The organism is Gordonia polyisoprenivorans NBRC 16320 = JCM 10675 (genome assembly GCF_000241325.1).
GTDB lineage: Bacteria > Actinomycetota > Actinomycetes > Mycobacteriales > Mycobacteriaceae > Gordonia > Gordonia polyisoprenivorans.
This window is the reverse complement of the sequence record NZ_BAEI01000077.1, coordinates 57672-115182: the sequence shown is the minus strand read 5'-3', so window position 1 is coordinate 115182 and position 57511 is coordinate 57672. Positions and strand designations below refer to the sequence as shown.

Here is a 57511-nt window from a genome sequence, read left to right as displayed (position 1 = left end):
CCGCGGACCGCTCTACAGTGCCGCCGACCTCGACGACGACTCGGCGCTCGGGTTCGCCGTGGTACGCGCCGATGACTACGAATTCGACGGTGTGGCAAGCATTGTCGAACGGGTGCGCACGCGCCTGGCCGGTGGTCCGGTGTACGTCTCCATCGACATCGACGTCCTCGATCCAGCGCACGCACCGGGCACCGGAACCCCCGAGGCCGGCGGCCTGACCTCCCGCGAGCTGTTGAACACCCTGCGTGGCCTACGCGGCCTCGACATCGTCGGCACCGACATCGTCGAGGTCTCGCCCGCCTACGACCACGCCGAGATCACCGGTATCGCCGCCGCACATGTCGCCTACGAGATGCTGTCGATCCTCGGGCCCCGCCGCTGAAGCGGCCGGCCCACCGTCCCTGCCCTTTCCCACCTGAACGGATCCCCCATGACAACCGACACGCTCACCGCACGCGCACTCGATGCCCTCGACGCCCTGGTGGCCGCGTTCGCCGCGAATGACGAGGACGCCTACTTCGGCGCATTCGCCCCCGACGCGCAACTGGTCTTCCCCGATCAGGACCACACCGCGATCGGCGTCGCCGACTACCGGGCGCTGTGGCGTTCCTGGCGTGCCGAGGGCTGGGGTGTAGCCACGTGCGCGAGCAGCGATCGGCGCGTACTCGTCGTCGGCGCCGTCGCGATCGTGACCCATCGGGTGTCGACCACGCTGGCCGACGGCACCACGCTGTCCGAACGCGAGACGGTGGCCTTCGACCTCGACGCCGACCCCGGCCCGCAGGTCGTTCACGAACACCTGTCGGCGTGAGGCGCGCCGGGTGATGTAACGCCGCGCCAGGTCGTGAGCGATCCTCACGGTATCGGCGTCATCCCTCTCGACGCCGGCTGATGGCAGGAGTGTTCATGTCCGGTTCCGACGACACCCGCACCGCGGGCGGCGACCACGACTCGTCGATCGCGGCGAACTGGATGATTCACCCACCGCAGGCGCCGACCCCGGCGCCCCGTCGTCGGCGACGCCGGTTGATCGTGGTGGCCCTCATCGCGACGTTGACGATCAGCCTGTACGTACTGAGCTCGCTGATGTCGGGCGGCAATCGGGCTTCGGCGCTGGTCGGGCACCCGGAGGTCCTACGGCCCGGCTGCACGTGGGATTCGTCGGGCAACTACGTGCAGAACTGCAAGGTGTGGTCGGCGTCGATGAACAAATACATCGTCGTTCAGATCCGCGCCTCCAACAACAGCACGCAGGGCATCTACCTGCTCGACGGGATGCGCGCGGTGGATTCGCGGTCGGCGTGGACCACCGACGTACAAGCAGCAAAGGTCTACGACTCCAGCACCAACACCACGCTGGTGATGCCCGCCGGTGGCGCGTCGTCGTTCTACACCGACTGGAACGGTCCCGCGGGCGCGAACACCACGATCAAACAGGAAACCTTCCTGACCTCGGAGCTGCCCGACTATCTGTCGCAGAACTTCGGGGTGAGCAAGACCGGCAACGCCATCGTGGGCCTGTCGATGTCGGCGGGACCTGCGGTCACCCTGGCCGAGAAGCACCCCGAACAGTTCAAGGTCGTGCAGGCCATGTCGGGCTACTACCAGCTCGACAATCCGATCGGCGCGCTCGGCGTCCTCGCCTCCCAGACCATCGTGTCGAACTACACCAACGGCATCCTCAACATGTGGGGTGCGCCGGGTAGTGCGCAGTGGGCGGCCAACGATCCGTCGCGCAACGTCGACAAGCTCAAGCAGAACGGACAGGTGCTGATCATCTCCTCGGGCAACGGCTTCCTCACGCCGGCCGAGGCCGCCAAGCTCGCACCGCAGGATCAGATCAGTGCGATGGCGCTGGAGATGCTCTCGGCGGTCTCGACGGTGCTCATGCAGTTGCAGCTCGGCCAGTCCGGGGCATCGGTGATCTCGCTGCCCAACTATGGCGGCCACGACTGGGACAACTGGGGCCGGAGCCTGACCGACGGCAAGGACGACCTGCTGAACGCCTTGCGCCAGAACCCGCCGGTGACCGACAAGGCACAGGTCGTCAGTGCCACCGGAGCCACCAACACCGACGGTGTCACCGCGGCCGCGGCGAACATCCGCAAGGCGGCGAACACCACGGTGGCATTACCGGCCGTGGTGGCGAGCAGTTCGTCGGACGCAGCGGCGTCGAGTGCGTCGAGTGCAGCGGCGGCGAGTGCGGCGTCGTCGAGTGCCGAATCGTCCGCACCGGAGAGCGCGAGTTCGTCGGCGAGCACCACGACGTCGGAGGCCCCGTCGAGTGACAACCCCACCTCCGATGACGCGACCACGAGCGACTCCACCCCGACCGCCCCGTCGGCCGACTCGCAGTCGACGCTGACGACGACCACCCCGGCCTACTGACCAACGAAAGCTGCGGCGCCGGACGTTCATCGCGTCCGGCGCCGCAGCGTGTCTGATAGGTCAGGGTGTCTGAGGTGAGCGTTCGTCAGCTCACGCGGATCATCTTCTTGTTGACGAACTCGTCGATGCCGAAACGGCCGAGTTCGCGGCCGAAACCCGAGCGCTTCACACCGCCGAACGGCAACTCGGCACCCTCGGCACCCACGGCATTGACGAACACCATGCCGGCCTCGATCTTGTCGGCCACGCGCAGCGCCTGTTCGGAGTCGGTGGTGAACACATATGAGCCCAGGCCGAACGGGATGTCGTTGGCGAGTGCGACGGCCTCGTCCTCACCGGAGACCTTGTAGACCGTGGCGACCGGACCGAACAGTTCTTCCTTGGCCACCGGCGACTCCGGATCGATACCGGTGAGCACCGCCGGGGGGAAATGCGCGCCGGAGCGTTCACCCGCGGAATCCAGTGTCGCACCGGCCTTCACGGCCTTCTCGACCTGCTCCTCGAGGCGTTCGGCGGCGGCCAGCGACGACAGCGGCGCGAGGCCTTGCGCGGTCGCCTTGACCTTCTCGGTGAACTTGCCGAGGAACTCGTCGTAGATGCTCTCATCGACGATGAACCGTTTGGCGGCGTTGCAGGCCTGCCCGGTGTTCTCGAACCGGCCGTCGACGGCCGCGGAGACGGTCGCGTCGAGATCGTCGGTGGACAGCAGGATGAACGGATCGGACCCACCGAGTTCGAGGACCACCTTCTTCAGGTTGCGACCGGCGATCTCGGCGACGGCGGCACCGGCGCGCTCCGACCCGGTCAGCGACACACCCTGCACGCGCGGGTCGGCGATGGCGTCGGCGATCTGCTCGTTGGTGGCGTAGATGTTCACATACGCGCCGGCCGGATACCCGGCGTCAAGGAAGATCTGCTGCAGCGCCGCGGCCGACTCGGGGCACTGCGGGGCATGCTTGAGCACAATTGTGTTGCCCAGCACCAGGTTCGGGCCGGCGAAGCGGGCGACCTGATAGTAGGGGTAGTTCCACGGCATGATGCCGAGCAGCACGCCGACGGCACTGCGACGGATGAATGCCGACCCCTCGCCCTCGAGCAACGTGATCGGCTCGTCGGCGAGGAACTTCTCGGCGTTGTCGGCGTAGTACTCGTAGATCGCGGCACTGAACTCGACCTCGCCGACCGACTGATCGAGCGGCTTGCCCATCTCGCGCTGGATGATCGCGGCCAGCTCGTCCTTGCGTTCGGTGTGCAACTGCGCGACCTTGCGGATGAGGTCGCCACGCTCGGCGACCGTCGAGTTCTTCGACCATGTGGCGAAGGCGTCGGCGGCGGCGTCGATCGCGGCGCCCACCTGCTCGTCGGTGGCGGTCGGATATTCCTTGACGACCTCACCGGTCGCGGGATCGGTGACGGCGTACAGGGCCATCGGAACACTCTCCTCGTTCGCAGGGCAGCCCGGATGGCGCCCACTGCTCATGAGGGTAGCCTCCGATGCAACACCGCGCTCGGGAAACCGCAGAATCGGAGACTGATTACAGAGCTATTCGCAGCAGATCCCGACTTACGCGACGGAATCCGTCGGAAAGCCACCAGCCGCCGATGCTCCCGGAGTCAGACGATGGCCCTGCGCACAATCGTCTGGTCGCGGCCCGGGCCGACGCCGATGCAGGAGATGAAGGCCCCGGAGAGTTCCTCGAGCCGCAGGATGTAGTCCTGGGCGTTGCGCGGCAGCTCGTCGAAGGTCTTGCAGTTGCTGATGTCCTCCCACCAGCCCGGCATCTCCTCGTAGATCGGCTTGGCGTGGTGAAAGCCGGTCTGGGTCATCGGCATGTCCTCCACGCGCTCGCCGTCGACCTCGTAGGCGACGCAGATGGGCACCGTTTCCAGGCTGGAGAGGACGTCGAGTTTGGTCAGGAAGTAGTCGGTGATGCCGTTGACGCGTGTCGCATAGCGAGCGATCACCGCGTCGAACCATCCGCAGCGGCGGGCGCGTCCGGTGGTGACGCCGACCTCGCCGCCGGTCTTGGCGAGGTAGGCGCCCCACTCGTCGAAGAGTTCGGTCGGGAACGGCCCCGAGCCGACGCGCGTGGTGTAGGCCTTGAGGATGCCGAGCACGGTGGTGATGCGGTTGGGCCCGATCCCGGCGCCGACCGCTGCACCGCCCGCGGTCGGATTCGAGGACGTCACATAGGGATACGTGCCGTGGTCGACGTCGAGCAGGGTGCCCTGCGAGCCCTCGAGCAACACGGTCTCGCCGCGTTCGAGGGCCTGGTTGAGCAGCAGCCGGGTGTCGGCGATGCGGTGTTTGAAACCCTCGGCCTGGGCGAGGACCTCTTCGACGACCTGCTCGGGCTCGAGTGCGCGCCGATTGTAGATCTTCACCAGGATCTGGTTCTTGAGTTCGAGTGCGGCCTCGACCTTTTGGGCCAGGATCTTCTCGTCGAGGACGTCGGCCACGCGTACTCCGACACGGGCGATCTTGTCCTGATAGCAGGGGCCGATCCCACGGCCGGTGGTGCCGATCTTCTTGTTGCCCAGGAAGCGCTCGGTGACCTTGTCGATGGCCACGTGGTACGGCATCAGCAGGTGGGCGTCGGCGGAGAGCAGGAGCCCGGTGGTGTCGACGTCGCGGTCCTCGAGTCCGCCGAGTTCGGTCAGCAGCACGCCGGGGTCGACGACGACACCGTTGCCGATGACGTTGTTGACGCCGGGGGTGAGGATGCCCGACGGGATGAGGTGGAGCGCGAAGGTCTCGCCGTTCGGCAACACCACCGTGTGTCCGGCGTTGTTGCCGCCTTGGTAGCGAACCACCCACTGCAACTTGCCCCCGAGGAGATCGGTGGCCTTTCCCTTGCCCTCGTCGCCCCACTGGGCGCCGATCAGCACGATCGCGGCCATGTTCTCTTTCCGCCCTTCCGCTTGCCTTCGCAACCGGGACAACCCTACTGGTTCGGTCAGCTCGATACCCTATTCCCATGTCTTTCGCGGTCATCACGTCATCGCAGGTGTCGGCGTCGGGCCTTTCTCGCCGCGCGATCCGGGACGCGGTGGCGCAGCGGATCGCCGACCCCGCCGTCACCCGGCTGATCGTGGAACCCGCGGCCGAGTCCACAAGTGCAGACAGGGGGTCGTCGACCCACCCCGACGCCCACCTCGCGCAGGTCATCGCCGCTTTGATGCTCTCCGAACGCCTCGACGTCGAGGTCGCCTACGTGGCCGATCGCCCCACCGGCGCGACCCGCACGTACGGGTTGCCGCACGGGTCGGCGGCCCGCGATCTCGCCGAGCACGGCGACGCCGTGGCATTGCCGCTGATCCGCGACGACGCGGCGACCGTGCTGGTGGGCGTGGCCCGGCACCTCGGCGCCGAGGGGGCGCCATTGCACGGCGAGAGCTATGTCGACAGCGTCCGACTGTTCACCGGCGAGGTCCGCGGCATCCGGATCGAGCCCACCCCGCACGAGCCGGGTCTGCGGGCGCGCCTGGAGACCGGTGCGCTGGGCCGCTGGACGCGGCGAGGCCGATGGCACGACGGTCGGGCGATCCAGACCGGCGGCACCAATATCGTCGTCGAGCGGGAGGGCGTGCTCACCGATCGGGTGGTCAAACGGTCGACCTACTACCGTCATCACGTGGATCTCAACCTGGTGTGCCCCCGATGACCGGCCCGGCCTTCGGCAGACGCCGCAACCCGACGATGACCGAGATGGCCCGCGCCATCCAGCCCGGCGTCGTGTTCTTCGCGCTGATCGCGGTGGCGGTGCTCGGCGGCTGGCTCGCAGCGACCGCCGGCTCCGATCGCTCGTCGGGCAAGGCGACCCTGGGTGTGATCCTGCTCGTGCTCGCGGGTTGGGTGATCTCGTTGTGTCTGCACGAGTTCGGTCATGCGGTCACCGCCTACCGATTCGGTGACCGCGACGCCGAATTGCGCGGATATCTGACCCTGAATCCGTTGCGCTACACCCATCCGGGGCTGTCGCTGGGGTTGCCGTTGCTCATCATCCTGTTGGGCGGCATCGGTTTTCCCGGCGGGGCGGTGTACCTCAACGAGCGTGGCTTCACCAAGGCGCAGCGCACCATCGTGTCCCTGGCCGGTCCGGCGTGCAACATTCTGCTCGCCGTCGTGCTGCTCGGGGTGATCCGCGGGTTCGGTCCGTTCGTCGACAGCCCCATCGGACGCCTGCTGACCTCAAGCGACAGCATCAATCTGTGGGACGGACTGGCTATGCTGGCGTTCCTGCAGATCACCGCCGCCGTACTGAACCTGATCCCGATGCCCGGCTTCGACGGCTACAACGCGATCGAGCCGTACCTCTCGCCGCAAACCCGGCAGAGCGCTGCCGCCGTCGCACCGTACGGCTTCCTGCTCATCTTCGCCCTGCTGTTCATTCCGCAGCTCAACAAGGCGTTCTTCGACCTGATCTTCTGGCTGTTCGAATTGTCCGGCGTCCCATCCGGTCTGGCCGAGTGGGGGTGGGACACCTTCCTGTTCTGGCGGCGTTAGGGCAGCGTTGCGACTCCGGTCGACGCCGGGTCAGCTCACCCGTTCCCAGAAGGCGCCTGTCGCCCGGATCCAGCTGCGGGTGTTGACGCCCGTGCCGATGTAGCTGCCCTGACCGCAGTCGGTGGCGGCGAACCCGCTGCGATCGGTCACGGCGCTGGTGCGGTGATAGAAGATCCGGACACCCTGTGTCTCACCGGAATTGCGGCCCACCCCGACGCAGTCGAGTTCGAGGACCACCTTGACACCGGCCGGGCAGTTCACCGACGCCCCGGCCCAGTAGTTGTAGATACGGCAGTCCCGCGGCGATGCGGCCTGCGCATCACCCGGCGCAACGACGGCGGCGCCCAAGGCGATTCCGGACACGGCGAAGCCCGTGGCGATACGTGCGGCGATGGTCATGCGAATACCTGCTCTCCTGTGGGGGCCACGTCACCAGGACATTCGTCACAATTGCGGCAATCGTTACGCCCGTCGTCATGGGGGTCGGGGTCACGGGGTCAGGATCGCGGGGTCGAGAACCCGACGAGTTCAGGACGATCGACTCGTCCGGCACGAGCGGCGGTCACCGCCGCCGCCCCTAGGGCTGCGACGGCCAGCACGAAGCAGGCGATCGCATACGCCAGGCTGCCGGTCGGGGTGCCCGCAGCGGTGACGCCGTCGACGGCATCGAGGTAGGCCGGCAGCGCACTGATCCACAGCACCGCGAAGACGACGAGGTAGAGGGCCCCGAACACCACGATGAACGGCATCGCACTGCGCGGGTCGACACCGCTGGTGCGCTGCGGATCTCGCAGGTGACGGGCGAGCACGACCAGTCCGATCACCCAGAAGGCGGCGAGTTCGGTGGTCAGCACGATGGTCTGTGCGGCGACGTTGGGGGTGCCCTGGCCGAAGATCGCCGTGGGAATGGAGAACACCACCATGCCGATCGGCGCGCACACCCCGGTGACGACGATCCGCCATCCGAGCGAGAATCCGCGCGGTGGAGCGCCGGCCGCGCTGCTCACGCCGATCAGACGGACCGCAAGGTAGATCAACACCCCGAACGACACCGACGCGAACAGCCAGATGCTGTTCATCGGCACCGACGCCAGCATCGGGGAATTGGCCTTGTTGCCCAGATCGCTTGCGGTTCCGCCGAAGAAGGGTTCGTCGACGTTCCATGCCCACCACTTCATCTGAGGGCCGAGCTGATCGAAGATCTCGTAGAACGCCTGATACACCAACGCCGTGCACGCCGCTCCGGCCAGTGGGCCGCGGCGGGTGAACACCCCGAGGGCGCGGACGATCTCGTAGGCGAGCTGGCTGACCGCCGGATAGAACGCGACGATGTAGAGCGGCAACCGGTCGTACATGAACTGCACACTGAACACGTTGTGGGAGAACATGAAACCGACGGAGTGTTGCAGACCGAACCATTGTGGGAAGTACAGCGGCGGCTCGATGACGAACAGGTAGAGCAGCGATGCCAGCCAGATCGCCAAGTTCGTCGGATCACCGTCACGCCGCCACCGCCGCATTGCATGAAGCAGTGCCAGCACCGCGCCCAGAATGATCGTGTACTCCAGCACCGGCAGCGTCCAGTTGGCCAGCTGCGCCGGATTACGCAGGGTGACAACCGGATCGGCTGCCGAACAATCGAACCCCAGGTATCTCGTGATCAACTCCGCCGCCGACCCCGGCACACAGACACTCATGTCGAACCCCCTACTCGGCGGTTGCGGCCGTCACCGGCCCGCGGTGAGACCGGCGGCGTCGGGCAGCGGAATCACCTCGGCGTTGCGGCCCGGGGTGGCCCGCCCGTCGACCCAGACGTCGGCGGGCGGATGCCCGGTGGAATCGAATCCCGGTGGCAGTACGGTACGTCCCGTGGCGCGTTTGCACCAGTACCACGCCAGGCCGGCGAGAACCCGTGGACTGCGGACCATCTGCACCGCCGGTTCGTCGAGATTGAAGACCTTGGCGAAGTGGTCCTCGACCACCGAATCCTCCCGGGTGGTGCCGGAGATGAGGTTGAACACCGGCCAGGCGAGTCGCCCGACGATCCGCCGTCGCCACGGCGGCACCACCTCGGTGCCCTCCGCGCTGTCGTATCCCTGATCACGCGCCAACGCCAGCGTCCACGGGACCTTCAGCGACTTCGCCTGTGCGCGATAGAAGTCGGTGAAGAAGTCCCGATCCAGAGTTGTTCGGGCGGTGAGCTTCTCGTCGAGCAGCAGCGCCGAGCGGGCCGCCGAGCTCATCCCCTGGCCGTAGAGCGGATTGAACCCACAGATCGCATCGCCGATCACCACGAGGCCGGTCGGCGGGGCGTCGAGCAGATCGTAACGGCGCCAGGCGTTTCCGGTCGATTTGGTGACGAAGACCTTGGAGATCGGTTCGCACACGTCCACCGCCGCACCGAAGGTGGGGGCCCGAACCGCGTGGGCGGCATCGACGAAGTCGTCTTCCCGCAGCGGCATCTTGTGTCCCCACGACCCCATGGTGACCAGCACCCGATCCTTTTCGATCGGGAAGATCTGACAGAGGTAGTCGTCGACAGCGGGATGCTCGCCGGTGTCGGTGGTCGGCAGAACCGACAGGTGATGCCACCACCACCAGTCCGGTCTGCTTGCCCCCGTGGGCTTTTGGTACCACCGCGTCGAGTAGGTCGCACCGGCGTCGAGCGTGCGTACCGGCACCTGCGGCCATCCCGCCCGGTGCAGCCACTCGCTGACGCGTGAGCCGCGACCGAGCGCGTCGACGATGAGATCGGCCTCCACGACGTTGCCATCGGGCCCACCCGGGCGACCCGACAACCGGACGCCGGTGACCCGACGACCGTCGGCACCATCGGCCGTCTCGAGGCCGCTCACCCCGACACCCTCCTCCACGGTCACATTCGGTATGTCGCGCAGCATGTCCCGCAGAACGCGTTCGACGAGCAGCCGGGAGGAGTAGATCATCGTCATCGTCGACTCCTGCCGCGGAATCCAGCCACGACCCTCGCAGTGCGCGGCCGCCATCGACGGCATCAGTTGCATCCCACCGGCCTGAACCAGCGCGCGCTCGAAGCCGGGGAAGATCGTATCCATCGCGCGACGTCCGGAGTTGAGCAGAAAATGCGGGTGCCGGCTCTGCGGCACACCCCTCCGGTGTTCGGCACCGTCGGGCAGCACGTCGCGCTCGACGACGATCACCTCGTCGACGTGCCGCGCGAGGACCCCCGCCGCGCAGATCCCCGCGATACTCCCGCCCATCACCACAGCCCGCCCACCGTGCGACATCGCCACTCCTCTTTCGTCATTCGTCTTGATCATACAGTATCGCTTATGTGTATGACCGTAACCACGAAGGCGACGCGGAGTCAATGGTGAACTCAACGGGACGGGTACCCGAATACGTACGATGGGGGCGGCCGACCTGCACCGATACGCTCGGCACCACCCCCAGACGTGCCGGCCACACCCGAGGACCGAGGATGATCCCCATGGAGTTCACCGATTGCGCCGAGAGCGTTCGCTGATGCGCACCCGAGGATGGAACGGCACCCCGCCGGCCAGCGACGACGAGGCACGCGAACGCATCCTCGATGTCGCACGCCATGCGATCACCGTCGACGGCGCGATCAACCTGAGCATCACCGACATCGCCAGGGAACTCGGGGTGACCCGGCAGACGGTGTACCGCTATTTCCCCAGTGCCGACGCCGTTCTCATGGAGGCAGCGCTGCGGTCGGCGACCGCGGGCTTCCTCGATCGTCTCGCCGGGCACCTCGTCGGCATCACCGACCCGGCCGAAGCCGTCGTCGAGGGTCTCGCGACCACCCTCGAGGTGCTACCGGTCGATCCCTACGTCAGCGTGGTACTCAGTCCCGGCCACTCCAGCAGCCTGCAGTCCGCGATCACCTCCGAGGTGGCCATCGAGCTCTGCCGATCGATGTTGATGCAATTCGACATCGATTGGGCGCAAGCAGGTTTCGATGATGCCGAACTGGAGGAGCTGGCCGAGTTCCTGCTGCGGATCCTGCAGTCGTTCATCCTCGATCCGGGCCACCCGCCTCGCCAGGGCGCACACCTGCGCCGATATCTGCGGCGCTGGGTCTCCCCGGCGGTACGGGTGGCCGGTCTATCCGAAGGCTCCGGCGAATCCCGGACCCGCGCAGGTAGAAACACATGACCGCCAGCACGCTGCCCAGCACCCCGGTGTAGGCGCCGAACACCTGCGCCTCGACGGTCGAACCGACCTTGGTCAACCCCACGGCGAGCATGACGAAGAACGCCAGCGGGGCGAGATCGAGGATCGGGTGCAACGGCGGCGACGAGTCGGCGCGGGCGAGCCGCGCGCCGGCAGCCCTGGGCCCGATGACCCTGGTCAGCACGACCACCTGCAGGAACACGAGCAGCGTGAATCCCGGGAACACGCGCAGCGGCATCGCCATGTGGTCGGAGCCGATCGGCGACCCCCAGTAGCCCGCCACCTGCCCCGACTCGATCTGCGGGTAGGTGTAGGCACCGATCTTGATGCAGATGGCCTCGTAGATGACCGGCATCCACGAGACGAACATGCCGGCGATCAACGCCACCGAGATGGTTGTGAGCCAACTCCGGCCACGGTGGTCGACGGAGTAGTCGCCGCACAAGATGATCGAGGCGGCGCAGAACGCCGGCCACACCAGCACCGCGATCGAGACGGGCGGCACGATCGGCACGCCGAACAGCTGCGGCCCCCACAGACTCGTGTACGCGAAATGCGCTCCGTACCAACCACCGTCGGTGGCGATGTCGACGTACTCCGAGACCAGTTCCAGCGCCATCATCGTCACGAAGTAGACGATCATCGCGCGCACACCGAGCACACGTGTGATGTGCATGAGCAGCATCACCGCGATCACCAGCACCTGCGGGATCAGCAACCAGGCCGGCAAGAACGCGCCTTGCGGCAGAAAGAGATTGGCCGCGATCGAGACCATCCCGAGCCCGATCACCACCAGCAGAATGCGATCGAAACGAGTCCTCGTCGCCGAGCGGAGAACGGCGCGGATCGTCACCGCAGGCCGGTCGGTCGTTTCCGTCATGAGCGCCTCCCGGGGACCTTCAGGTCATACATTTGCCGTGCAGTGTATGACCGAGCGGGCAGTCACGTCCAGGGGTCATTGTGAGAACGTTGCCGTGGCGCAGTTCGGCGCGGGAACACCGCACGACTCGACGCAGGACCTCAGCACATGAGCTGGAGGCAGACCGCTGTCACCAGTTGAGATCTTCCGAGCATCTGTGCTGATCGTCGGCGGGATCGATCTGGACGGTCGCGTGACCGAGCCCATGGCGTGACAGCACGGCCTGCGCGGCCGGGAGTACTTCGGCATTGGGCCGGTCGCTGCCGAGGTGCACCGTCGCGACGTCCATTCCGGTGGTCAGCGACCAGACGTGCAGGTCGTGCACATCGGTGACCGAGGGGATCTCGGACAACTCGCGACGCACCTGGTCGACGTCGACGTGGGTGGGCGCCTGCTGATTGAGGATACGGAGGGCGTCGACGGCCAGCCGCAGGGCACGCGGCACGACCCACAGCGCGATGCCGACGGCCACGATGATGTCGGCGTAACCCCATCCGGTGGTCAGCGCCACGATGCCGGCGACGAGTACCCCGACACTGCCGACCGCATCGGCCAGCACCTCGAGGTAGGCGCCGCGAACCGCGATGGACTCCTGCGAATCGGCCCGCAACAAGAACATCACCAGCACGTTCACGGTCAGACCGACCAGCGCCACGACGATCAGGGTGAGACCGGGGACCTGGGGGTCCGACCCGATGCGCTCGATCGCCTCGTACAGGACGAAACCCGCGACGCCGATCAGCAGGACCGCATTGGCGACCGCGGTGAACACCTCGGCGCGGTGCCAGCCGAAGGTCCGGGTGTCGGTGGCCTTGCCGTGCCGGGCGAGCAGTAACGCGATGAGGCCCATGACCAGGGCGACGACGTCGGTGAGCATGTGTCCGGCATCGGCGATCAGCGCCAGCGAGTTGACCGCGAAGCCGACCAGGAGTTCGACGACGAAGTACGACCCGATCAGCCCGACGGCCACCGCCATCGGCCAGATGCGACGCTGCGACGCATTCGTCACGTCCACATGCGAATGGCTGTGGGAGTGCGACGGCGCGGCGGAGTGTGAATGTGAATGTCCCATGGCCCCGCCAATATATGCACGAGTACGCATATATAGCAAGGCTTAGGTGTGCCTGACCCCCCCGCCTCCGCCATCCCCGCCGATCGGGCGCCTATCTCCGTCGGCTGGGCGCTCATCGACGTCGACCGGGCGCCAAATCTCGTCGACCGTGCGCCATTTTTCACCGATCGGGCACAGCCACCCGAAATCGAGAGCACTACTCTTGCAATCGGCACCTCCGACGCGGATACTCGGGGGCATGACCAAGAGCACCGCTCTCGAAAACTCTCGTTCCCCGCACTCGGACGCCGTCACGCCACTGCCTCTCCACGGCACGGAGTACCTCTGGGGTGCCGGGGTGTTCGCCGTCGAGATCACTCTCTGGGCGGGCAGCGCGGCAGCCGGATACCATTGGGGTGCCCGGGCGGCGGGCCCGATCGGTGGGATCGGCCTGGCTTTGGCCGTGTTGGCGCTCATCGGGGTCTGCTGGGGTCGATGGATGGCCCCGAAGGCCACGCGACGATTGCGGGTGGCACCTCGCGTGGCAGTCGGCGTGATGCTGCTCTGCGCGGTCACCGCCGCTGCACTGCCGATACTGGGCGCCGGTGTGGCGATCGGATGTCTCGCGATCGCCGTCGGGGTCTTCGCGATCGGTCAGGTACGGATCGACGGCAAGGCCTGATCGAGCGCTTCGATGCTCATCGCCGCGGTGTCACCGGCCTTCACCAGGATCAACATCTCGTCGGCCAGGCGCTTGCGACTCAGGGACACCACCCCACGATAGAGCCCAGGCTCGCCTTCTACAGGTCGCAGCAGGTGCCCGTCGGCCCACACGCGGACCCCTGTCGCCTCCTTGGTTACCGACTCTTGTTCGGCTACACGCACTTTCACGTCCCACGAGCGGTCGGTATGCCCGATGTCGACCGAGTACGTCGGAGCCGGCGAACCGCCGTCACCAACGTCACCAGCCGGCTCGATCTGGTTGGCGGGCAACGTCGGCGTGAGGAACGCGGGTTCACGGCGCGTCGTCGCGGCCTCGTAGGCGCCCGCCAGATCCAGCAACCTGTCGTCACTGTAGGCCGCTCCGGCGAAGGTCAGTCCGACCGGCATCTGGATGTCGCCCATGACGCCCATCGGCACCGTCACACTCGGGATACCCAGATGGCGCAGCACCCGGTTGCCGTTGGAGTAGACGACGCCGTTGCGCATGGCCTCCTCACGACTCTCGGTCCGGGAGAACAGATCGGCGCGACCGACGCCGCCGGCAGCCGGGAATACCACTGCATCCAAGCCATTTTCGGTCAACCAGTCCTCGAAGTCCGCGGTGCGCGCCTGCTCGAGCCCGCGTAACAGATGGTCGATGTCCGGCACGTCGTCGTAGGACTCCGGAAGCCCCTGCTTGACGAGTTCGGCGAGCCGCTGCCAGTCGAATCCGCCGCGCGCGCGGGTGATCCACACCGCCACCGGTGCATCGTCGGCGGGAAACACCGTGTCGCCGTCGACGTCGGCCCAGCTGTTCAACGCGGGATCTCCGTTCTCGCGCAGGAATTGATCGAGGGCCATCGCGGTGATCGTGCCGCCCTCGAGCGCACGCCAGTTCGGTGGGACGAGGCCACGTTCCGCCGGCCCGTCGGCACTCGGGCGGTCCTGCTCGTAGTTCGACACGACGGGGAAGTCGACCTCCACCACCTCGGCTCCGAGCGCACGCAGATCGCCGAATGCCCTGTCCCACAAAGCGCGAACCGACGGTGTGATCACCGGGGGATCGAGTGGTACGCGGTCCTCGCCGATGTACATTCGCGGTACGCCGAGCCGCACACCGTCGAGTCGACTCGGTCGCGGGCGATGCACCGGCTGCGGGAGGACCTCCTCCGGGCCGCGCAAGGCTACGCGGGTCTGCTCTCGCCAGAAGTCACCGGTGCGGATCGGGTCGTCGACCGCCAACACATCGAGCAGGATCAGCAGATCCTCGACCGAACGGGTATGCGGCACAACCACATCGCAGGTCGGACGCAACGGCCAATTGCCGCGGATCGACAGCACACCCCGGGACGGCGTGTAGGCGACCAGTGCGTTGTTGGAGGCCGGTGAACGCCCCGACGACACCGTCTCCTCGGCCATCCCGAAGCCGCAGAAACTTGCCGCCACCGCCGTTCCGGAACCGTTTGACGACCCGGAACCATATGCGGCGGTGAGGAACTCCGGGTTGTACGGACTGCGCGCGTAGTCGTACACGCCGGGCTGGACACCACCGGCCGCCATCGGCGGCATGTTGGTCTTGCCGAGTAGCACCGCACCGGCGGCACGCAACTGCGCGACCGTGGCGGCATCCTCTCCCGCGACGACATCGGCCAACGCGGGCGAACCGCAGGCCACGGTCATCCCCTTGACCTTGTAGCTGTCCTTCACGGTGAACGGGACGCCTTCGAGCGGCCCGGCCACTCCGGCTCGCCGACGACGGTCGGAGTCGGCGGCCTCGTCGAGACAATTCGGGTTGAGCACGGCGATGGCGCGCAGACACTGACCGGTCCGGTCGTAGTAGGCGATCCGGTTGAGGTAGGCACACACCAGATCGACACTCGTCACGAGACCGGACTCAAGCGCATCGAGCATCTCTGCGACGCTCATCTCCACGACGTCAACGCGGTCCACCATCGACCCACCGGCCTTTCTCGTCATTGTCGACACAGGGTTGCGCGACTGAATTCTTGTATTTGCCGATTCAGCATTACTTCTCGCCGACTCAGCGCAGTGTCGCCACCGCAGACGATCGCCGCAATCCGGCGACCATCAACAGATCGACGAGCAACGACCGGATCTCGGCGAGCAGCGCGGTCTCTGACATCCCGCGTTCGGCGACGAGTTCGGCTCGCGCCTTGCGGGCAATAGTGCGCAGGACGCGTGCGGCGTCGGCCGGGTCCGGCGAGTGCCCCGGGTCGGCGAGCATCATCTCGCGCAGTATCTCGAAAGCGTCCCCGAGATCGCCGATGATCTCGATGAGTTCGGGACGCACCTCCTCACCACGCTGGGTGATCCCCAGGGCCCGTCGCGCGATGATCCGAAAGTTGCGGACCCCGTTGTCGATCGGGTCCGCGGTCGCCGAAATCCGTTGCAGCCGAAGCCGTGACCCCCAGTACAGCGGGGACAGCGTGCTGATCTCGCGGCCGCCGCTCATGTCCTGTCGCATCGTGTTGATCGCCCCCTGGGTTCCTCGCGCCTTCTCCAGCGCGGCGAACACCATGGATTCGTCACCGGCACGCATTCCCTCGGCCAGTTGCCGGGCGGCATCGCGGACCGTCGCGAGGACGGTGGCCGCGTCCCGGCGGGCGCGGGCAGCAGGATTCGCGGGCAGCAACGCACCGACCAGGATTCCGATCAAACCGCCGGTCAGGGCGTCGATCGCGCGATGGAAACCGCCGATTCCACCCGGCGGTAGCAGGGTCGCCACGAGCACCGCCGAGGACGCCGCCTGCATCGGGATGAGCGGGCCGTCGTCGAGGAAGACGGCCACCGCCATCGCGAGCGCCACCACCACGACGATCTGCCAACCGCCACTGCCGATTTCGACGATCAACAGGTCGCCGACGAGGATGCCGATGGTGACGCCGGCGACGAGCTCGACCGATCGGCGCCATCGGCGGCCCAGGGAGAGCCCGAGGGAGATGACCGCGGCGATCGGGGCGAAGAACGGTTGCTGGTGACCCAGCACCTCCAGCGCGAACCACCATGCGAGGCCGGCGGCGATCGCGCACTGCGCAATCGGGACCGCCGACAGCCAGAGTCTGCGGATGCGCACCCGCAACAATCGCGGCAACGCCTCGTAGCGGCGGCGAGCCCAGGTGGTCATCGGCGTCACGAAATCGGGTCGGAAGGAGTCCGAGTCAGTTCAGACCGAGCTGTCCGGCGGCATTCGGGTCACTGTCGTTGAGCAGATCGAGGCATCGCAGGTACTCGTCCTCCTCGCCGACCGCCTGGGCAGCACGGGCCAGCGCGCCGACACAGCGCAGGAAGCCCTGGTTGGGTTCGTGGCTCCACGGCACCGGGCCGAATCCCTTCCAGCCGTGGCGCCGCAGTTGGTCGAGGCCGCGGTGATATCCGGTGCGGGCGTAGGCGTAGGCCTCGATCACCTTGAGCGTGTCCGGTGTGCCGCTCAACGCACGTTCGGCCAGGTACGCCCAGGCGATCGACGCTGTCGGGTGCGCAGCGGCCACCTCGGCCGGCTCGGCACCGTTGAGCAGCGCCGATTCGGCGTCGTCGTCGCCGGTCAGCAGGACGGGTTGAGGACCCAGGAGGTCTCCGAAGGAAGTCACCCCACCATTCAAGCATCGAGGCACGCGCGACCACGACACGTCGCGCGAGGTCGACCCCGAGACGGGTACGTCGGATTCATCCGTTCGATCGGATGACCAAGTCTCCCCAGGTGATGATGTGCGCGACCGTTCGCTAGTGTGAATGACGCACTTCGTGGCGTGACGTTGTGTGATGCCGTTCTCAGTGTCGGACGGATTTCTCGTGGGCAAACTTCGAGCGTGGTGTTCGAGGAAGGTTGGGTGATGACCGATGGCGCAGTCTGACGACCGGAAGTCAGCTGTCACCAGGGCTTTCTCGAAGCTGCGCAAGATGCGGGAATCACGCGGGTCCGAGCCTGCCGACGTCGGCCGACCCCCGCGGCCCACGGCTCCCGGGTCGCGGCCGACGTCGAATGTGCCGCCCCGACCACAGTCCGGACCGACCGGCGCACCCGGTGGATCGCGCCAGGGTGGACCGACCGGTGGGCGTCCCGTATCCCCCGGCACCCCTCCCGCTGGTTCGGATGCCCAGACGAGGCCGCTCCGTACGCCGCCCGCCGGGCCTGCTCGCAACGCGTCGCCGTCCGAGCGACCTACAGCATCCGAGCGACCGGATGACCAGAGCAGCGCCGACGGTAGTAATGCAGACACCACCTCGCCGGATTCGGCCGACACCACGGATACAGGAGACAAGGTGACCGAACACCCGAGGCCGCGCGGGGGACGTGGCATCGACTCGGCGACCAAGGTCATCAGCCGATCCAACCTTCCCGACGCCGCCGACCTCGAGGATCTCGAGAACGTCGACCCCTACGGCGGTGCACGGGACGAGAGCGCTGCGACTTCCGACTCGGAAGACGCGGCCGAACAAAGCGCGGCAGGTGCGGAGAACACCACCGATTCGGTGCCCGCGGAGGCGGCCGCCGAGCAGTCCGACGACAGTCGTCCCGACGAGGACTCCGACACCGCGTCGGCACCCGTCGAAGCAGCCGGAGCAGCCGAGGCAGAGGACACGGGGAAGGGCGACTCCGAGGAGACCGGCTCCGAGAATACCGACGAGACTCCCGCCGACGAGACCAGCTCGGACAAGACCGACTCCGACGGGACCGATTCCGACGGCGACCACAAGGCCGCGGCCACCGTCGCCGCGGCAGGTGCCGCTGCCGCCGGTACCGCCGCAGCGGTCGCGGCAACGTCCTCGGACAAAGACGACGCCGACACCGACGGCACCGACACAGTCGCCGACACGAGCGAAGCCGACCGGCCCGAGTCCGACGCGGCAGATGACGCTGCGACCGCTGCCCCGGACACCGAAGACCCAGCCGCCGAGCAGGCCGTAGCCGAACCCGTCGCGCCAGACTCCGACGAACCGGCCACGCCGGATGCCGAGGTGAGCGAGGCCGCCGACTCGGAAGACACCGAGTCCGAGAACACCCAGTCCGAGAACACCGACTCCGAGGCCGCAGCTTCCGAGGACTCCACCGTCGAGACCCCTGCTTCCGAGACCCCCGACGCCGAGACCCCCGAGGCCGAGGAGCCTGCCGCCGAGGTTGCGGAGTCGGCAGGCGAAGAAATCGTGCCAGAGACCGAGACCGAGGCCGACTCCGACCAGACCGAGGAGCACGTCGCCGAGGCCGATGCGGACGAGGCGCTCATCGACGAGGACGTCGCCGACAAGGTCGACGCCGAAGAAGCCGAGACCGCTGAGGCAGACGACGAGTGGGACGAGATTCCCGCCGACGCCGAGTCCAGCGAGGCCGAGACCGCCAAGCTGCCGGCAGCACCGGCCGCACCGGACACTGCCACCGAGACCCCCGCCGACGAGACTGGGGCCAACGAGACTGGGGCCGATCAGGTCCCGGCGGACGACTCGAAGACCCAGATCCTCACCAAGCCCGCCGCGGCGGCCGGAGCAGGTGCTGTCGCCGCAGGCGCAGCCGCCGCGACCGGAACCGCTGCCACCCAGGGCTGGTCGACCACGGCCCACCAGCCGCAGGTCATCCCCGGTGATCAGGAGAAGCAGCCGAAGCCGGCGAAGTCGGGCGGCGGCCGCCGTCGGACGGGCATCCTGATTTCGGTGGTCGCCGCGATCGTCGTCGTTGCCGCGATCGTCATCGGCGTCTTCGCGTACTTCCAGCTGCGACCGCAAGCACCCGAGGACGCGGCCGCCGACGCCGCGAAGACCTATGGCAACGCGGTGTACAACGGCGACCTGCAGACATTGCGCAACGTCACCTGCGGCAACAAACTCGCCTACTACCAGAACATGCAGGACGGCGACTGGACCAAGCTCTACCAGTCGCAGAAAGCCCGCAACGAGCTGGTCAAGGTGGAGAGCATCAACGCCGTCCGCGTCGATGGCAACACCGCGCTGGTCGAGGTGACGGCCGTCAATACGAGTACGCCCAACCAGCCGCAACGCGTCGCGATCAACCTGCAAAAGCAGGGCGACAACTGGAAGGTCTGCGACCAGCAGTGACCGACGAGCGCACCGCGGGTGATCCGCCGGCGGACCACGCCGGCGCCGACGCGATGCCCACTCGACCATTCGACGGTCAAGGTCGCCACCAACGTCCGGCGCCGCCTCCCGACCGTCCGCCGCTGCCGATGGGAGTGCGCCCGGCGGTCCCCAACGGCCGACCTCCCGTACCCGGCGCACATCACGCTGATCGACCTGCACCACAACAGAATTCGGGATTTCCCGCGGCACCGGCAGCCGACTGGGGGCCGCCCCCGGCGGAGGCGGACAGCGTCTTCACACACGCCACCGAGCCCCTCGTCACTCCCGCGCCACCGGTGCCGGGGGAACCGAACCCGCGCAGGATGCAGGCCCCTCCGCCACGGGGCCCCGTCGCGCCGCAGACACCTGCTGCACACGCCGGCCCACACGCCTACGCGCAGCCGCCGACACCCGACGCAACCCGGAGCGCGACGTCGCGGCCCGGCTCAGCGCGGCCCGACTCCTCACGCGCCTCGTCGACACGGTCCTCGTCGACACGGTCCTCGTCGACACGGTCCTCGTCGACACGGTCCTCGTCATCGCACTCCTCGTCGGGCCACGACGCACAGAGTCGGGCCCACCGACATCGTCGCCCCGACCCGATGGTCATCGGTGCGGCGATCGTGATGGTCCTGCTCGCGGTCGCTGTTCTCGTCGGCATCCTCACTCTCTGAGGTCACACCCGAGCGCGCCGACAGCGCTGTCCCCCCACGCCCACAGCGCCCACCAGAGCGCCGTCGGCGGGGACGAAAGCACAACGGCGGCGCCCGGATTCACCGGACGCCGCCGCCGACACCCCCGGGGATGCTCACCGGAGAGCGTTCAACTACTTCAGGCGCTGATCGACTTACCCACCGACTTGAGGTCGGTGCAGGCCTCGACGACGCGCTCGCTCATCGAGGTCTCTGCCTTCTTGCTCCACACGCGCGGGTCGTAGGTCTTCTTGTTGCCCACGTCGCCGTCGACCTTCAGCACGCCGTCGTAATTGCTGAACATGTGGCCGGCCACCGGACGCGTGTAGGCGTACTGGGTGTCGGTGTCGACGTTCATCTTGACGACGCCGTAGCTCAGGGCCTCGTCGATCTCGCTCTTCAGCGAGCCGGAGCCGCCGTGGAAGACGAAGTCGAACGGCTTGGAGCCGTCGGCCAGGCCGAGCGTCTTGGTCGCCACTTCCTGGCCGGTGTTCAGCACGTCGGGACGCAGCTTCACGTTGCCGGGCTTGTACACACCGTGGACGTTGCCGAACGTGGCAGCCAGCAGGTACTTGCCCTTCTCGCCGACGCCGAGCGCGGCGACGGTCTTCTCGAAGTCCTCGGGGGTGGTGAACAGCTTGTCGTCGATCGCGGCCTCGACGCCGTCCTCCTCACCGCCGACGACGCCGATCTCGATCTCCAGGATGATCTTGGCTGCGGCGGCCTTGGCCAGCAGTTCCTGCGCGATCTCGAGGTTCTCGTCGATCGGGACCGCCGACCCGTCCCACATGTGCGACTGGAACAGCGGATCCTTGCCCGCGTCGACGCGCTCCTGGCTGATCGCGAGCAGCGGCCGGACGTAGGTGTCGAGCTTGTCCTTGGGGCAGTGGTCGGTGTGCAGGGCGATCGTCACGTCGTACTTTGCGGCGACGACGTGGGCGAACTCAGCCAGCGCGACCGCACCGGTCACCATGTCCTTGACGCCGAGACCCGAGCCGAATTCCGCGCCGCCGGTCGAGAACTGGATGATGCCGTCGCTGCCGGCGTCCGCGAAGCCTTTGATGGCCGCATTGATCGTCGACGACGACGTGCAGTTGATCGCCGGGAACGCGTAGCCACCCTCCTTTGCCTTCTGGAACATCTCGGCGTACTGCTCGGGGGTTGCAATGGGCATTTCACGTCCTCCAACCGGATAAGGTTTCACGCTTCGAGTCGGGTCACTCCTGTTCAGTATGGCAAGGTCGCTCACACCGCGCGCAGCGGCGTCCGAGGGTCGCCGACCGGCAGGTTCTGCGAACGCTCGCCTCCGACAGGTACCCTCGGGACCCGTGACCGAATTCGCATTTGCCGCAAACACGACAAATCTGGCCCTGCTTCCGGGGTTCCTCGATCCGGTCAACCTGCTCAACTCGTTCGGCACATGGATTCTCGCGGGCTTGCTGCTGGTCATCTTCATCGAGTCCGGCCTGCTGTTCCCGCTGCTACCCGGCGACTCGCTGCTGTTCACCGCGGGGCTGATCGTCGCCGCGAAGTCCGCCGACATCGAGCCGTTCGCTCCACTGTGGGTGCTGCTGGTGACCATCCCGATCGCCGCCTTCCTCGGTGACCAGGTCGGTTATCTCATCGGCAATCGCCTCGGATACTCCCTGTTCCGGCCGAACGCGAAGGTGCTGAAGGAGAAGTACATCGTCGAGGCACACGAGTTCTTCGAGAAGCACGGTCCGATCACCATCGTGTTGGCGCGCTTCGTCCCGATCGTGCGGACCTATGCCCCGCTCGTCGCCGGTGCGGCGAAGATGCGGTACTCGATCTTCCTCACCTACAACGTCGTCGGCGCGATCCTGTGGGGTGCCGGCGTGACGCTGCTCGGGTATTTCCTCGGCCAGATCGCGTTCATCCGCGACAACGTCGACTACATCTTCCTGCTGATCGTGTTCGTCTCGGTGCTGCCGATCATCTCCGAGGTCGCCAAGCGGGTTCTGCGCTCGCGTCGGGCGATCGTCGAGGAGCCGGTGGCCTCACCCACGCCGGCCGACCACTCCTGACCGCACCACCCGTCCCCGGTCCGGCCCCACGCCACACACCGACCCGCCAGCATCCATCTGGCTAACCCTCAGGCTGCCCGCGTAGCCTGGTGACCCGTGATCGACTCCGCACTTGCCCACACCACCACCACCGTGGTCGCGCTGCCGGGCATCCTCGACCCCATCAACGTGCTCAGCTGGTTCGGCGCCTGGGCGTTCTGGGGTCTGCTCCTGGTGATCCTCATCGAATCCGGCGTCCTGTTCCCGGTGTTGCCGGGCGACTCGCTGCTGTTCGTGGCCGGCATGGTCGTCGCCGCGGGTGCCGGGGGCACCGAGGGCATCGACAAGTTCGCCTCGCTGTGGCAGCTGCTCGTCTTCGTCCCGATCGCGGCGATCATCGGCGGTCAGATCGGCTACTGGATCGGCCGCTTCATCGGTACCGAGATGTTCAAGCCCGACGCCCGGTTCCTCAAGGAGCGTTACCTCGTCGAGGCCAACGAGTTCTTCGAGAAGCACGGACCGATCACCATCTTCTTGGCTCGCTTCGTGCCGATCGTGCGCACGCTCGCCCCGATCGTCGCCGGCGCCGCGCGGATGAAGTGGGCGGTGTTCGCCGTCTACAACGTGGTCGGCGCGATCGTCTGGGGTGCGGGCATCGTATTGCTCGGCTACTGGCTCGGACGGTTCGAATTCATCCAGAAGCTCATCGAGCCGATTTTCATCCTGATCGTCATCCTGTCGATCGCACCGATGCTCATCGAGTGGTATCGCAGGCGCCGGGCCGCCAAGCGCGCCCCGGTCCCAGACGTCGCCGCCGCCGACGTCACAGCAGCACCCGCCGACGACCGGCGGACCGACACCGTCTGAGTCGACGGTGCCGGCGGTCAGACGCTACCCGCTCACCGCGTACGCCGCGGCCAGGTCGATGCGCACCCATCCCCCGTTGACACCGGCCTGATCCAGCGGATAGCCGGCGGGAATGGCGGTGCGTCGCAGGATGTCGAGGCGCGCGGCGTCACTGAGGTGCGGGAATCGCGAGCGCAGGAGCGCCGCGGCCTGCGCCGGGATGGCGTTCACCTGGTTCGGGGAGATCCGCGGGAATCCGAATGTCATCAGCTCCTGGGCATTGGACACCGCCTGCGACGTCGAGGCCACGGTCGGGTCGTCGGCGAGCGCCCGGGCCACCGGCTCACCGAGCGCGGTTCGGAGCTGCTCGCGCAACTGATCACCGGCGGCGTCGACGAGCCGGGCGAATGCGGGATCGGAGAGCCGCTCGGAGGCGACGGTCAGACCCATGATCCGTCCGCCCATCACATCGAGCGGATAGTGCACGCCGAGCACCATGCGACTGAGTCCGATGTGGCCGGACTGGGCGAGGATCTGCGGTCCGGCCTCGGGCAGCCAGTAGGCCAGCAGCGCACCCTGCCAAAACGCCTGGCTGGAGTGGCCGGACGGGTACGAGCCGTTGCCGGCGAGGTCGCCGTAGAGATCCGACCCGGGCCGGTTGTAGCGCTTGATCTGCGCGGGCGCGACGACGAAGGGCCGCGGATTGTTGTAGTACTGCTTCTCGATCAGCGTGGTCTGCAACGGGATTCCGGCACGCGCGGTGTCACCCTTGACCAACTGCGCGACCTTGGGCAGTTTGCCCGCGGCCAACAGCTGCCGGAACGCGGTACCGACCTTGGTGCCCAACGCCTGCGACAGGGAGACGATCCGGTCGTCGTAGTTGATCGCAACGGCGTCGGCCTGCTGGGCCGGTGTCGCGGAGTTGTTGACCGACACCACCTTTGCGAGGTTCTGCTTCATGAGGTCGGGCCGCTGGGCGCGCAGCGCCGCGAAGCCGTCGAGCTCGGGGAGATACGTTCCGCCCGGCGGGACGTCGGAGGCGAACGGACCGACGAGCTGCGCGGTGGAGAATCCCGCGGGCGCGGTGGCCGGTGCCGGTGCCGCGTGCGCAACGGGCGCCCCGAGCATCAGGAGCACCGCGAACATCGAGAGCAGGACCGAGCGCACACGCAACGACATGGCCATCACTCTGACTGATGTCCGACTCTCCGGGCAAGGCGGGGGCGGCTGTTCACGTCGCATTCGCCGCACCGTCACCCACGCCGGGCAGCTCAGCCGAGTGCGACTACCAGGCCTGCCCGAGGTCGGCGTGCTGACGAATCCACGCGTGCATGGCAATTCCCGCAGCCACCCCGGCGTTGATGCTGCGGGTGGAGCCGAACTGTGCGATCGAGACGGTCAGATCGGCCTGCTCCTGCGCATCCGCGCTGACGCCCGGCCCCTCCTGACCGAAGAGCAGCACGCATTCGCGCGGTAGTTCGGCGGTCTCCAACGGCTGCGCGCCGGGGGTGTTGTCGACGGCGACGACCTTCAGATTCTTTTCGCGCGCCCACGCGATCAGGTCGGCGACGGTGTCGTGGTGTTCGAGGTGTTGATAGCGGTCGGTCACCATGGCGCCGCGGCGATTCCACCGTCGACGTCCGACGATGTGCACCGCGGCCACCGCAAAGGCGTTGGCGGTGCGCACCACGGTGCCGATGTTGGCGTCGTGGGCGAAGTTCTCGATGGCCACATGCAGTGGATGCCGCCGGGAGTCGATGTCGGCGACGATCGCTTCGCGCGTCCAATATCGGTAGGCGTCAACGACATTACGGGTGTCGCCTGCTGCCAGCAGGTGCGCGTCGTAGCGCGGGTCATCCGGCGGCGGACCGTCGTGCTCGGCCGCCCAGGGCCCCACCCCGACCGCCGGCGCCGACCCGAACTGCCACTCCGTCGGACCTGGCTCGTCGGCGGTCGGCTGCGGGTCGTCGTCTGACACGCCTCAGGCGAGGCCGAGATCGGCCAGCGTCAACAGCGACCGGTAGGGCACGCCGAGCGCCTCGATGACCTCATCGGCGCCGGTATCTCGATCGACAACGGTCGCCACCCCGATCACCGTCGCGCCGGCTTCGCGTGCCGCCTCGACCGCGGTCGACGGTGACGCCCCGGTGGTCGAGGTGTCCTCGACGACCAGCACGCGGCGCCCGGAGATGTCGGGGCCCTCGATCCGACGTTGCATCCCATGGGTTTTGGCGGCCTTGCGCACCACGAAGGCATCAATGGCACGGCCACCGGCATGCATGATCGACGTCGCCACCGGGTCCGCGCCCAGGGTGAGTCCGCCGACGGCGTCGTATTCCCAGTCGGCGGTGAGTTGACGCATGAGCGTGCCGATCAGCGGCGAGGCCTGATGGTGCAGCGTCGCCCGGCGCAGATCGACGTAATAGTCGGCTTCTTTGCCCGACGAGAGCGTCACCTTGCCGTGCACCACCGAGAGTTCTTTGACCAGTTCGGCGAGGACCTCTCGATCGGCGGTATCGACGGACGGAATCGCTGCGGACACTACAGAACTCGCTCTCTTCTCGCGGATCGGGCACCGGCCCCGACGGGTCGGTCGTGTGATCAGTTGCGGCGGTGACGGTTCCGTCGCGAGGGCATTTCACTCGGACCGGTCCGTGCCTGTCGCGTCGGCGGCGCGACATCGTCGTCGTCGAGATCGACGTCGTCGTCGAGCTCCGGCGGTCGAGTTGCCTTGCCGCGCACCGGCATCGGTGCCATCGGACGGCCGGCGGGCCGGGGATCGGCCGGAGCCGAACGGCCTTCGGCAGGCGGGGCGGCACGTCGCGGCCGCGGTGCCACCTCGGCCGGCTTGCGCAACGCGGTCGGCACCGCGGCGTCGGAGCCCGTACCGTCACGCTCCACCCTGTCTCGACCTGCGGCCTCCATGCGTGCGCGCCGGTTCTTGTCGCGCATGTTCTCGGTCTTCTCGTCGGCCAGCTCGGCGCGGGTCGGACCGTGCGGATCGCGCGGGTCGGGGGCGTCCTGCGGCTCACGCAGCGGCGGCAGCACCCGCAGCAGGTCGGCGAAGCGCCGCACGACCTCCAGTCCGGTGTCGAGTTCGGTGGCGTCGTCGGTCAGCGGTAGCGACCCCAGCGCCCAGTTGCCCTCGTTCCACAGCACCTCGACGTAGGCCGGGGCCTTGTTGGCCAGCGCGACCATGCGCCGGTCACACACGCGGCGGGCGGCGTCGAGATTGTTGGAGAACATCACGCGCGGGCCCATCGCGCCGAGCAGTTCCACGTCCTCTTCGGCGGGGGCGAGGACGTCCTCGTGCCGCAGGTCGACGACCACGGCGGACGGGGTCGACCGGCGGACCGCGATCACCGTGGCGGTCTCGGAGAGGTCGAAGACAACTGCCTCGGCGCCCCCGTAGTGCCCGTAGGCCACGTTCTCCACGGCGACGGTGTCGGGCACGTTCATGGTGGCGCGGCGGAACACCGTACGGAGCTTGGTGTCGGTCTCGCGGAACTTGAAGTCGTGCTCGTCACCCCAGATCGCGCGCTGGTGCCTCGTGACCGAGGAACGGCGGCGATCGAGCCACAGCAGGGCCACCGCCCCGGCCAAGGCAATGGCGGCGATCACGAAATAGACGATGGTCATCGCGCTACAGACTACTTCAGGGTGTGTGCGGATCGCGCCGCACGACGTACCCCCGGGCCTTGTCGACGACGTTGTCGAGGTGCGTTTCGAGGTCGTCATCACCGGCGCCGACGTATCGCCGCAGGTTATCGAGGATCTGCGCGCTCAGCACATCCCGCCATCCGACGACGTCACCGCTGAGATGCGCCGAGATCGCGACGTTGTCCATCCCCCACAGCGGGCTGTCGGCGGGCAGGGGTTCGGTGACGAACACATCGAGCGATACCGCACCGATCTCGCCCGTCTGCAGCGCCTCGATCAACGCCGGTTCGTCGACGAGGTCGCCGCGCCCCACGTTGATCAGATGGGCGTCGGTGCGCATCGCCGCGAGCACCTCGGCGTCGATCATGGCGCGCGTCGCCGCGGTCAGCGGGGCGATCGCGACGACCGTGTCGAACCCGCCGACGTACTCGGCCAGTTGTGCGGTCTCGTGGACCACGCCGAAGTCGGGGTCGTGGTCCCGAGCCCGTCGTCCGGCACCGGTGACCTCGATTCCGACCGCGCGCAGCAGCCGAGCGATCTCCCGGCCGATGCCACCGGTACCGATGACCAGGGCCGACGTACCGGTGGTCGAGCGCGTCTCCCGCCAGCGCCACTCACGACGCGCCTGTAGGCGCATCGATTCGTGCAAGAGTTTGTCGCGGGCCAGGATCGAGGCGAGGACGAATTCCGCGATGGGTCGATCGAAGACGCCGTGGGCGTTGGTCACCACCACATCGGAGTCGGTCAGCTCGTCGAACAGCAGCGAATCCACCCCGGCCGCGCACACGTGCACCCACCGCAGCGCGTCGGCCTGGGCCCAGTTGTCCCGCAGTGCGCGCGAGAAGAAGTCCCACACCACCAGCACATCGGCGCCCGGCAGCGCCGAGCCGAGTTCGTCGGCGGTCGTGTGCCGGATGTCGGCAATGGCCTCGAGCGCCGCGAGATCGGTCGGCGGCGGAACGTCCGGCGAGCCCAGTAGGGCGATCACGGGACGGACCTCGGTGTCTCCGGTTGCCATGGCTCCAACGTAGCGGCGAGCACCGCTGTGATGACAGCCTGTTGTCATATTGACACGATGCTGTCATAGTGGGTGTGGGCCGGGGAAGCCGGACCTCATCGACCGGACCTCATCGACAGGGAGCACCCATGCAGACCGTCCACCTCGCCGTGTACGACACCCTCGCCGACTGGGAGTACGGCTATCTCGCCGCCGGCGTCAACAACCCCGAATTCCAGCGCACGCCGGGCGAATTCCGGATCGAGACCGTGGGCGCGACCGCCGATCCGATCACCACGCTCGGCGGTGTCACGATCACCCCCGACATCACACTCGACGATGTCGATCCGGCCGCGAGCGCGATGCTCGTAGTTCCGGGCGCACAGACGTGGGACAGCGGGAACGACGAATTCATCGACGCCGCCCGACGGTTTCTCGACGCCGGGATTCCGGTCGCCGCAATCTGTGGTGCCACAGTCGGACTCGCGAGGGGCGGGCTACTCGACGACCGCGCGCACACCAGCAATGCACCGCAACAGCTCGCGGCCACCGGTTACTGCGGAGCCGACCGGTACCTCGACGTAGCGGCCGTCACCGACCGCGAGGTCATCACGGCAGGCGCGGTGGCGCCCATCGAGTTCGCACGAGAGGTGTTCGCCCGCTTGGGTGTTTACGACGACGCCGTGCTCGACGCGTGGTATCGGCTCTATGCGCATCACGATCCGGCCGGATTCCTCGCCCTGGGACAGCAGTGACCGATCATCCGACGTCTCAGGAACTACTGAGCCGAAGTGCGCTCGCCGCATTCCGGCTCAATGGCCAGTTCCTTGCTCTCGCCGAACAACTCGCCCGGCCGGCCGGGCTCACCGCAACACGGTGGCAGGTCCTCGGGGCGGTACTGCCGGGCCCGTTGACCGTCTCCGACATCGCCCGCGCCATGGGCATCACGCGCCAGAGCGTGCAGCGCACCGCCGACCTCCTGGCCACGGAGGGGCTCGTCGAATATCACACGAATCCGGCACATGCGCGCGCAAAGCTGGTGGCCCCCACCGACGCCGGACTCGCTGCGATCAACGACATCAACCCGCAGCACCGCGCCGCAGCCACCCGCATCGCCGCGCGCCTCGGATCCGATCAATGGCACGCCACACTTACCGCCCTCGAATTGCTCAGCGCATCACTTGCCGAGATCGATAATGACCCCGGCGAAATGTGAGTTCGACACAACCTGCACTATCCATCGCCGCGGAGTACCAGCCACTTCCGTATCCCGTGTGTCCCAGATCACAATTCAGGGTTCGGGAATTCGGTGGCGTATATTGCCCTAGGTGATCGCGACGCTGGACGACAAATATGCAACCCATGTGAGAAATCTCGGGCAATTCGCCCGTTTCGGCATCGTGGGCGCATCCGGGGTCGTCGTCAACATGCTCGTCGCGGTCCTGATGAACAAGGCGCATGGCGGTACCGCCAACGCGTTCAATGTGATCTGGCATATTCCGGGTTCGGCCTACAACGTGCGTTTCACCGTGCTGGTGTGGATCGTCGGGTTCCTCGTGGCCAACTTCGTCAACTTCCAGCTCAATCGGTCGTGGACCTTCAAGAGTTCCCGGCATGCGACGTGGTGGTCGGAATTCTGGCCGTTCCTCGCGGTGGGCAGTGTCGCCGCGATCGTCGGACTGTTCCTGAAGGTGGGCTTCACCAACCCCACCTCACCGCTCTACCTCTCGTCGTCGTTCTTCCATGAGGCGGCCGGGCTGCACTCCCGTGAGTACTGGGCGCAGATCATCACGATCGTCATCACGATGCCGATCAACTTCATCGTCAACAAGCTCTGGACGTTCCGGGCGGTCCGCTCGCCGGCGGAGCCGGCTCCCGTCGACGCCGGCACCCCTGTCTGAACACCACCGTCTGAGCACCACCCGTCTGAACAACGCGGCTGGGCAACCCGGCTGGGCAACCCGGCCTGGGCACCAGTGTCGGCCGAGGCCCCTAGGCTGGTCCTCATGACACAGCGGGCGCGCATCGCCGTTCAGGTCAAGCCCCAGCACGCATCGTTCGCCGATCTGCGTCGTGCCGCGGCGTTGGTCGAGGAACTCGGCGCCGACATGCTCCTCACGTGGGATCATTTCTTTCCGCTGTCCGGTGATCCCGACGGCCGCCACTTCGAGGCCTGGACCACACTGGCGGCCTGGGCCGAATCGACCGACCGCGTCGAGTTGGGCGTTCTGGTCTCCTCCGTGGGTTACCGGAACCCGAACCTGTTGGCCGACATGGCACGCACCGTCGACCACATCAGTGCGCGCGACGGTGCGGGCCGGTTGGTCCTCGGCATCGGCGCCGGCTGGTTCGAGCGCGACTACACCTCCTACGGCTTCGAATTCGGCACGGTGGCACAACGTTTACGGACCCTCGACGACGATCTACCGGTGATCCGCGAGCGCTGGGGCCTGCTGAATCCTGCGCCCACCCGCAGAATCCCCATCCTCATCGGCGGTGGCGGCGAGAAGGTGACCCTGCGGATCGCCGCGCAGCACGCCGACATCTGGCACGGCTTCGGTGACGCCGAGACCATTGCCCACAAGCACCGGGTGCTCGACGACTGGTGCGCCCGGATCGGGCGCGATCCCGCTGAGATCGTGCGCTCGGCCGGGGTGAGCCCGAAGCCGGGACGCTTCCCCGAGGATCTCGACGACTACCCGGCGTCGGCGGAGAAGTTGTACGCCGTCGGTACGCGGATCTTCACCGTCGGACTCGAGGCCCCGACCTGGGATCCCGGACCCATCCGCGATCTGGTCGCCTGGCGCGACGCGCGTAACGCCTGACGTCACCACCGGCCACACCTCCGGCGACGCTGTCCAATTGTTGACAATCCGACGATTGGCCGTCACCGTGGTCCCATGACCGCCGTCGAACACCTCACCCAGACCGCGACCCTGTCCCCCATCCTCAAACAGGCCACGCCGGTGATCGTCGATCACGCGCAGGGCTCGTGGGTGCACGGGACCGACGGCCAGTCCTACCTCGACTTCACCACCGGCATCGGGGTCACCAGCACCGGCCATTGCCATCCGCGGGTGGTTTCCGCCGCTCAGGAGCAGTGCGCCAAGGTCATTCACGCCCAGTACACGACGGTCATGCATCCGCCGTTGCTCGAGTTGACGGCGAAACTCGGCGGGGTACTCCCACTCGGCCTCGACTCGGTGTTCTACGCGAACTCCGGGTCGGAGGCCGTCGAGGCCGCGATCCGCCTGGCCCGGATGGCCACCGCGCGGCCCAATATCGTTGTCTTCCAAGGCGGTTTTCACGGACGCACCGTCGCCGCAGCCAGCCTCACCACCGCGGGCACCCGGTTCTCCGCAGGCTTCTCCCCACTGATGGGCGGGGTCCACATGGCCCCGTTCCCCTACGCCTACCGCTACGGCTGGGACACCGAGACCGCCGTCGACTTCGCCCTCACCGAACTCGACTACCTGCTCACCTCACGCGTGGCACCCGACGACACCGCCGCCTTCCTCATCGAACCTGTCCTCGGCGACGGCGGCTATCTTCCCAGTCCCCCAAGGTTTCTCGCCGGACTACGCGAGCGCGCCGATCGCCACGGCATCCTACTGATCCTCGACGAGGTCCAGGCCGGCTTCGGTCGCACCGGACGGTTCTGGGGCCACCAGCATGCCCCGATCAGCCCCGACATCCTGATCACCGCCAAGGGACTCGCCTCCGGTTTCCCGATCTCGGCGATCGCCGCACCCACCGAGCTGATGACCAAGGCCTGGCCGGGCTCGCAGGGCGGCACCTACGGTGGCAACGCTGTGGCCGCGGCAGCCGCGATCGCCACCCTCGACGTGATCGCCGAGGAAAACCTCGTCGACAACGCCGCCATCCGCGGGGAACAACTCCTCGCCGGCATCCGCGAGGTGACCACCGGACTCGACGCCGTCGGCGACGTCCGCGGACTCGGGCTGATGATCGGTATCGAATTCGTCACCCGCGTCGGTGACCGCTGCATGCCCGACGCCGCTACCGCACTTGCGGTTCAGCGCGCCACGACGGCCCACGGGTTGCTGACCCTGACCTGCGGCCCGGCCGGCAACGTCGTGCGCCTGATCCCTGCACTCGTCGTCACCGCCGACGAGATCGCGCTCGGCATCGAACGCTTCGGCGCTGCGGTGCACTCGGTTCTCGGCGCATGATCAGCTCATGACGAGTGTGTCGCAACAAGCACTGGGCCCGGATCTCGATACCGACGACGCGGCCGGCGCACTCCTCGACGACCTGACCGCCCACGATCTGCTCGTCGACGCCTCGACCCGCCGGCGCGCGGAATACTCCTACGACGCCTCCAACTATCGGGTACCTCCGCTGGCGGTGGTGTTCCCCCGCAATGCTGACGAGGTCGCACTCACCGCACGGCTGTGCCACCGCCACGGGGTGCCGATCATCGCCCGTGGCGGCGGAACCTCCATGGCGGGCAACGCGATCGGCGCCGGCATCGTCATCGACCTGTCCCGACACATGCGAACCGTCGGCGTCGTCGACGCCGACGCACGCACGGTCACCGCCGATGCCGGGGTCATTCTCACCGAACTCGCCGCGCAGGTGCGCACCCGCACCGACGGTCGGCTGACCTTCGCCCCCGACCCGTCGTCGGCGTCACGCGCCACCCTGGGCGGTGCTATCGGCAACGACGCCTGCGGCAATCATTCGGTTCGCCACGGACGCACCAGCGATCATGTCGAGGCACTGCATCTGGTGACCTCCGACGGTCTACGCCTCACCGCCACCCGCACCGGGGTGCAGGCCACCGAGCCCGACGACGCCGAGTCCGATTCCCGCGCAACCGAACTCACCGCGGCACTGCGCGATCTCGTCGGCCGCAACCTCGCGATCCTGCGCACCGACCTCGATACCATTCCGCGCCAGGTGTCGGGGTATCACCTGTCACACCTGTTGCCGGAGCACGGTTTCGACGTCGCCCGTGCGCTGGTCGGCAGCGAGGGCGGCTGCGCGATCGTCACCTCGGCCGTCGTTCGTCTGGTACCCGTGCCGACCTCACAGCTACTGCTCTGTGTCGGCTATCGCTCCGCCGCCGACGCCGCACGCGACGTGCCGGCCATCCTGCCGTTCGAGCCCTCGGCGATCGAGGGAATCGACCGCAAGATCGTCACCACCATGGCCGCCCGACGCGGACCGGAGACGGTCGCCGGACTTCCCGACGGTGACGCATGGCTGTTCATCGATCTCGACGACACCAGCGCGGCAGCACAATCGGCGGTCGACGTACCCGCCACCATCGATCGCCTGCTCGCCGAGTTGCGTGCCGCCGGCCGCATGGTGGACGCGACCGTCGTCTCCGACCCCACGGTGCGGTCATCGCTGTGGCGGGTCCGCGAGGACGGCGCGGGACTCTCGGCCCGCCTGATCACCGAGGATCACACCCATGAGTCGTGGCCCGGATGGGAAGATGCCGCCGTCGCACCCGATCGCCTTGCCGACTACCTCGTCGACTTCGAGCGACTTCTCGACGAGCATGGCCTCACCGGAGTCATGTACGGACACTTCGGCGCCGGGTGTATGCACGTGCGCATCACCTTCGATCTACGCACCCACGAGGGCCGCGCGGTCATGCGCCGATTCTGTACGGATGCAGCACATCTGGTGGTATCCCACGGCGGATCGCTGTCGGGTGAGCACGGTGACGGGCGAGCACGTTCGGAGTTGTTGCCGATCATGTATTCACCGGAGATGTTGCGCGCCTTCGACGATTTCAAACGACTCTGGGATCCGTCCGGGCTCCTCAACCCGACAGCCGTCGTCGAGCCGGCACCGATCACCGCCGATCTCGCTCTCGCCGAGGTGCCGAATCGGGCGTGGATCGATGCCGGTTCGGTCACCCAACAAGGCTCGACCCCCACGGGATCGTTGGACTCCTTCATTCATTCCGTGCAGGGCTGCATCGGGGTGGGCCGGTGCCGTACCTCGTCCGGCGGCGTCATGTGTCCGAGCTATCGGGCCACCCGCGACGAGAAGGACTCCACCCGTGGTCGGGCCCGCGTACTGCAGGAGATGGTCCGCACCGTACCGACCGTCGAATCCGGTTGGCGATCCACCGATGTCGCCGACGCCCTGGACCTGTGCCTGTCGTGCAAGGCGTGTTCCACCGACTGCCCGAGGGGCGTCGACATGGCGACGTACAAATCGGAGTTCCTCGACCACCACTACCACCGACGACTCCGCCCGGCCTCGCACTACTCCCTCGGCTGGATGCCGGCGTGGCTACCGCTCGCGACCGCGGCGGCACCGCTGATCAATCGGTCGATGAGCGTACCGTCGTTGCGCCGCATGGCATCTCGGCTCGGCGGTCTCGACGATCGCCGTGCGATGCCCGCCTTCGCCGCCCGTCGCGAGGTGCGTACTCACCTCGCCCCGCTGCCCGCGGTCACCGACACCACCGACACGGTCTTGTTTGTCGATACCTTCACCCGAGCCTTCCGACCGCAGGTCGCGACCGCCACCGCACGGCTGCTCGGCGCCACCGGAGACAGCGTCGGCTGCCGCAGCGACGCGTGCTGCGGGCTCACCTGGATCTCGACCGGGCAACTGTCGCGGGCCCGAAAGACCCTCGCGCACACCGCCGAGATCCTCGACGACGGCACCGACCGGCCGATCGTGGTCCCCGAACCGAGTTGCGCCGCAGCCTTGCGCAAGGATCTTCCCGAACTCGTCGACACCGCCGCGGCCCGACGGGTGTCCGCGCGTGTGCACAGCGTCGCCTCGATCGTCGGACACCTCCTCGACGCCGGCTTCACCCCCACCGGTCTCCCGGCGGCGGTCACGCTGCAAACCCACTGCCACGAGTACGCGACGTTCGGCGCCCGCACCGGTGCACAGGTACTGTCCCGGCTCGGCGTACAGGTCCGCACCGCCGACGGATGCTGTGGTGTGGCAGGCAACTTCGGATTCGAACGCGGCCACTACGACGTCAGCGTCGCCGTCGCCGAACACGCCCTCGCCCCGGCGCTGCGCGCCGACCCCACCACGCCGGTCCTGACCGACGGATTCAGTTGCGCGATGAGCGTCGAGCACCTCACCGCCACCGACCCATTGATCAACGCCACCGGTATCCACCTCGCCGAACTCCTCGCACCCCCGCCCGACACCCATGGAGGTTCCGCATGACCACCACCGAATCCCGCACCGTCCCGGCCCTCAGGGGCATCCACACCGACCTCTTGATCGACGGTCACTGGCAGCCCGCGGCGTCGGGCCGGCGGTTCGAGGTGGAGAACCCGGCCACCGGCGAGATCCTGGCGTCTGTCGCCGACGCCGGAGCCGACGACGCGCTGGCCGCGGTGCGGGTCGCCGCCGACACGCAGGCACGGTGGGCCGCGACGAGTCCCCGCGCGCGCAGCGAGATCCTTTATCGTGCTTACCAACTCATCATCGACCGCACCGACGAGTTCGCCGCGGTGATGACCGCGGAGATGGGTAAGCCGTTGGCCGAGGCGCGGGGTGAGGTCGCCTACGGCGCCGAGTTCTTCCGTTGGTTCGCCGAGGAAGCGGTGCGTATCGGCGGCGACGCCACCACCACCGGCGACGGCGGTAACCGGATCGTCGTCACCCGCCGCCCGGTCGGTCCGTGCGTCCTGATCACGCCGTGGAACTTCCCGCTGGCCATGGGAACCCGCAAGATCGGGCCGGCCGTCGCGGCCGGCTGCACGATGGTGTTCAAACCCGCCGAGCTCACCCCGTTGACGTCGCTGTTGCTCGCCGACGTGCTGCGCGAGGCAGGTCTGCCCGACGGTGTCCTCAACGTCGTCACCACCTCCGATCCCGGGGCCGTCGTCGGGGCGTGGATGGCGTCGGGTCTGGCCCGCAAGGTCAGTTTCACCGGCTCGACCGAGGTCGGCAAGCTGCTCATCGCCCAGGCCGCCGAGCACGTCATGCGCACGTCGATGGAGTTGGGCGGCAACGCCCCGTTCATCGTGTGCGACGACGCCGACGTCACCCGCGCCGTCGACGCGGTGATGGTCGCGAAGATGCGCAACATGGGACAGGCGTGTACCGCCGCGAACCGGATCTTCGTACACCGCAGCGTGTTCGACGAGTTCGCCGACGCGCTCACCGACCGGATGAGCGCCCTGACCGTGGGTGACGGCGCAGTCGAGGGCACCACCGTCGGCCCGCTCGTGGAGGAGAAGGCCGTGGCCAAGGTCGAACGTCTCGTCGCCGACGCCGTCGGCCGTGGCGCCCAGGTGCGCTGCGGCGGTGCCCGCGTCGACGGCGCCGGGCACTTCTACCTGCCGACCGTGCTGACCGAGGTCGATCCCGATTCCGACCTCGTGCACACCGAGATCTTCGGTCCGGTCGCGGCCCTGATCCCCTTCGACGGCAACGGTATCGACGCAGATCAGAAGGTCCTCTCCCTCGCCAACTCCACGCCGTGGGGACTTGTCGGTTACGTTTGCAGTGAGAACGCCGACCGGCTGTCCGATCTCGCCGATGCCCTCGAGGTCGGGATGGTCGGTCTCAACACCGGGCTGGTCTCCAACCCGGCGGCACCGTTCGGCGGGATCAAACAGTCGGGCCTGGGTCGCGAAGGTGGTCGGCTGGGCATCGAGGAGTTCCTCGACGTCAAATACACCTCCAGCCCGGTCCGCCGGCGCTAACACCCACCGGCCGAACCAGGAGAGGCCACGACGCCACGAAGGAGGCGATGAATGTACCTCGGCGCGCAGCTGTTCACCGACAGCGAGTACGAGCGGAGGCTGACCCGGGTGCGTGAAGCGATGGATCTGCAAGGTCTTTCGGCACTCATCGTCACCGAGCCCGCGAATCTCTTCTATCTCATCGGCTACAACGCGTGGTCGTTCTACACGCCGCAGATGCTGTTCGTGCCCATCGAGGGCGACATGGTCTTCTTCGCCCGCGAGATGGATGCCCATGGCGCACACCGCACCACGTGGCTTCCCGAGGAGCAGATCGTCGGCTACCCGGAGAGCTACGTCCACCGGCCGCACGTCCACCCGTTCGACTGGGTCGCGTGGGCACTGCGGCAACGCCACCTCATCGCCCCGGCGTCCAAGGCCGGCTCGGTCGGCCTGGAGATGGATTCGCACTATTTCACACCGAAAGCCTATCGGGCGCTGTACAACGCGATCCCGGAGTGGAAACTCGTCGACGGCTTCGAGCTGGTCAACTGGGTCCGGTCGGTCAAGTCCGACGCCGAGATCCAGCTGATGCGGCAGGCCGGGATGGTGTGCTCGGAGGCGATGCGCGCGGCGATCGACACCATCGATGTCGGTGTGCGGCAATGCGATGCGGCCGCAGTCATCTCCCAGGCGCAGATCACCGGCACCGAGGAGTTCGGTGGCGACTACCCGGCCATCGTGCCGATGATGCCGACCGGCGCGGCCGCCGACACCCCGCATCTCACCTGGAATCAGGGAACATTCGTCGAGAACGAGGCCGTCGTCATCGAATTGACCGGCGCACACAACAGATATCACTGCCCACTCGCTCGGACCGTCGCGCTGGGCAAGCCGTCCAACGATCTGGATTACGTCGCCCAGGCCACCGCCGAGGGCCTGAACAATGTGCTCGACGCGATCCGTCCAGGGGTGCCGACCCGCGAGCTCGCCTCCACCTGGAACTGGACCCTCGCGAAGTACGGCCTCGAAAAGCCGTCCCGGCTGGGCTATTCCATCGGTATCGGCTATCCACCGGATTGGGGCGAACGCACCATCAGCATCCGCACCGAGGACGAAACGATCCTGGAGACCAACATGACCTTCCACATCATCTGCGGAATGTGGATGGACAACTACGGTTTCGAGCTGTCCGAGTCGGTGCGCGTCAGCCCGACCGGCGTGGAGACCTTCACCAGTTTCCCCCGCGAACTGATCCAGAAATGAGGTGAGGACATGACCACCATCCACCCCGCCACCGCGCACCCCGCCGCTGCGCACTCGACCCCCACGATCCCACTCGCCGGGCGCGCCAAGGATCTCGTCGGGTCGATGATCGACTCCTCGACCTCGCTGCTGGCGGCACAGAGCCACGACATCGTGCGATTCGCGATGGGCTCCCCCGCCGACGAGGCGGTGCCCGCCGACGAGTTCCGAGAGATCGCCGGGGCGATCCTCGACAACACCTCGTTCACCTACGGCGCCACCGAGGGCGAACCACGACTGCTGCAGTTGCTCGTCGACTACCTCGCCACCACCCCGGTCCCGTCGAGCCACGACCGGCTCGTCATCACCACCGGGGGCATGCAGGGCCTCGACTTGGCGTCCAAGCTGTTCGTCGATCCCGGCGACCTCGTCGTCGTCGAGTCGCCCACCTACACCAACGGCAGCGCCACGGCGCTGTCCTACGGTGCGCAACTGCTCGAGGTGCCGGTCGACGACGACGGCATGCAGGTCGACACGCTCGTGGACCTCGTCGCCCGCACCCGCCGCACGCCCAAGGCGATCTACACGATCCCGACGTTCCAGAATCCGTCGGGCGTCACGCTGTCGGAGGAGCGCCGCAGAGAGCTTCTGCGGCTGGCCCACCATTGGGGTGCAGTGATCATCGACGACGACCCGTACGGGCTCCTGCGTTTCGCCGGCGAGGACATCCCCACCTTCCAGACCCTCTCGCCCGCCGATCCGCTGGTGTTCTCGGTGCGCACCTTCTCCAAGATCCTGGCGCCGGGCTGGCGGGTCGGCTGGGTTGATGCCGACCCGTCGCTGCGGCAACTGCTGATCAACGGCAAACAGGCCATGGACACCTGCACCAACGTCCCCAATCAGCACATCGTCGCCGAATACATCTCGCGCGGCGGCCTGACCGATCACCTCGCCTCACTGCGCAGCCTCTACCGGGCGCGCAAGGACGCGATGCTCGACTCCATCGGGCGTCATCTGGGTGAACGCGTCACCACCACCAACCCCGACGGCGGCTTCTTCCTGTGGCTGACCTTGCAGGGCGAGTTCGCCGAGATCGACACCCGCGAACTGTTCGAGGTGGCCTTGGCCGACGGCGTCGCCTTCATTCCCGGCCCGGCACTGTCCCCGGGTGGACGCTTCCGCAATGCGTTGCGTTTATGCTTCGCCTCGAGCACTCCCGAGCGAATCGAGGAGGGCATCCGACGCCTGACCGGCAGTCTTGAGAAGATGGCCGGGTGAACGGTGCACCCGGACCCCTGCCGACCGACGCCCTGCCCATCGACGCCGACGAGATCACCGATCTGACGGTCGCGCTGGTGCAGGCGCCCAGCGAGAACCCCGGCGGCACCGAGGCACAGGCCGTCGCCGTCCTTGAAAAGGCGTGTCAGAACGCCGGGTTCGTGGTCGGCACGCACGAGGTCGCACTCGGCCGGCCGAATCTCGTCGCCACCCTGCCCGGCGGCAACGGCCCGGGTCTGATGTTCCTCGGGCACTCCGACGTCGTGCCCGCGGGCCCGGGCTGGACCGGCGACCCCTACCGTGCGCGCGTCGTCGACGGATCGATCATCGGCCGCGGCACCACCGACATGAAGGGCGGGCTCGCCGCGATCGTGACCGCCATGTCGGCCCTGGCGTCCTCCGGCATCGAGCTCACCGGTCCGGTGCAGCTGGTGTGCACCGTCGACGAGGAGGAACACGGCAGCGGCGTGCGTGATCTCGTCACCGATCATCCCGGCGAGTTCCTGGGGTGTGTGGTGGCCGAGCCGACCGATCTCACCGTGGTCCGCGGCTGCCGCGGCGCGTCCTACATCGAGATCGACGTGACCGGCCGCGCCGCGCACTCCGGACGCCCCGACGACGGCCGCAGCGCCATCTACGCCGCCGCCGCGATCGTCGAGCTCATTCGCGCCGACCACGAGGCGATGACCGCCCGTGCCGACGGCCTACTGGGTTCTGGGACATGGAATGTCGGCACCATCTCCGGCGGGCAGGGCATCTCCGTCGTCGCCCCGATGGCCGCGCTCGGCATCGACCGCAGGCTGATGCCCGACGAGACCGCCGACGGCGTCGCCGACGCGTTACGTGCCCGAATCACCAAGGCGGGCATCGATTCCGACGGCATCGGCGTCGATGTGCGGGTCACCATGGAGATGCCCGGCTTCGAAACACCCGCCGATCACCGCCTCGTCGCCACGGCTGTCGGCGCACTCGAGAGCCTCGGCGTCGCCACCTCCGTGGGCGGATGGAGCGCCGCCTGCGACGGCGGCTTCGTCAGCCGCGACCTCGGCATCCCGGCCGTCGTCTGCGGTCCCGGCGACATCAACACCCAGGCCCACCAGCCCGACGAGACCGTCCGGATCGCCGACGTGGTCACGGCCGCAAGGGCATACACCCAGATGGCCCTGACCCTCCTCGGCCCGCGCGCCTGAACGCCCCATGAATGTGCGAACGCGGGGTCAGTTGGCAAACGCCGCTGGTACACCAACCGCGTTCGCCAACTCGACCAGCGAAAATTTCGATGGAGCCTTTCGGCCGCTTGGTGCGTCCAACCTTGCATGACATCACTTCCCACAGACGAGCACGGCATCGTTTATCGACACGCGTGCATCGCCGCAGGCTTCACCGACGACGAACTCCGTAAGGCTCGCCGGTCCGGGGCCATCGTGCCACTGGTGCGGGGCGCCTTTGTGACCACCGCCGATCGCTCACGCGCCGAGATGCACCGTCTGGCAGTCATCGCAACGCACCAGTTCGGGCGGTTCGGCACGGCGGTGCCCAGCCATCAGTCCGCCGCCACGCTCCACCGCCTTCCCATGCTCAAGCCCAACCTTCAGCGCTTGCACACCACTACCGGAAAAGCGGTCAACGGCTCCCGTACGTCCACCCGACACGACCACGTCGGCACCATCCCCGACGAACAGATGACCACCGTCGACGGGATCGACGTCGCGACCATCGAACGAACGGCGGTCGACGTCGCGTGTACGTCGTCGATGGGTTTCCCCGGCGCCTTCGCCATCTTCAATTCGGCACTCCGCGCCGGCGCCGACCGCTCCACCATGGTCGAGATCCTGCGCACCCAACGGCGCGGCGTCGCCGTCGCACGGCGGGCCCTGCACCATGCCAACGGAGAGGCGGAGAATCCCGGCGAGGCCTGGAGCCACGCCGTCATGATCGAGGCCGGACTACCCACACCCCGGCAGCAGCACGAGTTCTTCGACGATGACCGACGATTCGTGGCACGCACCGATTTCGACTGGGCCGGGAAGCTGGTCGGCGAGTTCGACGGCAGGATCAAGTACATGAAGTACCTTCGCCCGGGCGAACAGCCCGCCGACGCGGTGATCCGGGAGAAGAAGCGTGAGGACACTCTGCGACGCATGGGCGTCATGGTGGTCCGCTGGGTGTGGGACGATCTCGAGCAAGGACGCGTCGCCGCGATGCTGACGGAATGGCTGGTCACGCTGGCGTTGATGGCCCCACGCCACTCGGCCTGAAACCGCCCACCGAAATGGTGAATGCGGGTGGCGCACCACCCGCGTTCAACACATCACACCGCGGCCGTCAGCTGCGCACCCCCGCGTTTTCGTCGGCTACCGCGAAATCCTCGGTCCGCTCCGGGATCTCGGTGCCGCGGATCGAGCAGCCCGCGGTCTCCTTGAGGAACACCATCGCGATCATGCCGATGGCACACGCGCCCATCATGTAGATGGCCGGGAACAGCAGCCAGCCGGTATCGCCGACGACGGCGTCGTTGACCAGCGGAGCGGTGCCACCGAAGGCTGCGGTGGCGACGTTGTAGGAGATGGCGAACCCCGCGTAGCGCACCTGGGTGGGGAACATCGCCGGGAAGGTCGCCGAGATCGTGGCGAGCTGCGGGATGTAGAGCAATCCGAGGACGACGAATCCGATGATGGCCCAGGCGAATCCCTGACCCATCAGCCAGTACAGCGGTAGCGCGAGTACGAAGAGGCCGATCAGCGAGCCCCACCACATCGGTTTTCGGCCGGTCCGATCCGACCACGCGCCGAAGAACGGGATCGCGACCATCATCGCGAGCTGACCGATGAGCACGACGGTCGAGCCCGACGACTCCGACAACCCGATCGTGCTCTTGAGGTAGGTGGGTTGGTAGGCGAGCAGGGTGTAGTTGACGACGTTCAACGCGATCACCATGCCGAACATGGTCAGGATCGGCTGCCAGTAGTTCGAGAGGAGATCCTTGAACCTGGTCCACGCCGTGCCCTTGATCTCGTTGTCCTGCTCGAGTTCCTGGAAGACCGGGGTGTCCTCCATCTGCGAGCGCAGGTACAGACCGATGAGACCCATCGGCAGCGCGATCAGGAATGGGATGCGCCAGCCCCACGTCTGCATCTGATCGTCACTGAGTAGCAGTTCGAGCAGCAGCACGATCGCGGTGCCGGCCGAGAAGCCGGCGAGGGTACCGAATTCGAGGAACGAGCCGAATCGGCCTCGTTTGCGATCCGGGGCGTACTCGGCCATGAACGTTGCGGCACCGCCGTATTCGCCGCCGGTCGAGAACCCTTGGATCACGCGTAGCGCGATGAGCAGGATCGGCGCCCAGATCCCCGCCACCGCATGCGTGGGCAGCACACCGATCAGTGCCGTTGCCCCCGAGATGAGCAGGATAGTCATCGCCAGCACGGACTTTCGTCCGATCCGGTCGCCGATCGGTCCCCAGATCATGCCGCCGAGCGGACGCAACACGAACGAGATCGCGAAGCCGAGCATGGTGCCGATCGTGCCGAGATGACCGGGAAAGAATGCGTGGGTGAGATAGGTGGTGGTCGCGGCGTAGACGCCGTAGTCGTACCACTCGGTGGCGTTGCCGATCGCCGATGCGGCGATCGCTTTGCGCAGTAGCGCTTTTCCTTCGCGCGATTCCGGATCGGGCGCGAGATCCTCATATGTTGCCGAGGAGTTTGCCGTAGCCATCTGTGCCTTCCTGGTGGAGTCGGGGCCAGTGTCGTCGGGCTGACTCACATCGGTGGGCGATGATCTCGAGGGCGATGTCGATCGCGTTGCCCTACAACGCGATCCCCGCAGTGGACCCGGACCCCTCCTGTCCGCCCACGACGTCACCGATCAAGCGGTGCAGCCCATCCCTCATGTGTTCGATCATCAGCACGTCGGCCGCCTGCGGATCTCCTGCCGCGATGGCGTCCACCAATGCCTGGTGTTCGTCGATTCGTTCCTTTCCCGAGGCGTACGTTCCTCGCATGGCCCGCAGACACATTCGCGTCTCCACGCGGATCGTCTCGTGCAGCCGCGAAAGACGCTGACTACCTGCGGCTTCCACCAATCGCTGATGGAACCGCATATCCGCTTCGGCCATGGCTTCACCGTTCGGATCATCGACGCACTCGCGCATCATGGCCACCGCACCATTGAGGGCCGCAACCGATTCCGGGTCATCGGCGGAGATGACCTGCTCGATCGCGGCCCGTTCGACGGCGGTGCGTGCTATGTACATGTCGCGTATGTCGTCATCGTCCATCGAGACGACGAACAGACCCCGGTTGCGGTGGCTCACCAGCAGACCCTCTGCGGTGAGCCGCTGCATCGCCTCGCGCAACGGACCACGGCTGACCCCGAGGTCGGCCGCCAGACCCGATTCCGTCAACTGCGAACCAGGCGGAAAACTACCGTTGGCGATGGCCTCATGCAACTTCCGGGCGATGATCGCAGGTGTGGACTCCTGCACGATCGGCGCCAGCACGCGTTTGCGTGCCGAGGCCGATCTCCCATCACCAGTAGACCGCATATTCGCCATCTCTGTTCTTCCTTCTTACTCGCTACACGGCCCAATGTCAGCTTTCCGCTGCGCATTTCGGCCTGCTCGCGCCGCATGCAACCCGGTGAGCTGCGACGATGCACCCGAGGTGGTGATTCGTCACGGAGACCACCCTTCGCATGCCGCAGCGTTAATTGTTAGATTGTTGACAATCTACCCTGGCGGTTGGTCCGGTGACAACAACATCGGACTCATTCCCGAACGAACCGGTAGCCCATCCCCGCCTCGGTGAGCAGATGCCTGGGGTGAGCGGGGTCCTCCTCGAGTTTGCGGCGCAGGCTCGCCAGGTAAACGCGCAGATAGTTCGACTGGCCGGTGTAGGTGGGCCCCCACACACCGGTCAGGATCTCGCGCTGGCCCACCAATTTGCCTTCGTTGCGCACCAGCATCTCCAACACGCCCCACTCCGTGGGAGTCAGATGTACCCGTTCGCCGTTGCGCGTGACCTGTTTGGCACCGAGGTCGACCGTGAACGACCCCGCCGACACCACCGGGTTCTCGGCGGTCGGCTCCCCCGACGAACCGGCCCCGCGCCGGATCGCGGCCCGCAGGCGTGCGACGAACTCCTCCATCCCAAAGGGTTTGGTCACGTAGTCATCGGCACCGGCATCGAGGGCGGCGACCTTGTCGACGGCCTCGCCGCGGGCCGACAACACGATCACCGGCACGTTCGTCCACCCGCGCAGACCGGCGAGCACCTCGAATCCGTCGATGTCGGGGAGCCCCAGATCCAGTACCACCGCCTGCGGGTTGGTCTTGGCCGCCGCCGCCAGTGCGGCTGCGCCGGTCGCCGCGGTCGTCACGTCGAAACCACGTGCCTTCAGGTTGATCCGCAACGCCCGCAACAACTGTGGCTCATCGTCGACGACGAGCACGCGCGCCCCGTCAGCCATGCGCCACCCCCTCCGCGGGCGCGGACTGCTCCGACTGCTCGATGGCGGGCAGATCCACCACCATCGTCGTACCGCCACCGGGCGTGTCGACGACGGCGAGGTTGCCACCCATCGTCGAGGTGAAACCCTGGGCGACCGAAAGGCCCAGCCCCACACCGCCATCGGAGCCGTTGCGGTCGAAACCCTGGCGGAAGTCGTCGAAGATCTGCTCACGCCGTTCGACCGGAATCCCCGGCCCGTGGTCGACGACCTCGATGATCGTGCGCGGCGACTGCGGGTCCGACTCGTCGAGCGAGGTGGCCACCTCGACCTGCCCGCCGCCGTGGCGCACCGCGTTGTCGATGAGGTTGGCCAGCACCCGTTCCAGCAGCCCACCGTCGGTCCATGCCCAGACATGACCGAACCGGAAGGCGATACCCGCGGCGGCCGGTCCGCTGCGGTTGGCCGCCCGGTGCACCACCTCGACGAGGTAGGTGCGCGCCATGTTCGGGCGGATCGCACCGGCCTCGAGCCGCGAGGAGTCCAGCAGATTGGCGACCAGTGCCGAGAGCTGATCGACGGATTCCTCGATGGTGGCCAACAATTCGGCGGTGTCCTCCGGCGAGAACGTCACCTCCTCGCTGCGCAGACTCGACACGGCCGCCTTCGCACCGGCCAGCGGGGTACGCAGATCGTGGCTCACCGCCGACAGCAACGCCCGCCGGAGTTCGTCGGTCTGTGCGAGGGCCCGTGCGGCGGCGGCGCCCGCCTCGAGGTCGGCGCGTTCGAGTGCGGCGGCCGCCTGGGTGGCGACGGCCGTGAGCACCCGACGATCCTGCGCCTCCGGCGACGCCCCGCACAGCAGCAACTCGTATTCGTCGCCCCGCGCGGGCAGGACGGTATCGGCCTCCGAATCACGTTGTGGTGGGTCCTCTCCCACCGCAGCACTGACCTCGACGCTGCCGTCGGCACGGCGGTGCACCACCGACACCGCGCGTTGATCGTAGGTCTCCCGGACGCGTTCGAGCAGACCCGCCACGTCCGCGCCGCCGAGGACGGCGTCACTGAAGACCGCGAGCAACTCGGCCTCACGCGCCGCCCGTTGTGCCTGAACCCGCCGAACCGTGGCCGAATCGACCAGTGCGGCAACCGCTATCGCGATGACGAGCATCACCAGGATGGTGATCAGATTGTCCGGTTCGTTGATGGTCAGGGTGAACCGCGGTGCGGTGAAGAAGTAGTTGAGCAGAACACCGGAGACCACCGCCGACAATGCGGCCGGCGCAACACCGCCGAGCATCGAGATCGCCAGCACGGTGACGAAGAACAACGCTGTCTCACTGGCGAATCCGAGCCAGCGGTCGAGAATGGCCAGGATACCCGTCATCACCAGCGGTACCACCACCGCCAGGACCCAGCTCAGCGGCCGATGAAACCGGGTCTCGCGGATGTCGAGGCGGTTGCGTTTCGCGGTTTCCTCGTGGGTGACCATGTGGACGTCGATCCGTCCACTGCTGGCGACGACCGTCGCGCCGACCCCCTCGTCGAAGATGCGCTTCCACCGCGGTCGCCGAGACGTGCCGAGCACCAGCTGGGTCGCGTTGACCCCGCGCGCGAACTCCAGCAAGGTGGTGGGGATGTCGTCGCCGACGATGGAGTGCACGCGCGCACCGAATCCGGCGGCGAGTTCGGTCAGTTCGGACAGTTCCACACCGGAGCGTCCGGCCAGCCCGTCACCGCGGACCACGTGTACGACGATGAGCTCGGCACTCGACCGTGAGGCGATGCGGCTGGCGCGGCGGATCAGTGTCGACGATTCGGCGCCACCGGTGATCGCCACCACCACCCGCTCACGTGCCTCCCAGGTATCGGTGATCGCATGGGCCGCACGATAATCGGCCAGATTGTCGTCGACGCGATCGGCCAACCACAGCAACGCGAGCTCACGCAACGCGGTCAGATTGCCCTGACGAAAGTAGTTGGCGAGCGCGCCGTCGATCCGGCCGCTGGGATAGACCTTGCCCGCCGAGAGTCGTTGGCGCAGCGCCTGCGGGGCGATGTCGACGAGCTCGATCTGGTCGGCGGCGCGCACCACCGCGTCAGGGACGGTCTCCCGCTGGGTGACGCCGGTGATCTGGGCGACCACATCGTTGAGACTCTCGAGATGTTGGATGTTGACGGTGGTGAGCACGTCGATACCGGCGTCGCGGAGGACGTCGATGTCTTGCCAGCGCTTGGCATTCGCCGATCCCGGGACGTTGGAGTGGGCCAGTTCGTCGACGAGGGCCACCTGCGGGCGGCGGGCCAGCACCGCCTCGAGGTCCATCTCCTCGAGTTCGGCGCCGCGGTAGACGATCCGGCGCCGCGGGATGACCTCGATGCCCTCGATCAGCCCGGCCGTCGCGATACGACCGTGCGACTCCACCACCGCGATGACCACATCGGCGCCCTCACCGATCAGATCGTGTGCGTGGGCGAGCATCTCATATGTTTTACCCACGCCCGGGGCGCATCCGAGGAAGACCTCGAGCGAGCCCCGGGCGTCGGCAGTAGAAACCATGCCTCCGAGTCTATCGGCGAGAGTGCCTCACGACCGAGGGCACACGGTGTGTCCCAAGGCGAGATTCACCTGGAGCACATCGACCGTGGGCTGGCCCAAGAAACCCCATTGGCGTCCCGAGGTGTACTTGTCGATGATCGCCTGCACCTGCGCCTGGGTGCGGCCGCTGTTACGGGCGATACGCGGTACCTGTAGCTTCGCGTACCCCGGGCTGATGTCGGGGTCCAGCCCCGACCCGGAGCCGGTGACCGCATCGACGGGTACCGCCGCCGGCGCCACCCCCTCGCGCTGAGCGATGATCTTGCGGCGCGCCTCGATCATGGTGGCCAGATCCTGACTGTTCGGTCCGTCGTTGCTCGACGCGGAGGCGGACGGGTCGCCGGGGGCCATCGGGTTGTCCGACGAACCCAACACCCGCGCGTGCAGGAACGAATCGGGCTGCCCGGCAACGGGTTGCGGATCGATCCCGATGATCGACGACCCGGCGTTGCAGCCGCGGGCATCGGAGATCTGTGATCCCTCCGCGGCGTGGGTGTCGAGCCGCGAGGCCGCCCACACGACCGCCGGATAGGCGCCACCGAGAAGGACGGTCAGCGCGATCATTACCCCGATCGCGGCGACGCACTGCCGCGCGAAGGTGGAGATGACGGTGTTCATGTATTCCTCACCCCATTCCCGGAAGGAAACGGACCACGAGATCGATCAGCCAGATGCCGAGGAACGGTGACACGACGCCACCGAGGCCGTAGATCAGTAGATTGCGGCCGAGCAGGCGCGAGGCCGAGCTGGGCCGGTATTTGACGCCACGCAACGACAGCGGGATGAGCGCGACGATGATCAGGGCGTTGAACACGATCGCCGAGACGATCGCCGACTGCGCCGAATGCAGGTGCATGATGTTGAGCACGTGCAGTTGCGGATAGATGACCGCGAACATCGCCGGCAGGATCGCGAAGTACTTCGCGAGGTCGTTGGCCAGCGAGAACGTCGTCAGCGCGCCGCGGGTGATCAGCAGTTGCTTGCCGATGGCGACGACCTCGATCAGTTTGGTCGGATCGGAATCGAGGTCGACCATGTTGCCGGCTTCCTTGGCTGCCGACGTCCCGGTGTTCATCGCCAGCCCGACGTCGGCCTGCGCGAGCGCCGGGGCGTCGTTGGTGCCGTCGCCGGTCATCGCGACCAGCCGTCCGCCTGCCTGCTCGGACCGGATCAGGGCGAGTTTGTCCTCCGGGGTGGCCTCGGCGACGAAGTCGTCGACCCCGGCCTCGTCGGCAATCGCCTTGGCGGTCAACGGATTGTCACCGGTGACCATCACCGTGCGGATGCCCATCGCCCGCAGTTGCGCAAAGCGCGAGCGCATTCCGGGCTTGACCACGTCGGAGAGCTGGATGGTACCGAGGATGCGTGCGCCGTCGACGTCGTGGACGGCGACCAGCAGCGGCGTGCCACCACCCTGCGAGATCTCCGCGACGCGATCGGTGACGACCTCCGGTACCGAGCCGCCGAGCCGGCCGATCCAGCGGGTCACCGCGTCGGCGGCGCCCTTGCGGTAGGCGACGTCGGACGGGCCGTCGTGCAGATCGATTCCGCTCATGCGGGTTTCGGCGGTGAAGGCGACGACGTCGTAGTTCGGGTGAACACCACCGCGCGCCGCGTCGGCGTCATCGGCGGCCATCGGGGTCACCTGATGCTCCTGCAGACAGAGATCGACGATGCTGCGGCCCTCGGGGGTGTCGTCGGCGAGACTGCACCGATACGCGGCGGACGCGAGGTCGGCGGTGGAGGTGTCGGGGCCGGGGAAGATCTCGGTGGCCCGCCGGTTACCGAAGGTGATCGTGCCGGTCTTGTCCATCAGCAGGGTGTCGATGTCGCCGGCGGCCTCGACCGCCCGGCCCGACATCGCCAGCACATTGCGTTGCACCAGTCGATCCATCCCGGCGATACCGATCGAGGACAGCAGCGCCCCAATCGTCGTCGGGATGAGGCAGACCAGCAGCGCGATCAACTTGATCGGATCGGGGCTCTGCCCGGCGTACTGCTGCATCGGACCGACCGCGACGACGGCGAGCAGGAAGATCACCGTCAGGCTCGCGAGCAGGATGTCCAGCGCGATCTCGTTGGGGGTCTTCTTGCGGGCGGCGCCCTCGACGAGCGCGATCATTCGGTCGACGAACGTCTCTCCCGGCGCCGTGGTGATCTTGACGATGATGCGATCCGACAGCACGACGGTGCCACCGGTGACCGCGCATCGGTCCCCACCGGATTCGCGAACCACCGGCGCGGATTCGCCGGTGATCGCCGACTCGTCGACGGTCGCGATGCCCTCGATGACGTCGCCGTCACCGGCGATCACCTCACCGGCCTCGACGATGATCCGGTCGCCGACCACGAGATCGCTGCCCGATACCGAGACCGTCGAACCATCGGCGCCGATCCGTCGGGCCATGGTGTCGCGCTTGACCTTTCGCAGACTGTCCGCCTGTGCACGGCCGCGTCCCTCGGCGACCGCCTCGGCGAGGTTGGCGAAGATCACCGTGAACCACAGCCATGCGGCGATCAGCCAGGAGAACCACGACGGCCGCCAGATCGCGAGCACCGTGGTGACGATGGCGCCGAGGAACACCACGAACATCACCGGGTTGCGCGCTTGGTCCTTGGGGTTCAGTTTGCGCGCCGCCTGCGGCAACGAGGTGATCAGGCTGCGGGCGTCGAATGCACCGCCCGACACCAGTTCCGGGGCATCGGCGGACTCGTCGGTGGGCTTGTGCCCGCCGTCGGTCCGGTCGATCGTATCCACACTCACAGAGCTGCCTCCGCGATCGGTCCCAGCGCCATGGCCGGGAAGAAGGTGAGTCCTGCGACGAGCAGGATGGTTCCGAACAACAACGCGCCGAACAGGAGTCCGTGCGTCGGTAGGGTCGATGCGGTGTCGGTGCGGGCCTCGAGCGCGACCGCGCCACGGCTGTCGGCGTCTGCGTCGTCACCATCGGCCGCCCCCTGACCGCTGGTCGAGGTGCGAGGCGCCCCGGCACTCACTGCGTCGCCACCTCTCCCCTGACCGCTGGTCGAGGTGCGAGGCGCCCCGGCGCCGAGCCTCGAGACCTCCTGCCCCGGTGCTGGTTCCAGCCCATCGGCCTTCGCACCCCGCGGCCGCTGGCGCGCCAGCAGACCGGCCAGCGCCAGCACGAACACGATCGGCAGGAACCGACCGAGGAGCATCGCGAAGCCCAACGAGCTCTGGAACCAGTCGCTGGTCACGGTCAGCCCACCGAATGCGCTGCCGTTGTTGTTGGCCGCCGACGCGAACGCGTAGAGCACCTCACTGAATCCGTGGATCGACCCCGCGGTTCCGGGCGACCCACCGTTGCCCTGCGCGTCGAGCGTCGAGGAGAGGACCACCGTGATGCCCGCACCGATCAGCACGAGTGCCGGCATCACCAGCACATAGAGGGCTGCCATGGTGATCTCGTTCTGCCCGACCTTCTTTCCGAGGAACTCCGGAGACCGTCCGACCAGCAGTCCGCCGACGAAGACGGTGACCACCGCCATCATCAGGATTCCGTAGAGTCCCGAGCCCACGCCGCCTGGCGCGACCTCGCCGAGCAGCATGTTCCACAGCAACACACCGCCACCACCGGCGGAGAAACTGTCGTGGGCGGAGTTCACCGCGCCGGTCGAGGTTCCCGTCGTCGACACCGCGAACAACACCGACGCCGGGATGCCGAATCGTTGTTCCTTGCCCTCCATCATTGCTCCCGCGACCTGCGCGGCCACACCGTTGGTGCGCGACTCGAAGTACCAGGAGACGGCCAGCATGATGCCCCACAGTGAGGCCATCACACCGAGCAGGGTGTATCCCTGACGCCGGTCACCGACCAACGTGCCGTAGGTCCGTGTGAGGCACACCGGGATGATCAGCAGCGCAATGATTTCCACGATGTTGCTCAGCGGCGTCGGGTTGGAGAAGGGGTGGGCCGAGTTGGCCGAGAGGGTTCCGCCGCCGTTGGTTCCGAGTTCCTTGATCGCCTCCTGTGAGGCGAACGGTCCGACGACGCTGTGTGCCGACGCACCGTTGAGCGTGGTGAAGTCGAAGCCGGTCTTGAACGATTGGACGGCACCCTGTGTGATCAGGATGACGGCCATGATGATGCTCAGCGGCAACAGGATTCGGATGACGCCGCGGACGAGGTCAACCCAGAAGTTGCCGAGCTGACCATCGCCGCGCCGGTTCACCAGTCCGCGGATGAGCGCGACGGCCACCGCGAGGCCCACCGCCGCCGACGCGAAGTTCTGTACCGCCAGACCGATCATCTGGGTGAGGTTGCTCATCACCTGTTCGGGTGAGTACGACTGCCAGTTGGTGTTCGAGACGAAGGAGACCGCCGTGTTGAACGCGGTCGCCGGGTTGATCCCGGGTTTGCCGTCGGCCCAGGGCAATACACCCTGAAGTCGCTGCAGCAGATAGAGGAACAGAACACTGACGACCGAGAAGGCGAGCACCGCAAGCGCATAGCCGACCCAGGTCTGTTGGCGCTTCGGATCGATCCGGGCGAGGCGATACAGCACTCGCTCGGCCCCGAGGTCACGTTCGCTGCGATAGACCGAGGCCATGTAGTCGCCCAGCGGCACATAGGCCAGGCCCAGCACCACGAGGAGGAGCGCCACCTGCAAGGTGGCGGCCAGAGCGGGATTCATCGGGCTCAGAACCTTTCCGGGAAGATCAGCGCGACCATCAGGTAGACGGCCGTCACCACCGCGAGGGCCAGCAGGACGGCGTTGATCACGCCGTCGGCGGTCATCGCCGGATCCTCACGTCGACGGCGCGCACGGCGAGCACGCACAACGCGAAGCCCACCAATGCGGCGAGAACGTACAGGAAGTCAGCCACTCTCACTCCTCACACCGCAACCGTCGAGTCAACCGACGGCCATGCCGATGCACCGGCCGGCGGCCGGTGCGCAGGACCACTCTGCGCTCCCGATGCCGATCGGACGAAGTGCCTTAACGCGATCAATACGCGCGGGCAGGCAATGTTGACGCGACCTTCTCATCAGGGGGTGCGACGGCCGGCTCGTCGATCATCGGGCCACGACGCTCGAGGGCCTCCGAACAGCTCGCGGTGCGCGTCAAGGACGCGTCAAAATCCCAGCGCACGGCGTCGAGATCGTGTGAGAACCCCTTACCGCGCGATGAGCCGCGGATTAGACCTGAGGTCATGAGCAGCACAGCACCGCGGCGCATCGTCGCCGGCGACTATCGATGGGGATACGTGCAGATCGGTTACGCCCGCCAGTGGGTCCGTGACCGGATGGTGCTCTACCCGCCGGGGACCTCTGTCGAACAGCGCCGCTGGATGCGGGCGTGGCGCTGGCTTCCGGCGATCGTCGCAGCCATCGTCCTGGGCACGGCTTTCATCTGCGGATACGTCAATTCCGCGCTCGTCGTCGCGTTTGCGGTGGCGATCGCGGTGTCGGTGGGTTTGGTGATCGTGGTCGCCGAACGCACCCGGGGCATCCGTACGGCCTCGGTGTCCGTCGAGGGCTGGACGGGTCCCGACGCCGACCTGACGTCGCTGTCGAACATCGCGCTGATCCGGCGCATCTCCGCGCGACTACGCGATGCCGACTCCGACCTGCGCGACGGTCGGATCGACGAGGTGGAGTACGAGGTCATCTGGGCGAGCTGTCACACCGACATGGCCCAGACCCTGCGGCTGACCACCCCGGACAAGCCGGTGTTCGAGCGACCGCGGTTCCGCAAGGCGAGCACCCAGACACCGGAGCGGCGCCACAACTCGGCCCTCAGGCGACAGGCCTGATCGCGAACCCGATGGTGCCTGCTGATCCGCGACGCAGTTTGCTGCCGACGATCACGAGTCGGGCGAGTAGCCCATACTTTCCGACCAACAACTTCTTGGCGCGATCGGTGCCCGCCTCGTCGAGCAGCTCGGCCCGACCCTCAACCGGATTGCCCTCCAACGTCTTTCCCATGCGATCACACGCCTGGACGACGACCTTCTGATCACGGCGAAGACGTTTGATCTTCCACGAGTCGGCAGGTGTCCACATGAACATCTCGTTGCCCTCGGTGACGCCCCACAGCGGTGAGGACACCGGGGTGCCGTCCTTGCGGTAGGTCGTCAGGAGGACGAACTTGGCGGTGGTCGCGGCGTCGAAGGGCGCGCCGGTGTTGCCGTGCGGGTCGCTGGTCACGGGTCCATCGTAGAGCTGCGCCCGCCGCGAACTTCGCAGAAGGTGCAAGTCACGTGGGCGCCGGCGGTGTGGGCGTACAAAGTAACGATGGACCGGGACGGCGATAGGCGAGACAGGAGCGACCCGTCACGGGAGGCGCTACGCGCCGAGCGCGCACGCACCGCGGCACTGATCGACGCTCTGTCACAACGACTCTCGGCGGTCATCGAGGCGACGGCCGACGAGGCCGCCGACGACGAGCACGACCCCGAGGGTTCGACGCTCGCGGTGGAACGCGGCCAGCTGGTGGCCCAGGTCGAGCGATCGCGGGCGCGCCTCGTCGAGATCGACGCAGCCCTCGAGCGCGTCGGCCACGGCAAGTACGGGCGGTGCGAGACCTGCGGCTCGCCGATCGGCGCAGAACGCCTGGGGGTGCTACCGGCCGCTCGGCAGTGCGTGGCCTGCGCGATGCGCAACCCGACCTCGCGGTGGTGACGTCCGCCCCTACCCGCGACAGCGCCCTCCAGCACGCCGACAGCGCCTCCCACCCCCGACAGCGCCGTCGCGAGCTCGGCGTTATCAAACCGTTATCCGCGTTGCTAATCCGTCGCGTTTGGTCACGGGCCGTGGTGGCAACCCGAATCGGTACATAGCGTCGAGACGCAGAGGCCGGACACCGGTGATTCGCCACCGAATCCACATCGGATGTCTGACCACCCGGCATTTAAGGAGTCCGATGAGCACACACGACGACGATCTCGACGTGCTCTTGACGCGTGTCGGCTCCGGCGATCAGGTGGCCTTCGGGCGGTTCTACGACCTCACCTCGGCACGCGTTTACGGCATGACCCGTCGTGTGCTGCGCGACGCCGGAATGAGCGAGGAAGCCACTCAGGAGGTGTATCTCGCGGTGTGGCGCTCGGCGGATGGGTTCGCCGTCGGTAACGGCTCGGCGATCAGCTGGCTGATGACCCTCGCGCATCGTCGCGCGGTGGATCGCGTGCGGTCGGAGACAGCGAGCCGGCGCCGCACGATCGATTACGGCACAGCCGATCTCGGCTCGCGGGTCGAGCGCGATGTGGTCAGCGAACTCGCCGAGCGTCACGATACGAATCGTGAGATCCGATCGAGTCTGTCGGTTCTCACCCCACTGCAGCGCGAGTCGATCGAGCTCGCCTACTTCGAGGGGCTGACCTACCGGGAGGTGGCCGATCGTCTCGGCGTCGCGCTACCGACCGTCAAGTCTCGAATCCGCCAGGGACTCAAGCGACTTGCCCCGCAGATGTCGGGCGTTGCGGCGTAGCAGCCGGCTCAATCATCAGCGATCGGGGTGTTCTGACCGGCTGTCACCCACCATCGTCCGTCCCGCTCGACCAGCACGTACATCGCCATCTCGGAGAATCCACCCCCGCGTGCGTGGCGTCCGATCTGGGCAACCACCACTCCGGGCGCGATCATTGCGGCCTGCGCCACCGAGAAGTCCGACGGTGGCGCCACGGCTTGAGCGAACAGCCGCTGATGAATCCAGTTCAAGGTGGAGAAGCCTTGCAATACCGCACCTTTGGGTGATCCCCAAAGAATGTCGGCGGCGAACATCGCGTCGTAGGCATCCGCGTCCGAGCGGTCCATTCCGAGCTGTAGCGCGGCGACGAGTCGATGTGCCACGTCGAGCGCGTCCGGATGGGCGGGCGCGAGGTACGGCCTATCACCGTGGTTCGTCATGACAACGACGGTAAGACCTCAAGCTCGATTGAAGTCAAACCGTCGTGGTACGCCGCCCTACTGCACCTGACGCCACCAGCGCCGCGCCAGCCGTCGCACACCGCCGCCGTCGCGGATCGGGATCTGCGTCACGCGGAGTGTGCCGAGTACCGGGATGCCAAGTCGCCGACGAAGGCGGAAGTCGATCATGTACGACCACAGCAAACCCAAGGCGAGTTGACGTCCGCCGACGCGGTCGAGCACGCGCATCCTTGCCAGCGCCCGGTCGAAGTTGCGTTGGTCGCGATCGGTCCAGTCCCACCCCATCAGCTCCCGGAATCGCGGCGGCAGGTTCGCGCGGGTCATGAATTGGTAGTGCTTGCCCAGCAACAGTGGGAACGGACGTCCGAGCGGCCCCCACGCCTCGAGAACGAACTCCATGTTCGACAGCGTCTCGAAGTCCCGCTTCACCTCTGCGGAGATGGACAGGTGCGATTGCATGCCTTCCCAATACTGGGTGAACTCCGCCCACGTCTGCGGCCAGGACGCCGGACGCACGTTGACGCCGGTGGCCAGCGGTTCACCGGCACGGACGAGGACGTCGAGCTCGGCGGTCGTCAGATCGCCGTAGAGGATCGTGTACTGGTCGAGATAGAAGCGGAAAAGGCAAGCAGCGACCCACAATTGGAGGTCAGGACTGTTGCCGCTGTAACGCACCGGACTGTCCGGGGTGGAAACGACGGGTTTGTGCATCTGCGCGACCTCTGCGCGCAGCTGATTCTTCTCATCCTCGGTGCCGAGCAACGCCACCGCGAGATAGGTACCGGTGGTGCGCGTGCGCTTCATCGGATACCGCCGCGGGCTACCGGACACGACGCGACTCTCGTTGACGCCCGCACCGACCGGCGGCAACGACAGTTGCATGATGATGTTCGCGACGCCGCTGGTGAGACCCTCGACGGTGATCAGGTCGAGCATCGTCGTCGGATGTCGGCGGCCGACCGGCGCCGTTCGGGTCGTCGTTGCGCTCACCATGACCCAGCCCCTATCTGGATACAACTGTTACCAAATGTGACGCTACTCTCACGCCCTGCCGTCGGTCAACGATCACCTCACGCCGGTCGCGGGTGTGCGGAGATCGCGGCATCGACGACCGGCCGGATCGCACAGTCGAACGCATGGTCGTTGACGAATCCGGCGGCCTGCATCAGCGCGAACATCGTCGTCGGCCCGACGAACCGCCACCCGAGCTTCTTGAGATCCTTCGACAGCGCCAGCGATTCGGGAGAGGTCGTCATCGAGCCCGGCACATGGTCCCGGTCGGGTGCGTACCGCCAGAAGAACGCCTCGAGCGAGCCCTCGGCGTCGATGAGATCCTCGGCGTGGCGCGCATTGTTGATCGACGCCTCGATCTTGCCGCGATGCCGGATGATGCCCGCGTCACCGAGAAGCCGCGCCACGTCGGCCTCACCGAAGCGAGCAACCGTCGCAATGTCGAAGCCACTGAACGCTTTCCGAAAGTTCTCCCGTTTGGTGAGGATGGTCCGCCAGCTCAGCCCCGACTGGAATCCCTCGAGACACACCCGCTCAAACAGGGCGGTATCCCCCGACAGCGGGAATCCCCATTCGGTGTCGTGGTAGGTGGTCTCGGGCTCCCGAGCCGCCCAGGTACAACGGGAGATCCCGTCGTCCCCGACGATCACATCCGACATTCCACTCTCCTCGCGTTCCACCCGGCGAACGTATCTGTCGGGTCCGACAAATCGATCGTAGCCACCGAGAGGCCTGCGACTTTTCGCTATGGCACTACCACTCTCAGCTCGAACACGCCGACGGAGGATCGAGGCAGGGTCGAGGCCCGCTCGACCGATGGTCGAGGTGTCCTTCTTATCGGTGGTCAACGTGTCCCACTTTCCAAAGGTCGAGGTGTCGTTCTTATCGGTGGTCGAGGTGCGAGCCGCGTGCGGCGAGCCTCGAGACCCGGCGAGATGACAAGCATCGCAACCACATCCACTACCCACTCGACGCAATGGAGCGCCCACTCGACGCGTCGGAAAAAGTTGTCCACAGATTTCTCCGGCCTGGCGTTCGTCGCGCCGGTTTTGTCGGTACCCCTTCGTACACTTGTTCTCATCAAGTCCGATCGCGGGAGGGGAGGTTGTTCGGATGTCGACCACATTGACGTTCACCGACCCGGAAGCCGACGCTGCCGCAATCACAGCCATGACACGCGATGAGCTCACCGAGACCGGCCCGGACCTGCTACGCGAGTCCCGCAAATACGAAGCCCGGACGGTGCTGACTGCCGCCGCGCTGGCGGAGCGGGTATTTCACGAGCATCTGGCCGGGCGGCCCGAGACCGGTGTGTGGGGTTCCGTCGTCGAGCATGCC

53 protein-coding genes (2 of these 53 only partly in view) are annotated in these 57511 nt (G+C 67.1%); 25 read left to right on the top strand and 28 right to left on the bottom strand.

The window, feature by feature from the left end; genetic code table 11:
• The 3 genes from speB to GOPIP_RS21375 all read left to right on the top strand — a co-directional run.
• Positions 1 to 382, top strand: the end of a protein-coding gene (gene speB, locus GOPIP_RS21385) for an agmatinase (RefSeq protein ID WP_006371893.1). It extends 608 nt beyond the left edge of the window; 382 of the gene's 990 nt are visible here — the last part of the coding sequence; its start codon lies beyond the left edge, outside the window; it ends in the stop codon at positions 380 to 382.
• 48 nt (positions 383 to 430) lie between these two features.
• The gene (locus GOPIP_RS21380; protein ID WP_006371892.1) at positions 431 to 811 is read left to right on the top strand and encodes a YybH family protein; all 381 of its coding nucleotides are present in this window, start codon (positions 431 to 433) and stop codon (positions 809 to 811) included.
• Positions 812 to 906: 95 nt separating this feature from the next.
• Positions 907 to 2388 (top strand): alpha/beta hydrolase, encoded by a 1482-nt coding sequence (locus GOPIP_RS21375; protein WP_006371891.1) that lies wholly within the window; start codon positions 907 to 909, stop codon positions 2386 to 2388.
• Positions 2389 to 2473: 85 nt separating this feature from the next.
• Here GOPIP_RS21375 and GOPIP_RS21370 read toward each other — a convergent pair whose 3' ends face one another.
• Both GOPIP_RS21370 and GOPIP_RS21365 read right to left on the bottom strand, forming a co-directional pair.
• Positions 2474 to 3817 (bottom strand): NAD-dependent succinate-semialdehyde dehydrogenase, encoded by a 1344-nt coding sequence (locus GOPIP_RS21370; RefSeq protein ID WP_006371890.1) that lies wholly within the window; start codon positions 3815 to 3817, stop codon positions 2474 to 2476.
• 185 nt (positions 3818 to 4002) lie between these two features.
• Positions 4003 to 5289 carry an adenylosuccinate synthase gene (locus tag GOPIP_RS21365; RefSeq protein WP_006371889.1) on the bottom strand — a complete coding sequence of 429 codons (1287 nt, stop codon included), beginning with the start codon at positions 5287 to 5289 and terminating at the stop codon, positions 4003 to 4005.
• Positions 5290 to 5366: 77 nt separating this feature from the next.
• Here GOPIP_RS21365 and GOPIP_RS21360 point away from each other — a divergent pair, with 77 nt between their 5' ends.
• Complete coding sequence (locus GOPIP_RS21360) at positions 5367 to 6053, top strand: hypothetical protein (protein ID WP_006371888.1); 687 nt, start codon at positions 5367 to 5369, stop codon at positions 6051 to 6053.
• The gene (locus tag GOPIP_RS21355) at positions 6050 to 6895 is read left to right on the top strand and encodes a site-2 protease family protein (protein ID WP_006371887.1); all 846 of its coding nucleotides are present in this window, start codon (positions 6050 to 6052) and stop codon (positions 6893 to 6895) included. The genes GOPIP_RS21360 and GOPIP_RS21355 overlap by 4 nt, the downstream gene beginning before the upstream one ends.
• 30 nt (positions 6896 to 6925) lie before the next feature.
• Here GOPIP_RS21355 and GOPIP_RS21350 read toward each other — a convergent pair whose 3' ends face one another.
• From GOPIP_RS21350 to GOPIP_RS21340, 3 genes are all read right to left on the bottom strand, one after another.
• Positions 6926 to 7294, bottom strand: a complete 369-nt coding sequence (locus GOPIP_RS21350; RefSeq protein ID WP_006371886.1) for a hypothetical protein — start codon at positions 7292 to 7294, stop codon at positions 6926 to 6928.
• Between the two features lie 98 nt (positions 7295 to 7392).
• Positions 7393 to 8592 carry a hypothetical protein gene (locus tag GOPIP_RS21345; RefSeq protein ID WP_006371885.1) on the bottom strand — a complete coding sequence of 400 codons (1200 nt, stop codon included), beginning with the start codon at positions 8590 to 8592 and terminating at the stop codon, positions 7393 to 7395.
• A gap of 30 nt (positions 8593 to 8622) precedes the next feature.
• Positions 8623 to 10194, bottom strand: coding sequence for an FAD-dependent oxidoreductase (locus tag GOPIP_RS21340; RefSeq protein ID WP_244421193.1), 1572 nt, complete (start codon positions 10192 to 10194; stop codon positions 8623 to 8625).
• Between the two features lie 205 nt (positions 10195 to 10399).
• On the opposite strand from GOPIP_RS21340, the gene GOPIP_RS21335 reads away from it, so the two are divergent.
• Positions 10400 to 11053, top strand: a complete 654-nt coding sequence (locus GOPIP_RS21335) for a TetR/AcrR family transcriptional regulator (RefSeq protein ID WP_006371883.1) — start codon at positions 10400 to 10402, stop codon at positions 11051 to 11053.
• Positions 11054 to 12120: 1067 nt separating this feature from the next.
• Here the strand turns inward: GOPIP_RS21335 and GOPIP_RS21330 are convergent.
• A complete protein-coding gene (locus GOPIP_RS21330; RefSeq protein ID WP_006371881.1) occupies positions 12121 to 13062 on the bottom strand; it encodes a cation diffusion facilitator family transporter in 942 nt (313 codons plus the stop codon).
• Positions 13063 to 13300: 238 nt separating this feature from the next.
• Between GOPIP_RS21330 and GOPIP_RS21325 the strand changes: the two genes are divergently transcribed.
• Positions 13301 to 13723: a YrdB family protein gene (locus GOPIP_RS21325; protein WP_006371880.1), complete on the top strand. Its 423-nt coding sequence runs from the start codon at positions 13301 to 13303 to the stop codon at positions 13721 to 13723.
• On the opposite strand, the gene GOPIP_RS21320 is transcribed toward GOPIP_RS21325, so the two are convergent.
• The 3 genes from GOPIP_RS21320 to GOPIP_RS21310 form a co-directional block, all read right to left on the bottom strand.
• Entirely contained in the window at positions 13696 to 15696 is a 2001-nt protein-coding gene (locus GOPIP_RS21320; protein WP_006371879.1) for an amidase, read from the bottom strand. The genes GOPIP_RS21325 and GOPIP_RS21320 overlap by 28 nt on opposite strands.
• Positions 15697 to 15784: 88 nt before the next feature.
• Entirely contained in the window at positions 15785 to 16888 is a 1104-nt protein-coding gene (locus GOPIP_RS21315; protein WP_014361592.1) for an FUSC family protein, read from the bottom strand.
• Positions 16889 to 16922: 34 nt separating this feature from the next.
• Positions 16923 to 17351 carry a DUF3151 domain-containing protein gene (locus GOPIP_RS21310; protein WP_006371877.1) on the bottom strand — a complete coding sequence of 143 codons (429 nt, stop codon included), beginning with the start codon at positions 17349 to 17351 and terminating at the stop codon, positions 16923 to 16925.
• Between the two features lie 673 nt (positions 17352 to 18024).
• On the opposite strand from GOPIP_RS21310, the gene GOPIP_RS21305 reads away from it, so the two are divergent.
• The gene (locus GOPIP_RS21305) at positions 18025 to 19809 is read left to right on the top strand and encodes an Rv0361 family membrane protein (RefSeq protein WP_006371876.1); all 1785 of its coding nucleotides are present in this window, start codon (positions 18025 to 18027) and stop codon (positions 19807 to 19809) included.
• A 412-nt stretch (positions 19810 to 20221) separates the two neighbouring features.
• On the opposite strand, the gene GOPIP_RS21300 is transcribed toward GOPIP_RS21305, so the two are convergent.
• Together GOPIP_RS21300 and fbaA are read right to left on the bottom strand one after the other, a co-directional pair.
• The gene (locus GOPIP_RS21300) at positions 20222 to 20491 is read right to left on the bottom strand and encodes a hypothetical protein (protein WP_035728608.1); all 270 of its coding nucleotides are present in this window, start codon (positions 20489 to 20491) and stop codon (positions 20222 to 20224) included.
• A gap of 170 nt (positions 20492 to 20661) precedes the next feature.
• Positions 20662 to 21696, bottom strand: a complete 1035-nt coding sequence (gene fbaA / locus GOPIP_RS21295) for a class II fructose-bisphosphate aldolase (protein WP_006371874.1) — start codon at positions 21694 to 21696, stop codon at positions 20662 to 20664.
• A gap of 154 nt (positions 21697 to 21850) precedes the next feature.
• On the opposite strand from fbaA, the gene GOPIP_RS21290 reads away from it, so the two are divergent.
• Together GOPIP_RS21290 and GOPIP_RS21285 are read left to right on the top strand one after the other, a co-directional pair.
• Positions 21851 to 22567 (top strand): VTT domain-containing protein, encoded by a 717-nt coding sequence (locus GOPIP_RS21290; protein ID WP_006371873.1) that lies wholly within the window; start codon positions 21851 to 21853, stop codon positions 22565 to 22567.
• Positions 22568 to 22663: 96 nt separating this feature from the next.
• Positions 22664 to 23413 carry a DedA family protein gene (locus GOPIP_RS21285; protein WP_006371872.1) on the top strand — a complete coding sequence of 250 codons (750 nt, stop codon included), beginning with the start codon at positions 22664 to 22666 and terminating at the stop codon, positions 23411 to 23413.
• 24 nt (positions 23414 to 23437) lie between these two features.
• Here GOPIP_RS21285 and GOPIP_RS21280 read toward each other — a convergent pair whose 3' ends face one another.
• From GOPIP_RS21280 to GOPIP_RS21260, 5 genes are all read right to left on the bottom strand, one after another.
• Positions 23438 to 24580 (bottom strand): phosphatase PAP2 family protein, encoded by a 1143-nt coding sequence (locus tag GOPIP_RS21280; protein WP_035728606.1) that lies wholly within the window; start codon positions 24578 to 24580, stop codon positions 23438 to 23440.
• Positions 24581 to 24677: 97 nt separating this feature from the next.
• Complete coding sequence (locus GOPIP_RS21275; protein ID WP_006371870.1) at positions 24678 to 25370, bottom strand: TrmH family RNA methyltransferase; 693 nt, start codon at positions 25368 to 25370, stop codon at positions 24678 to 24680.
• A 3-nt stretch (positions 25371 to 25373) separates the two neighbouring features.
• Positions 25374 to 25934: an orotate phosphoribosyltransferase gene (gene pyrE / locus GOPIP_RS21270; RefSeq protein WP_006371869.1), complete on the bottom strand. Its 561-nt coding sequence runs from the start codon at positions 25932 to 25934 to the stop codon at positions 25374 to 25376.
• 59 nt (positions 25935 to 25993) lie between these two features.
• Positions 25994 to 27031, bottom strand: coding sequence for a TtfA family protein (locus GOPIP_RS21265; RefSeq protein WP_006371868.1), 1038 nt, complete (start codon positions 27029 to 27031; stop codon positions 25994 to 25996).
• Positions 27032 to 27047: 16 nt separating this feature from the next.
• Complete coding sequence (locus tag GOPIP_RS21260; protein WP_006371867.1) at positions 27048 to 28070, bottom strand: D-2-hydroxyacid dehydrogenase; 1023 nt, start codon at positions 28068 to 28070, stop codon at positions 27048 to 27050.
• A 128-nt stretch (positions 28071 to 28198) separates the two neighbouring features.
• Between GOPIP_RS21260 and GOPIP_RS21255 the strand changes: the two genes are divergently transcribed.
• From GOPIP_RS21255 to GOPIP_RS21205, 11 genes are all read left to right on the top strand, one after another.
• Positions 28199 to 28804: a DJ-1/PfpI family protein gene (locus tag GOPIP_RS21255; protein ID WP_006371866.1), complete on the top strand. Its 606-nt coding sequence runs from the start codon at positions 28199 to 28201 to the stop codon at positions 28802 to 28804.
• Complete coding sequence (locus tag GOPIP_RS21250) at positions 28801 to 29265, top strand: MarR family winged helix-turn-helix transcriptional regulator (protein ID WP_006371865.1); 465 nt, start codon at positions 28801 to 28803, stop codon at positions 29263 to 29265. Before GOPIP_RS21255 ends, GOPIP_RS21250 begins: the two co-directional genes overlap by 4 nt.
• Positions 29266 to 29377: 112 nt before the next feature.
• On the top strand, positions 29378 to 29950 hold the full coding sequence (locus GOPIP_RS21245) for a GtrA family protein (RefSeq protein ID WP_006371864.1): 573 nt from the start codon (positions 29378 to 29380) through the stop codon (positions 29948 to 29950).
• Between the two features lie 105 nt (positions 29951 to 30055).
• Positions 30056 to 30874, top strand: coding sequence for an LLM class F420-dependent oxidoreductase (locus tag GOPIP_RS21240; RefSeq protein WP_035728604.1), 819 nt, complete (start codon positions 30056 to 30058; stop codon positions 30872 to 30874).
• Positions 30875 to 30949: 75 nt separating this feature from the next.
• A complete protein-coding gene (locus GOPIP_RS21235; protein ID WP_006371862.1) occupies positions 30950 to 32242 on the top strand; it encodes an aspartate aminotransferase family protein in 1293 nt (430 codons plus the stop codon).
• 7 nt (positions 32243 to 32249) lie between these two features.
• Positions 32250 to 35228 carry an FAD-binding and (Fe-S)-binding domain-containing protein gene (locus GOPIP_RS21230; RefSeq protein ID WP_006371861.1) on the top strand — a complete coding sequence of 993 codons (2979 nt, stop codon included), beginning with the start codon at positions 32250 to 32252 and terminating at the stop codon, positions 35226 to 35228.
• Complete coding sequence (locus GOPIP_RS21225) at positions 35225 to 36718, top strand: NAD-dependent succinate-semialdehyde dehydrogenase (RefSeq protein ID WP_006371853.1); 1494 nt, start codon at positions 35225 to 35227, stop codon at positions 36716 to 36718. Before GOPIP_RS21230 ends, GOPIP_RS21225 begins: the two co-directional genes overlap by 4 nt.
• Before the next feature lie 51 nt (positions 36719 to 36769).
• The gene (locus GOPIP_RS21220; protein ID WP_006371851.1) at positions 36770 to 37963 is read left to right on the top strand and encodes a M24 family metallopeptidase; all 1194 of its coding nucleotides are present in this window, start codon (positions 36770 to 36772) and stop codon (positions 37961 to 37963) included.
• Between the two features lie 9 nt (positions 37964 to 37972).
• Positions 37973 to 39220 (top strand): aminotransferase-like domain-containing protein, encoded by a 1248-nt coding sequence (locus GOPIP_RS21215; protein WP_006371850.1) that lies wholly within the window; start codon positions 37973 to 37975, stop codon positions 39218 to 39220.
• Positions 39217 to 40410: a M20 family metallopeptidase gene (locus tag GOPIP_RS21210; protein ID WP_006371849.1), complete on the top strand. Its 1194-nt coding sequence runs from the start codon at positions 39217 to 39219 to the stop codon at positions 40408 to 40410. Before GOPIP_RS21215 ends, GOPIP_RS21210 begins: the two co-directional genes overlap by 4 nt.
• A gap of 126 nt (positions 40411 to 40536) precedes the next feature.
• Complete coding sequence (locus tag GOPIP_RS21205) at positions 40537 to 41478, top strand: hypothetical protein (RefSeq protein WP_006371848.1); 942 nt, start codon at positions 40537 to 40539, stop codon at positions 41476 to 41478.
• A 67-nt stretch (positions 41479 to 41545) separates the two neighbouring features.
• Here GOPIP_RS21205 and GOPIP_RS21200 read toward each other — a convergent pair whose 3' ends face one another.
• From GOPIP_RS21200 to GOPIP_RS21165, 8 genes are all read right to left on the bottom strand, one after another.
• Positions 41546 to 42937: an MFS transporter gene (locus tag GOPIP_RS21200; protein ID WP_006371847.1), complete on the bottom strand. Its 1392-nt coding sequence runs from the start codon at positions 42935 to 42937 to the stop codon at positions 41546 to 41548.
• Positions 42938 to 43028: 91 nt separating this feature from the next.
• Positions 43029 to 43775, bottom strand: coding sequence for a GntR family transcriptional regulator (locus GOPIP_RS21195; RefSeq protein ID WP_006371846.1), 747 nt, complete (start codon positions 43773 to 43775; stop codon positions 43029 to 43031).
• 212 nt (positions 43776 to 43987) lie between these two features.
• The gene (locus GOPIP_RS21190; RefSeq protein ID WP_006371845.1) at positions 43988 to 44689 is read right to left on the bottom strand and encodes a response regulator; all 702 of its coding nucleotides are present in this window, start codon (positions 44687 to 44689) and stop codon (positions 43988 to 43990) included.
• A complete protein-coding gene (locus GOPIP_RS21185; RefSeq protein WP_006371844.1) occupies positions 44682 to 47228 on the bottom strand; it encodes a DUF4118 domain-containing protein in 2547 nt (848 codons plus the stop codon). The genes GOPIP_RS21190 and GOPIP_RS21185 overlap by 8 nt, the downstream gene beginning before the upstream one ends.
• A gap of 27 nt (positions 47229 to 47255) precedes the next feature.
• The gene (locus tag GOPIP_RS21180) at positions 47256 to 47885 is read right to left on the bottom strand and encodes a potassium-transporting ATPase subunit C (RefSeq protein WP_006371843.1); all 630 of its coding nucleotides are present in this window, start codon (positions 47883 to 47885) and stop codon (positions 47256 to 47258) included.
• Positions 47886 to 47892: 7 nt separating this feature from the next.
• Positions 47893 to 50031 (bottom strand): potassium-transporting ATPase subunit KdpB, encoded by a 2139-nt coding sequence (gene kdpB / locus GOPIP_RS21175; protein ID WP_006371842.1) that lies wholly within the window; start codon positions 50029 to 50031, stop codon positions 47893 to 47895.
• Positions 50028 to 51923: a potassium-transporting ATPase subunit KdpA gene (gene kdpA / locus GOPIP_RS21170; protein ID WP_006371841.1), complete on the bottom strand. Its 1896-nt coding sequence runs from the start codon at positions 51921 to 51923 to the stop codon at positions 50028 to 50030. The genes kdpB and kdpA overlap by 4 nt, the downstream gene beginning before the upstream one ends.
• Before the next feature lie 5 nt (positions 51924 to 51928).
• Positions 51929 to 52027 (bottom strand): potassium-transporting ATPase subunit F, encoded by a 99-nt coding sequence (locus tag GOPIP_RS21165; RefSeq protein WP_081482548.1) that lies wholly within the window; start codon positions 52025 to 52027, stop codon positions 51929 to 51931.
• A gap of 416 nt (positions 52028 to 52443) precedes the next feature.
• Here GOPIP_RS21165 and GOPIP_RS21155 point away from each other — a divergent pair, with 416 nt between their 5' ends.
• A complete protein-coding gene (locus tag GOPIP_RS21155) occupies positions 52444 to 53046 on the top strand; it encodes a DUF6611 family protein (protein ID WP_006371838.1) in 603 nt (200 codons plus the stop codon).
• On the opposite strand, the gene GOPIP_RS21150 is transcribed toward GOPIP_RS21155, so the two are convergent.
• On the bottom strand, positions 53030 to 53440 hold the full coding sequence (locus GOPIP_RS21150; RefSeq protein ID WP_006371837.1) for a PPOX class F420-dependent oxidoreductase: 411 nt from the start codon (positions 53438 to 53440) through the stop codon (positions 53030 to 53032). The two genes, GOPIP_RS21155 and GOPIP_RS21150, sit on opposite strands and share 17 nt — an antisense overlap.
• Positions 53441 to 53527: 87 nt before the next feature.
• On the opposite strand from GOPIP_RS21150, the gene GOPIP_RS21145 reads away from it, so the two are divergent.
• Both GOPIP_RS21145 and sigK read left to right on the top strand, forming a co-directional pair.
• Positions 53528 to 53914: a TraR/DksA family transcriptional regulator gene (locus GOPIP_RS21145; protein WP_006371836.1), complete on the top strand. Its 387-nt coding sequence runs from the start codon at positions 53528 to 53530 to the stop codon at positions 53912 to 53914.
• A gap of 241 nt (positions 53915 to 54155) precedes the next feature.
• Positions 54156 to 54722 carry an ECF RNA polymerase sigma factor SigK gene (gene sigK, locus GOPIP_RS21140; RefSeq protein ID WP_006371835.1) on the top strand — a complete coding sequence of 189 codons (567 nt, stop codon included), beginning with the start codon at positions 54156 to 54158 and terminating at the stop codon, positions 54720 to 54722.
• A gap of 8 nt (positions 54723 to 54730) precedes the next feature.
• Here sigK and GOPIP_RS21135 read toward each other — a convergent pair whose 3' ends face one another.
• From GOPIP_RS21135 to GOPIP_RS21125, 3 genes are all read right to left on the bottom strand, one after another.
• Positions 54731 to 55141 carry a nuclear transport factor 2 family protein gene (locus GOPIP_RS21135; RefSeq protein ID WP_006371834.1) on the bottom strand — a complete coding sequence of 137 codons (411 nt, stop codon included), beginning with the start codon at positions 55139 to 55141 and terminating at the stop codon, positions 54731 to 54733.
• Between the two features lie 57 nt (positions 55142 to 55198).
• Positions 55199 to 56155, bottom strand: a complete 957-nt coding sequence (locus GOPIP_RS21130) for an oxygenase MpaB family protein (protein ID WP_020169928.1) — start codon at positions 56153 to 56155, stop codon at positions 55199 to 55201.
• A gap of 77 nt (positions 56156 to 56232) precedes the next feature.
• Positions 56233 to 56832 (bottom strand): DNA-3-methyladenine glycosylase I, encoded by a 600-nt coding sequence (locus GOPIP_RS21125; RefSeq protein WP_006371832.1) that lies wholly within the window; start codon positions 56830 to 56832, stop codon positions 56233 to 56235.
• 454 nt (positions 56833 to 57286) lie between these two features.
• Here GOPIP_RS21125 and GOPIP_RS21120 point away from each other — a divergent pair, with 454 nt between their 5' ends.
• A protein-coding gene (locus tag GOPIP_RS21120; RefSeq protein ID WP_006371831.1) for an HNH endonuclease signature motif containing protein crosses the window boundary here: on the top strand, positions 57287 to 57511 show its beginning. 1359 nt of this gene lie beyond the right edge of the window; the window shows 225 of its 1584 coding nt (coding positions 1–225); the start codon lies at positions 57287 to 57289; its stop codon lies beyond the right edge, outside the window.

What these genes read in the sequence shown, in the direction of transcription:
- GOPIP_RS21380 (WP_006371892.1), top strand. Translation starts at nt 431, where the DNA reads ATGACAACCGACACGCTCACCGCACGCGCACTCGATGCCCTCGACGCC.
- GOPIP_RS21375 (WP_006371891.1), top strand. Translation starts at nt 907, where the DNA reads ATGTCCGGTTCCGACGACACCCGCACCGCGGGCGGCGACCACGACTCG.
- GOPIP_RS21370 (WP_006371890.1), bottom strand. Translation starts at nt 3,817, where the DNA reads ATGGCCCTGTACGCCGTCACCGATCCCGCGACCGGTGAGGTCGTCAAG.
- GOPIP_RS21365 (WP_006371889.1), bottom strand. Translation starts at nt 5,289, where the DNA reads ATGGCCGCGATCGTGCTGATCGGCGCCCAGTGGGGCGACGAGGGCAAG.
- GOPIP_RS21360 (WP_006371888.1), top strand. Translation starts at nt 5,367, where the DNA reads ATGTCTTTCGCGGTCATCACGTCATCGCAGGTGTCGGCGTCGGGCCTT.
- GOPIP_RS21355 (WP_006371887.1), top strand. Translation starts at nt 6,050, where the DNA reads ATGACCGGCCCGGCCTTCGGCAGACGCCGCAACCCGACGATGACCGAG.
- GOPIP_RS21350 (WP_006371886.1), bottom strand. Translation starts at nt 7,294, where the DNA reads ATGACCATCGCCGCACGTATCGCCACGGGCTTCGCCGTGTCCGGAATC.
- GOPIP_RS21345 (WP_006371885.1), bottom strand. Translation starts at nt 8,592, where the DNA reads ATGAGTGTCTGTGTGCCGGGGTCGGCGGCGGAGTTGATCACGAGATAC.
- GOPIP_RS21340 (WP_244421193.1), bottom strand. Translation starts at nt 10,194, where the DNA reads ATGATCAAGACGAATGACGAAAGAGGAGTGGCGATGTCGCACGGTGGG.
- GOPIP_RS21335 (WP_006371883.1), top strand. Translation starts at nt 10,400, where the DNA reads ATGCGCACCCGAGGATGGAACGGCACCCCGCCGGCCAGCGACGACGAG.
- GOPIP_RS21330 (WP_006371881.1), bottom strand. Translation starts at nt 13,062, where the DNA reads ATGGGACATTCACATTCACACTCCGCCGCGCCGTCGCACTCCCACAGC.
- GOPIP_RS21325 (WP_006371880.1), top strand. Translation starts at nt 13,301, where the DNA reads ATGACCAAGAGCACCGCTCTCGAAAACTCTCGTTCCCCGCACTCGGAC.
- GOPIP_RS21320 (WP_006371879.1), bottom strand. Translation starts at nt 15,696, where the DNA reads ATGGTGGACCGCGTTGACGTCGTGGAGATGAGCGTCGCAGAGATGCTC.
- GOPIP_RS21315 (WP_014361592.1), bottom strand. Translation starts at nt 16,888, where the DNA reads ATGACCACCTGGGCTCGCCGCCGCTACGAGGCGTTGCCGCGATTGTTG.
- GOPIP_RS21300 (WP_035728608.1), bottom strand. Translation starts at nt 20,491, where the DNA reads ATGCCGACGAGAACAGCGACCGCGAGCAGGACCATCACGATCGCCGCA.
- fbaA (WP_006371874.1), bottom strand. Translation starts at nt 21,696, where the DNA reads ATGCCCATTGCAACCCCCGAGCAGTACGCCGAGATGTTCCAGAAGGCA.
- GOPIP_RS21265 (WP_006371868.1), bottom strand. Translation starts at nt 27,031, where the DNA reads ATGACCATCGTCTATTTCGTGATCGCCGCCATTGCCTTGGCCGGGGCG.
- GOPIP_RS21260 (WP_006371867.1), bottom strand. Translation starts at nt 28,070, where the DNA reads ATGGCAACCGGAGACACCGAGGTCCGTCCCGTGATCGCCCTACTGGGC.
- GOPIP_RS21255 (WP_006371866.1), top strand. Translation starts at nt 28,199, where the DNA reads ATGCAGACCGTCCACCTCGCCGTGTACGACACCCTCGCCGACTGGGAG.
- GOPIP_RS21240 (WP_035728604.1), top strand. Translation starts at nt 30,056, where the DNA reads ATGACACAGCGGGCGCGCATCGCCGTTCAGGTCAAGCCCCAGCACGCA.
- GOPIP_RS21235 (WP_006371862.1), top strand. Translation starts at nt 30,950, where the DNA reads ATGACCGCCGTCGAACACCTCACCCAGACCGCGACCCTGTCCCCCATC.
- GOPIP_RS21230 (WP_006371861.1), top strand. Translation starts at nt 32,250, where the DNA reads ATGACGAGTGTGTCGCAACAAGCACTGGGCCCGGATCTCGATACCGAC.
- GOPIP_RS21225 (WP_006371853.1), top strand. Translation starts at nt 35,225, where the DNA reads ATGACCACCACCGAATCCCGCACCGTCCCGGCCCTCAGGGGCATCCAC.
- GOPIP_RS21220 (WP_006371851.1), top strand. Translation starts at nt 36,770, where the DNA reads ATGTACCTCGGCGCGCAGCTGTTCACCGACAGCGAGTACGAGCGGAGG.
- GOPIP_RS21215 (WP_006371850.1), top strand. Translation starts at nt 37,973, where the DNA reads ATGACCACCATCCACCCCGCCACCGCGCACCCCGCCGCTGCGCACTCG.
- GOPIP_RS21205 (WP_006371848.1), top strand. Translation starts at nt 40,537, where the DNA reads ATGACATCACTTCCCACAGACGAGCACGGCATCGTTTATCGACACGCG.
- GOPIP_RS21200 (WP_006371847.1), bottom strand. Translation starts at nt 42,937, where the DNA reads ATGGCTACGGCAAACTCCTCGGCAACATATGAGGATCTCGCGCCCGAT.
- GOPIP_RS21195 (WP_006371846.1), bottom strand. Translation starts at nt 43,775, where the DNA reads ATGGCGAATATGCGGTCTACTGGTGATGGGAGATCGGCCTCGGCACGC.
- GOPIP_RS21190 (WP_006371845.1), bottom strand. Translation starts at nt 44,689, where the DNA reads ATGGCTGACGGGGCGCGCGTGCTCGTCGTCGACGATGAGCCACAGTTG.
- GOPIP_RS21185 (WP_006371844.1), bottom strand. Translation starts at nt 47,228, where the DNA reads ATGGTTTCTACTGCCGACGCCCGGGGCTCGCTCGAGGTCTTCCTCGGA.
- GOPIP_RS21180 (WP_006371843.1), bottom strand. Translation starts at nt 47,885, where the DNA reads ATGAACACCGTCATCTCCACCTTCGCGCGGCAGTGCGTCGCCGCGATC.
- kdpA (WP_006371841.1), bottom strand. Translation starts at nt 51,923, where the DNA reads ATGAATCCCGCTCTGGCCGCCACCTTGCAGGTGGCGCTCCTCCTCGTG.
- GOPIP_RS21165 (WP_081482548.1), bottom strand. Translation starts at nt 52,027, where the DNA reads ATGACCGCCGACGGCGTGATCAACGCCGTCCTGCTGGCCCTCGCGGTG.
- GOPIP_RS21155 (WP_006371838.1), top strand. Translation starts at nt 52,444, where the DNA reads ATGAGCAGCACAGCACCGCGGCGCATCGTCGCCGGCGACTATCGATGG.
- GOPIP_RS21145 (WP_006371836.1), top strand. Translation starts at nt 53,528, where the DNA reads ATGGACCGGGACGGCGATAGGCGAGACAGGAGCGACCCGTCACGGGAG.
- sigK (WP_006371835.1), top strand. Translation starts at nt 54,156, where the DNA reads ATGAGCACACACGACGACGATCTCGACGTGCTCTTGACGCGTGTCGGC.
- GOPIP_RS21135 (WP_006371834.1), bottom strand. Translation starts at nt 55,141, where the DNA reads ATGACGAACCACGGTGATAGGCCGTACCTCGCGCCCGCCCATCCGGAC.
- GOPIP_RS21130 (WP_020169928.1), bottom strand. Translation starts at nt 56,155, where the DNA reads ATGGTGAGCGCAACGACGACCCGAACGGCGCCGGTCGGCCGCCGACAT.
- GOPIP_RS21125 (WP_006371832.1), bottom strand. Translation starts at nt 56,832, where the DNA reads ATGTCGGATGTGATCGTCGGGGACGACGGGATCTCCCGTTGTACCTGG.